This is a genomic window from Desulfofundulus sp. JL263-se (genome assembly GCF_056316025.1).
In genome coordinates, this window is sequence record NZ_CM149993.1 from 1,941,380 (window position 1) to 1,998,697 (window position 57,318).

Sequence of the window (57,318 nt, forward strand, 5' to 3'; positions counted from 1 at the left end):
TTACGTAGCCCTGGATGATTTTGGTACAAAAGGCTCAAATCTCGACCTTGTGTTTGCAGCCAAACCGGACTACGTGAAGCTTGACAGGGTCCTGATTGACGGCGTTTCCCGGAAACGGAACATGCAGCGACTTTTGGCCGGATTAGTGGAAGCATTTGCCGGTAAAGGCGTGTATCCTATTATCGAAGGATTGGAAAAAGAAGAAGACCTGGAGTGGCTGGTTCAAAAAGGATGGGACGTCGGCGTGCAGGGTTTCGTCCTGGCGCGCCCGTCCGGCCTGACAGCGCATGTGGAAAGGAGATGATACCTTGCTGCAAAAACTGGTGGTCACCGCTCCTGAAGAGGTAGCCAGGCAGATTGCGCAGCGCGCCGGTGTGGAGTGTGCCCCTTTCAACGGGACTGCTCCCTCTCCGGGCACTGTGGTCGTGGTCCTCCGCCCCCGGGCGGGCGAACGTATGCAGGAGGCCTTTGCTGCCGTGAGGGAGGCTTCCGTCTTCGGGGTGCCCGTGCTTGTGATTGCCGGCGTTAGAGACATGGTTGGGGAACAGTTCCTACGCGAGGCCGAGATTTGCGGCGTACCGGGGGAGTGCGTCCTCTTTGTAGACGGAGGGCGGGTCGTGGACGCTGCCGGCACGCCCCTCGGGGACGCCCTGCGCGGGACGGGCATCGGCGTAAGCGCAGTAATCTCCGCTGCTGAACGGGCAGTCAAAGAAAACCTGGTACCGGAAATCGCCCTGTGGGAAGGTGAAGGAGAGGAAGAAGCGCTGTGGGAGCCCGATTCGGTTGATGAGAACAGCACCATTGCGACCGGCGCAGGGAATACTGCCCGGAAAGAGTCCCGGGCAGATATGGTTTCCCTGCTGGACGCTTTCTTCACCGCCGCCGAAAGCGCGGTGGCCGTTTTCGGCGTCAAGAGCGGCGTTGGGGCTACCACTGTTGCGGCGTGCCTGGCCGGCGTTCTGGCCGACCGCAGCGGTTTCCACATAGAAATCGCGCCTTCACCTACGGGTTACGTGTATTACGGCAGCTCTCCGCTGCAGGCGGTGTCCTCGGGACAATATGCCTTTTTCGACGGAAGCAAAGTAAACGGAGAAGCCCGGCGAACCGGTATATTAGTAGCAGACGTGTCCCTGCCGGAAGCGGTGGATGCCGTATATGACCGCTCGGGGTGCGTTGTTGTTGTCGCTGACGGTTCGCCGGTCAGCTTCAAGAAAGTCCAGAGCTGGATCAAGGGCGGCTGGAAACTCGACGTGCTCGTTGTAAACCGGGTCGTCCCCGGCGCGGGCTATCCCTCGGAAGTGTACGCCGGGGAGTTCGGGCTGGAGCGCGTTATCGGCATCCCCGGTGGGCTTGACGAAGAGGCCGCTGTGAACCAGGCGCAGCACAGCGGTGCTCTCCCGCTGGGGAAAAGCGTTGACCTGGACACGGCGGTGAACGAGCTGGCAGCGGCAGTGCTTGAGGTTATGAAGAACAGGAAGGTGGCGGTTTGATGGATTTTGTCAAGAATTACAGAATATGGATAGTTATATCGGTGGTGCTGGCCGTGCTGGCCGGAATAGGGACCGTTTCCGCCGTCAAGTCATATGTAGACACGGTGAAAGTGGCCGCGGCGGCCAGGGAGATCATCGCCGGTCAGATAGTGGAAACCGGCTCCCTTGTGATGGTGGACGTGCCGAGGGGAAACCTGTACCCCGACGCTGTCCGCAGCACAAACGAAGTGGCGGGTATGGTGGCGAAAGGATACATTCCAGCGGGGACGGTCCTGCGGAAATCGATGTTCCTGCCGCCCGGGGCGGCAGGGGCAGCAGGCCAGATTTCGGTCATGGGCGAAGAGTTTCTGGCCGTGGCGGTACCCAATTCCCTGTACACCACGGTAGCCGGCGTCCTGCGGCCGGGGAACAGGGTTGATATATATGCCCGGGCTAAAGAGAGTTCGCCTCCCGAAAAGCTGGCCTCAGACATCCTGGTAATCCAGGCGGGGAGCATTGCCACCAGTGAAGGACAGCAGCAAACGCAGGGCGTGGTGATCGCGCTGAAGCAGGAAGAACTCTCGCGCATCCTGCCTTACCTGTTCGGCGACCAGGCAAAGCTGGTGTTCGTCCTGAAGCCCGCGGGGACAGCGAAAACCGGAGAAGAAACCCCGGCGGCAGCAACCAGGGTTGAGGACAAACCTCTGAAAAACGGGATTCCGGCGGCGGCCGGAACTGAGGGAGGGAGGAGGTAACATGCCGGGACTGTTTCTGGGCGGCCCTCCGGAGTTCGTCCGCGAGTGCCGGGGGGAAGCTGAGGGGCAGGGCATTGAAATTGCCGGAGAAGCGGCGTCTCCCCAGGACCTCTACATCCTGGTTGACAGGGTGCGGCCGGACGCCCTGCTGGTGCTCTCATCCCCCGAGTGGTCTGCGGCGGTCATCGACCTGGCCAAGCTCCGCCCGAATATGAAAGTATTTTCCGCCGGGCCGGTGAGCGCGGAGACATGGGCGGAATACGCCCGCGTGCACGTGCTGACCGTCCCCGGCGAGCCGCGCAAAGCTGTCCGGGACACCGCTTCAGCCTTGAAACGGCTGGCCCCCACGCGCTTTGCGTTCGAGGAACAGGATATTTCACCCCCGGAGTTTTCCGAAAACGACAAGGTAAGTGTGGTACCTTCAAAGGTAATCGGAGTATACAGCAGCAAAGGAGGGGTGGGTAAAACCACTATCGCCTCCAACATCGCGGCCTACCTGGGAATGTGGAGCAAACAGCATGAGGAAAAGACCGCCGCGCCATGCCGGGTGGCCCTGCTTGATTTCAACAGCGACGGTTCGACCGGGGTGTATACGTGGTGCCCGGCAGGCAAAGCCAAAACCGTGGCCCTGTGGAGCGACCTGGAGATGCCGGCAGGGTGGCAGGACGTGGCGGCGTGCATGAACTACCACGAAGCCGGCAACGTCTGGTATCTCGCCCCTCCCATGGCCCCGGTGGAGCGGGAAGGGTTTACCGCCGAACTGGCGGAGAAGGTATTTTCCATGGCGAAGAGGTTTTTCCACTTTACGGTCGTGGACCTGGGCGTCGCTCTGGACAGGCGGGACCCCGCAGTGATCGCGCTGTCGTCGGCTACCGATGTACTCCTGATCAGCGACTTCGACCCCGACACGGCGCGCCTCCTGGCAAACGCTTACAAAAGTGAGATCAGGCACCTGACAGGCGACCCGGCCAAGGTGTCCCTGGTGATCAACTTTGTGCACCGCACCTGGTATACCGTGCGGGACTTGTTCAACCTTCTCGGGCAGGAAGCCGGCGGGATGCTGCCCCTGAAGGGAGAGCTCCCCCAGGATCCCAGGGTGGAGAAGCACAAGGGCAGGGGCGCACCTTTGGTATGTTTCGATATCAACGCCCCTTTCACCAGGGGGATCGCTGGCCTGTGCCGCAACATATTTGGGGCTGATATCACTGTTCAGGCGAAGGAGCGCCGGGGTTTGTTCGCGCGGCTGAAGTCAAGATTTGGAAGGCAGGTGCGACCTCGTGTCTTTATATCTTGAAAAACTTAAAGATATATCTGCTGACTCCCGAAAAGGTCCTGAAGTGTACAGTTGTGAAGAAGAACTTCGCGACACGCTCCGCGAGGAATTTTTCATGAAAGCGTGGAAGATGGACCCGGGCGTGTTGAGGAACAAAGATGCGGCGCGGCGGCTCATCCGCAATATTGTAGCGGAAAAGGGGCTGCCGCTCACCGTTGTCGAAGACCTGCTGAAAGATATTTACGGATGGGGACCGATATCGGAGCTGATGGAAGACCCGGACGTGACCGATATCTGGATCAACCAGTATAACCAAATTTTTTACGAAAAAAGTGGACGGGTTTATGACTGGCGCCGGACTTTTCTCTCAGAGGAACACTTGAGACGGTTTGCAGTCCGCATCACCGCGTCTGTTGGCCGCAAGCTCGACGAGTCGCGGTGCATAGAGGACTTTCGCCTCCCAGACGGCTCCCGCGTGGTAGCCGCGCTCCCTCCCGTAGCCGTACGCGGCACAACGATAACCATCCGGAAGTTCTCGCAGCTCTTCACACTGGAGGAACTCGCAAAGAAGGAATCCTTCCCGCCGCGCCTGGTTAGGATGTTTGACCTTATGGTCAAAGCCAGGCTGAATATATTCACTGCCGGGGGGATGGGGTCCGGTAAGAACACTCTCCTTAATGCCCTGATGCTGTGCGTCGGGCCGGACGAGAACTTGATCTTCGTGGAGGACCCCGCCGAATCGAAGGTAGGTCTCCCCGACCCGGAACGGCCCGAGCTCCCCACGCCGCGCGTGCGGGTCTTCGAGCCGCGCAGGGCCGGAGTAGAAGGAACGGGGGAGATCCCCCTCTCTCTCATTTTCGAGAAGTGCATGCGGATGAAGCCAACCAGGATACTCTGCTCCGAGTGCCGCTGCCCCATTACAACTTATTACACCCTCCAGGCCATGAACATCGGCCACCCGGGCTCTATGTCCTCTGTGCACGTGGAAGGTATAGAAGAAGTTCCCCTGCGTCTCTCGGACCTCCTGGCGTCGTTTCCCGGCGGTGCCTACGGCCAGCTGGCGGCGCGCATCGGGAAGGTGGCCGCCGCCGAGGTAGTGCTTTTCCTGGGACAGGTCAACGGCTATCGGCGCCTCCTGGACATCGGGGAGATTCGCCGGAAAGGGCACGACGAGCTTCCCGAGGTAGTGCCGCTGTTCACCTTTCAAATTGAGGGGTTTGCCGGGGACGGCAGCCCCCTGGGCGAGCTGCGCCCCACGGGGGAAATACCGGAGTTCTTAAAGAAGCGCAAGCTGTCTCTATACCTTTCCCCGGAGGAAATGGAAGAACTGAGGGGGTTTTTCGCATGCTGACCGTTATCGGCATTGCCGTGTTCCTGTCCGTCCTGGCCGCCGGTTTCGCCGTCATGGGGTACCGCCAGAGGAACCCCATCCTGGAGCGCATCAAGTCGCCCGGGAGTGAAAAAGGAAAGTTCACAGCCGACCTCGCCGGCTTCTGGGGGCTGTCCGAATTGTGCCCCCTGACGTTCGAGCAGGCGCTGACCGTGGGGGTTGTCGGGGCGGCGGCAGTGTTCGGCCTGACATTGCTCCTGGTAGACATTCTGATTGCGGCGGCACTCGCAATGCTGTGTTTCCTTTTCATCCCGAAGCTGGCCGCGAAGCTGGCCGCCGGCAGGCGGGTGAAGGACTTCAGATCTGCCCTTGAATTCGGGGTGGACGTGCTTCTCGCGGGGCTCTCCGCCGGAATGACGCTGGAAGCGGCCCTGGAAGAAGCATCCCGCACGTCGCCGGAACCGGTGAAGTCGGAGTTCGCCAGGGTGGCGGAAGAAATAAAAAACGGGGAGCTTCCGGTGAGAGCGTTCGAGGGCCTGGCCCGGCGTATCCCCTGTCTGGAGTCGGAGGAACTCCGCGACGCGGTGGAACTGTACAGCCGGGTGGGTGGCCCCCGGGCGCTGGACCTCCTCCGGTCGGTGGTAACTAATCTGCGCGAGGGGATGAACGCGCGCTTCCAGGTTGACCAGTACGTCCGGGGGGCGAAGACCACGGCGGTCATGGTTGCGCTCGTGCCTGTCACGTACATCGCGTTCATGGCCTTCATCGCCCCGGATCTCTTCAGCGTTCTGGTGAGCACACCTACAGGGAGAACGGTAATCTTTGGCTGCCTGATTATCTTCGGGTTCGGCGTTTGGCTGCTCTGGAATATCTTGCGGAGTATCGAGGAGTTTTAGTAATTTACAAAAAGCGGGGTGGTTCCATGTACTTTCACTTTGCCGTCCCGATCTCCGTCCCCCTGCTGGCCGCTGCTGCGGTCTTCTCTTTTATGGTGGCCCTGCGCATCAGGGCTACGGTGACGGTCTTCGACCTTGTGGGCCCGCGCCCTTCCCTGCGCGAACAGGTGTTCGAATTCGTCGACTCCCTGGTAAAGCGGTACCCGAACCTGGCAAAATTCCTCGGCCCGTCGGACGTGGAAGAGCGGCTGGCCCTGGCGGGCAACCCCCTGAAGCTCAAGCCGGAAGAGTTCTACGCCCTGCGTTTGGGCGCGGCGGGCCTCGCCGCGGTGACCGTGGTAACAGGCCTGACGTTAGGAAACATGTTTGCGTTCCTGCCTGTTTTGGTCTTGAAAGCACCGGACTGGTGGCTTTCGTACCTGATCACCGAGCGGCGCAAGAAGATGAAAAGGGAATTCATGCAGGTAGCTTCCCGCCTTGCGACGGCCCTTTCCGGCGGGCTCCCGGTGGACGCCGCCCTGGAGTGGGCGGCCTCCGGGGCGCGGTACCACCGGGCGGCGCTCCGCGAGGAGCTTAACCGGAGCATCGAGAAGGCCCGGACAGGCCTGCCGTTTGAGGAGGTGCTGGACGAGTTCGCTTCGCGCACGGGTCTCCTGGACGCGCGGCGCCTGGCAACGGTAATCATCCAGGCGCAGAAATTCGGCGGGTCCATTGCCGACAAGCTGGCCGAGGCAGTACGGGATGCCAGGGAAAGGAGGAAGGCCGAGATAATCGGCCAGGCGCAGAGCGCCGACCGGAAGCTCCAAATGGCGGTGTTCGTCATGGCCCTGCCAACGGTGTTCCTGACTCTTGCCCCGATGGGGATCACCCTGATGCAGCAGGGACTGTTCGGGCCGTAGGGAAGGTGATCCGCTTTGGGGGACATCGATCCGTTTGCAGGACTTTTGGTAAACATGGACAGCACGCTGTTCCTGTTCAGGCAGACCGTCCACAAGGCCGTGCTGTTCATGCAGGGCGCGCCCGTGCTGCTGGCCGTCGTTTCGGTCTTTCACCTGGTGGTTCGAAATTTCCTTTCGCCGTTCCTCGGGAGAGCCGGGGCAAGCCTGGCCGCCCTGGGGGCGGTGGCCCTGGGCATTGGTTTTTTCGGGTTTAAAGCGGCCGGCAACCCCGCTTTTGCCTGGGCCGTCCTGGTGTGGGCCGCGAACGCCGGGGGAGCAGCGGCGGCCCAGGTATCGTACATGTTTCGCAAGGAGGGATAGCTTGGCTTTCTTAAAAAAGTTTGTAAAGGACGAGCGGGGCGACGCAGTACTGGTAATGTACCTCATCATGATCTTCTGTATTCTGGGCGTGCTGGCCTTCGATTACTCCCGGGCGCACGCGGCCCGGGCGCGGCTGATGACGGCGGCGGACGCGGCGGCCCTGGCGGCGTGCATGGAAGCCAAGGTCATCCCGGAGTACGAGTACGAAATGCTCGACTCCGGCGGCAATATAACCAGCGAACCCGGCAGGGCCGTTGAAGTCCGCGCGAAAATCGCCGGGTACCACGCAGACTTGCAGAACAGGCAGTGGGCGGCCAGGGCGGCGGCAGAGAACACGTTCCGAAAAAATATTTTCGGTGAAAAGATGCCCATGAAAGGAGCCGCCCTGCCACCGGGATACGTGCCGCAGGGCTCGGACAACGCCGCTTCCGGAAACTATGTTGCCGCTGGCGAGGTCAGGTTTGACAGGCCGAAGTACGCCAGAGACGGCAGCGTTTACTACGACGAGTACAAATTCAAGGCAACGGCCGGGGTAAGGACGTTCCTCCTGGCAGGCCCTTTAGGAAAATGGCTCGCGGGAGCGGTACAAAAAGATTCTTCACTCCCGAAAGGGTGGCAGGGAGTAATCCCCCTGAAGGTTGAAGGCACTGCTCAGGCACTGCCGGGCAAGAGTCAATAATACTGAAAGGGGTGATCAAAAGTGCTTGAAACGGTCAGGTCTTTCCTGCTGACTGAAGACGGCGGTGCGGTAGAGTGGATCCTGTGCATTATCGCAGGGGCGCTGATCGTCGCCGTGGCATACGGTAAACTGAAGGGTACCCCGGGGAGCCTGGGGCAATCGATTACCAGCGCCGGGTCGCAGGCCGCCAATGCGGTGCAGCAGAACATGAAGCCTTAAAAGGGAAGGCGGTTCGCTGTTCGGGCCGCCTCTTTTTTGAAAAGGAGGTGAACCGGGCATGTTCCAGGCAGTTAAGTCTTTCCTCCTAGCCGAGGACGGCGGCGCCGTGGAATGGATCATCACCATCATCGCCGGGGCGATAATCGCCGCTGTGGCCTACATTAAACTGAAGAGCGCTCCCGGGGACATCGGAAAAAGCGTCCAGGACGCCGGCACGGCGGCCAAGGGTGTGGTAGATCAAATCCGGCCGGTTTTGCAGTAATAAGCGGGAAGAAGGCGGGGAACAACTCCCGCCTCTTCTTGTTTTTTGAGGGGGTGATCTGGAAATGAGGGTACTTTTTTCTTTCCTCCGCGATGAATCCGGCGGGACCGTCGAATGGCTTCTCTGCATCATCGGCGGTGCGCTCCTGGTCGCCGTGATCATGAAAAACCTGAAACCGGGCGTACAGGGTGCGTCTCAGAGCATGGGCGATGCCCTGCAGGGGAAGTAGGTGCTGGGTTTGGCAACACCACTGCAACTGCTGTGCCTGGCGTTTCTTGTAGCGGCTTCTTTCTACGACATCAAGCACCACCTGAAAGAAGGTAAGGGACGCATACCCAATTGGCTCAACCTGGTAGCTGCGCTTCTCGGTCTCGCGCTGCATGCCGTTTCCGGAGAGTTCCGGGAGGCGGCCACCGGGTTCGGCTGGGGGTTTTTCTTCGGTATAATCTTTTATGTTTTGGGCCTGTTCGGTGCAGGGGACGTTAAAATGCTGGCCGCCGTGGGAGCAACGGTCGGGAAGGACCTGACTTTCCTGACGTTGCTGTGCGGGCTGGCCTGTTTGGTCGCGTGGTCCGCACCGCTCAGGATATGGAAGTGGGGTTTTAGAAAGTTCTGGGAGCACGAAAAACAGGGTCTCTTCTTCCTTGCCGCCCGGATAAGGCTCAGGCAAGAATCACCGGAAAAGTTTGACCTGACCAGGCTCCCGCTGGCCCCGTTCGTGGCAGCGGGGTACTGCCTGGCTGTCTTACTGAAAAATTTGGGGGTGATCACATTGTGATCAGGTTTCTCCGTTATTACCTGCACTCCGAGCGCGGCTCCGCGCCCGTCATCGGCTTTGTACTTCTCGTTCCCCTCCTGGCCGTCATAATCTACGGCGTCACCTGGCTTGGCCAGATGGCTGACGTCCAAAATGTGGTCGAAGAAGCGGCCCGGGCCGGGGCCAGGTGGCTGGCGGTGCACCCCGGGGACATCGAAGGAGCGAAGCAGAAAGCGGCGGACGTGGTGTTGGGGTCTTACACCGTGAAGAAGCCCATCGACCCGGGGAGCATGGAAGGAAAGCTGATAGGCAAGTTAACCAAACACGGCAGCCGGTACTACATTGGGAGCAACTGGGTGAAGCCCGCCAACGATAACGTCAGGCGGCAGATGGAGGAGCTCCTGGGGCGGACCGTGCTGGCCGCCGGTACCTGGATCGAGGCCGACGTGTTCAAAGTAAGAGTTGCCACGACCAACCCGCCGGAGGCGCAGACGGTAAAGCAGCAAAGTGAGAAATCGGGGGTCCAGCCGGGCACATCGGGGAAACAGACGGCAGACCAGGTGCGGCACCCCGGACCTTTTCCGGCGGCGGCGCTGGCCAGGTACGGGCAGGGACCCTGGGGGACGTGGGGGATAAGTTCTGCCCAGTCGGGTACCCAGAAAGTTTCTACTGGCGGCACCCTGCGTCTTGAAGTGAATTGCCACCGGGCGGACGTTTGGAGCAACCCCTGGTCACCGGCCGGCGGGGGGAGGATCAAAAAGATTCACATTAAAGGCAAGAGCGAGCGGCGATACGATTACGGCTACGTCTACGGCTGGAACGGCTCCTCCTGGGTACTTCTGACCAAGAGATGCAGCCCTGAGCGTGACAGGGAGTACGATGAGTGGATCGACGTTTCCGGTAAGAATATAACAAAAATAAAGACCAGACTTATTACGGATCGCAGTGTCCTTTATAAACCTACTTATGTTGATGTACCGGAAGTTGAGGTTGAGGGAAGACAATTCGGCTGGCCTGACCCGGAGGCATGGTGGATCTGGGGACAGCCGGGCGCGGACCGGTGCGCCCCGAACGGACAGGAAGTAACGCTGACATCGCCGGTCCTGTGGACGCAGAACTACGCCAGGTACCGGCTTTATGCTACAGCCGATGACCACTTTAATGTAAAGATCGACAATACTGTTGTCCTCCAAGGGTCCGGTCGCGGGGCGAAGATTAAAGACTGGGAACCGGGACCAAACCGCGCTGTTCAGTTTGTGGTAAATGCCCGGAACAATTACGGTCCAGCGGGGTTCTTATTTTCCGTGCGCCATACTGGATGGCACTGGCCCGTGTCGTACCAGCCTCAGCCCATCTCCGGCGGGCTGGTTAAATACCCCGCGTGGACGGTGCCCTCTGCACAGTGGGTTACTGTAACTGCGAAGGTCCGCTACGGGCAGGCGGTACCTGTTTATATTGGAACAGGAAACCAGGGAAATTCCGGCAACACATCAACTGGCGGCGCGCTACGGCTTCAGGTAAACCGCCACCGGGCGGACGTTTGGAGCAACCCCTGGTCACCGCCCGGTGGGGGGAAGATCAAAAAGATTCACATCAAAGGCAAGAGCGAGCGCAATTACGATTACGGCTACGTCTACGGCTGGAACGGCTCCTCCTGGGTACTTCTGGCCAAGAGATGCAGCCCTGGGCGTGACAGGGAGTACGACGAGTGGATCGATGTTTCCGGCAAGAACATCACGCAGATAAAGGTCAGGCTTACTACCGACAGGAGTGTCCTCTACAGCCCGACTTACGTGGACGTTCCCGAAGTAGAGGTAGGTTATGACTGGGTGGCAAGTGGGAACGGCACGCTCTATTTTTACGCCTACCCCAATACCGATTACTTTGTGTGCATAGCCTCCTCATATGACGGTAGTAACACATCAACTGGCGGCGCGCTACGGCTTCAGGTAAACCGCCACCGGGCAGACGTTTGGAGCAACCCCTGGTCACCGCCCGGCGGGGGGAGGATCAAAAAGATTCACATCAAAGGCAAGAGCGAGCGGCGATACGATTACGGCTACGTCTACGGCTGGAACGGTTCTTCCTGGGTACTTCTGACCAAGAGATGCAGCCCTGAGCGTGACAGGGAGTACGATGAGTGGATCGATGTTTCCGGCAAGAACATCACGCAGATAAAGGTCAGGCTTACTACCGACAGGAGTGTCCTCTACAGCCCGACTTACGTGGACGTTCCCGAAGTTGTAGTGGAGAAACAGTCAGGGCAGGGGTACGAAGTTACTGTGAACCTCGACGGTGGGATTATTCTTCACTCAGATTCTTCGTGGCGGTACACTCCCGTGGACGGTGTACGATACGAGCCGGTAATGCTGCCGCAGAAGGTTGCGCCGGGAACAGAGTTTATTGTTAAGCTCAGCGTGACCAACACCGCCCGCAAGGAGTGGTTTGCGTCCCGGCCATCCTGGTGGCCGAATAACTGGAATAGTCCCGATTCCTGGAAAACGCGGTTTTCCTACCACTGGTACGGCAATAAAGGCAGCCTGGTAGTGCGGAACGGACTGAGAACTGCTCTGCCCCGCAACGTCCGGCCGGGTGAGACGGTAACCCTTGACTTAAAAATAAAAGCCCCGGCCCAAACGGGCAGATACAGGCTGGTCATAGACGGCGTGCAGGAGTATTGTGCATGGTTCGGCCCGCTGCAGGGGGTCAACTGGCCCGCTGTTGAAGCGTGGGTGGACGTGGTTAACCTGTCTTACGGCGTTTCCTACAGCCCGGTTTCTGTGCCGAAATACATGGAGGCTGGGAAGACCTACACCCTCCGGGTGACAGTGAAGAACACCGGCTCGCTGACGTGGACGCCGGAAAACAGGGTCGGCCTTTCATACCACTGGCTCAGAAACGCGGGCGGGCAGAAGCCCCCGGTGGTCACCCGGGACGGCACGAGGACTTACGTCCAGTTCCCCGTGCCCCCTGGTGGGAGCTACACGTTCACTCTTCCTGTGACCGCGCCTTCTTCCCCGGGAAGTTATGTTCTGGAGCTAGACATGGTTCATGAAGGCGTTACGTGGTTCAGCCAGAAGGACTGCCCCGTGGTGGACGCGCCGGTGGAGGTGCCGCAGGGAGATGTCCTGAAGGGCCTCCTCACCTTTGACGGTGCTGACTACTGGGTGGGGAACGTCCTCGTGCGCTCCACCAGCCCGGACCTCTCAACACTCGCCGGGCGGAAGGTCACGCTGTGGGGCAACTACGCCGGGAAAGAGAGGTTCTTCCGCGTAACCTCGGTGGAAGAGTACTTGCCGGGCGATTGGACGGCGGTTATCACTTTCGACCCCAATAAGGACGTGCTCTGCAACGACCCGGTGCAGGGCGACCCCGAAGCCCCGCCCGGAGACCCGGTCGGGCGGAAACGCACGGACGGCTACGCCTACTGCCGGGTAACGTACCACTACCCGGTGCCGCTCAGGAAATTCTGGGAGTGGGCTTCCGGCAGGGGCATGTGGAAGTCGCCAGAACCGCTGTCCAAGAGTGTTACCGGTGAAGCTTTCTTCAAGTCCGGCGAGGCTGGGGGTGCTGGTTCGTGATGCGCTTCATTTATTCTGAACGCGGTTCTTCCGTCATCGGGTGGGTTCTCGTCCTCCCGGTGTTGTTCTTTTTCGCTGCCTTCGGGTTCGTTTACTTTTACCTGGATCAGGTCAGAGCTTGCGTCGCCATGGCCGCCCGGGAGGGGGCGCGGGAGTACGGCATACAGCTGGGGCAGGGGGTACCCTACGCCGAGGGAGCAGCGCGGAGACGTGCCTTGGACGTCCTGATTCAGGAAAAGATGCTCCCGCCGGACGCCGATTTTCTGCCGGGCAGCACAAGACCTGCCAGGGGTAAGAGGGGTGCAAATATCTCTTTCTCCGACGATGGCACGTGGGCAAGGTGCACCATTACCTACTACGTGCCGAATCCTCTGCCCGGAGCGCCGAGGCTGCTCTGGAAAAAGGATGCTTCCGGTAAAGAAAAATGGTGGCCGGATGATCACTTCGTATTCAAGGTGGCCGGCGCGGCGAAGCACGAGTACCGGATGCCGGAAGGTTGATTTCTCAAAAAAAGAACAATCTTTTAACTTTCCCGCCGAGAAGTCCCCTTCCGTGAGGGAGGGGATGAAAGGCGGCTACCGCGGGGACCGCGGGAAGTCAGGCCTGTGGAGGGGCCGCAGGCTCCCAATGAAGCAGGAAGCCCCTTCCGTAAGGGAGGGGTAGTTCACAATTGGGATAGAGTGAAGGGGGAATTTTAAAGTGCTGTATTTGCGCAAAAGCATCCTGGCGGTAATCATTATCGTTTCTCTGCTGGCGGGATTTGCCTCCGGTTTCGGCGGCGGGTATTATAAGTACGTTTACGCCCCGCAGAAGAAGGCACAGGAGGTGGCGAAGAAACAGCAGGAAGAACTCAACAAGATGGTGCGGCGCGGTGAGATCGTATCCGTCGAGCCCGACAAGCTAACCGTCAAGGTGGAGAAGGGCGGCGGCGACGTCGGGAAGGTCATCACCGTGAGAACCAACGAGTATACGTCGGTCCAGATAGGCATGAATTTCGTGAGCGAGCCGGGTAAGAAGACCGACCTGACGCAGTGGTTCAAAGCGGGAGATTTTGTGGATATGCTGGTCAAGGACGGCCAGGTATTAGCCCTGCACCGGGAGCTGAGGCCGGGCGAGCAGGAGCCGCAGACGCTGCAGGGGCCGGTCGAACTGGGCCGGAGACAGCAACAATAGGGACAAGCTGGGAAATAGCGGGGACGGGACCGGGAATTGTTTTTCCGGTCCTTTTTTCTGTATCAAAAAAAAGGAAACCGTTCTCTTGTGCAAAAGAGAGAGGAAAGGAGCAAATCTATGGGAGTGGTTTTTTTGGACAAGGAACAAATCAAAGAGTTGCTTTACGCCGAGCTGGAACTTTCGCTTGATGTTGAGGAGCTAAAAGAGCGGCTCAAGACTATTGGTTGCCACATCAAGTTACTGGGCGAACGTTTGGAAAACAACCCTGCCGGAATAATCCTCGCAGACTGGCCTGAACCTGTGGTATTCCCTTCCGGTGACATGAGCAAAATGCCCCATTTCAACCTGGCGAAATTCGAAGAAGAATACAGTTGGGAAAAAATTCGGCAAATGATCCGGGACCTCAAGCTCAAAATCGAAAGACTAGAAGATGTGCAGAAGCGATTGTATACGGTAAGAACAAAATGGAAGAAGTAGTAGAGGATCGGAAATATTTATCTATGTGACCTCCTCCCACCATTGAAATGGTGGGAGGAGGTCACTAAACCGCAGCAGCAGGAACAGCCGCAGCAGAAGCAGTAACGGAGTGCCGGGGATGACCCGGCCTTTTTGTTGGAGGTGGTTTTTATGGGCTACAACAAGAAGTACAGGAATTTTTGGAACTTTTTTAAGGACCAACTGGTTTTTGCTGTTTTTGCCTGGTTAATCCTTGGTCCGGTTCTCCTGTTCACGATACCGGTTCCAACAGGCGCAGAAGCTTTTCTTAACAAGCGGGTGCTGGTTGATCCAACTTATACACCTGCGGAAAGACACGGGCTGTTCCTTTTCATGCTGCACCTGCTTGGGGTTGCAGTACTTGATGTTCTGGTATCACTCGCAATTGTGGCGGTAGGGTGCTTTATTGCATGGGTATCCTTGCTGGCGAGGGAATTGAAGGAAATACCCGGCAGCAGGACGAAAATCCAGAAATTGACCTGGCAGGAGAGGCTGGGCAGGTATATCGATTTCAGGAGGTGCGGCTGATGCAAGGGCTGTCTCTGCAGGCGGCGCTGTTCTTTCTGTTCGTCCTGGTTCCGGGTTACATGGGGATGTGGGCGGCGGGCAGAGTTGGAGAAGCCCAGCACAAGCTTCATTCAGTGCTTTACCGGGGCGTAACGAGCTTTGGTGTGGCGTTTCTTTTGCTCTTATCTGTTTTTCCAGGAGAAGCGAAAGTTTTTCTCGACGTTCTATCGGGAAAAGACTATTCTGACCTGACGTCGATAAGGTTGCTTGGGTGGTTCACCGCTTTCTGCCTTCCCGCTGTACTTCTCGGCTTTGCAGATTTTGCGGACAACCTTCGCTTTGCCTATCTTGTTAAGACGAGCCGGGCGTGGCGGCACTTCTTGATGAAAGACACTGCTTTTGAGCTGTCGCCCCGCGACGACATGTTCTGGGAAATATTTCAGTGCTACCGTGCGGTTGGTAAACGCCCCCTGGTCACAGTAGTCCTGGATAAAGACAGCATACCAGTATCCGGAGATACCTCTACCGGCAGGTTGTGTGGGGAAGTGTTGAAGGTGAGTTGGGGGTTAAGACCGGGCATTTTGATCGCCGATATGGACTTTCCGCAAAATGTGTTCTGGGTGCCGATGCAGGACATAAAAGCAGTGGTATTTGAAAATCCTGGTATCAAACCTGAGTGCGGGATGCTTGACCACAAGACGAGGAAGTTGCTGAACATGATTCACCCCGGGTATGGGGACGAAGTGGAAGAGAGGTACAGAAGAAAGTTGGATTAGTGACTACTCCCTACCCCTGAAGGGGTAGGGCTTCTATGAGCCCTACCCGTACCTCCAGGATCATCGGTTTGCCTGGTGCACCGGGTGCTGCAAACTGACTATCTTCCCGTGCTGCGACTGGACAAATTTATGCAGGTAACTCTGGTTAGACACCTTTCGGCTCCCAGAGGGGGCGGTCACTGACGCCACTACTACTCCAGGTACTGGGCTCTACGCCGCAGCCCTTAGAGATACTTTTACGAATTTGTTATACCTCTTGTCCCACCGGTACACTTCCGGCGGTTTAAGTCTTAAAACCTGTCTCATATCGCAGCGGCCGAACAGGTAGTTCTTGATGATGCCGTTGACACCGTTTAAATCGGCGTGTATTATTGCGCCGCAGCTCCTGCAGCGCCAAAGGCCCCGGTGAATCCGGTAAGATTTGTTCCTCACTCCACACCGGCTGCATATCTGGGAACTATACCTTTCACTTGTCTTGTCGGGATATACCTGCTTGAGCAGGGATTTGTACGCATGCTGTTGCTTAATTTGCGCAAACGGCAGCTGGTTAACCTTCTGACTAGCTTTTTTGCTCTTGTCGCTGGTGCGTGTCCTGCGGCGGATGTTGGTTAAATCGCCCAAAACGGAAAAGGTTATATCCTCAGCATGATCTAGTTCAGACATCAATTTCGTCAGCGCGTTAGTCAACTGTTTAATCCGGCGGTCAAGCTTTTTGAGTTTGTTGCGTTTGGCCGCAAGCAGCGCTTTCCATTTTCGGGAACCTTCTTTACACCGGGACATCTTCTGCTGGAATTCAGCGATTACCTTGTTCCGGTACTGTATCAGCGCTAGTAGTTCCCGGCAAATGATCAACTGCTGGCTACCTTCCGTAGATGCCCTGGCAACCAGGGGGGAGTTTAAATCGTATGCCGATACCTTGCCGGCCAATACCATCGGCACCACCCCAAAGTCCCAGGTGACGTGCAACCCCAGCCCGATTACTTTCTTCTTGCGGTAAATTGCCTTTACCTTGACCTCGACCGGAATGCCCTTTAAAACTGTGCCGTCCGGCAGTTCCAGGACATCGGAATCTTCCGGCAAGGGAACCGTTATGTCGTCCAACCTACGGGACAGCTTCAGGATTAACTGACCTTCCTGGTAATTAAATCCCTGCCGTTTCCAGGTAACAGTGCGCAGGGTGTTCTTGTTCTTAAAGCCCGGCGGGCACATCTCGTCGTGACCGTTGTCTCTGTGTTTAATGTAGGAGCGTACCGCCTCGAAATATTCTTCCACCACGGCCTGGGAACTTTGGGAATGGAGTTGTTTCCACGATTTGTAGCGTTTAAATCTTCCCTTCAGTTCGCTTTCAGTCGGGTATTTTTCACCATTCTTGCGGGCTTCCCAGCTCTCCCACACGCAGGAGTTCCAGATTTTCGTAGCGGCCAGCATAAGCCTCTCAAATACGGGCAACCATATATTCAGGGAAAGCGGTACCACTCTCGTAAGGTATAGACGATTATCCTGTTTCTTGCCTTTGTTCTTCGCCCAACCCATCGTTTTCACCACTTATTCGTCTTGACATTCTTCGATGTAATGTTTGATGGTTTCGGCTGATACGGTGCCGGCTGTACCAACGTAGTAAGTGCGGGTCCAAAGTCCCCTGCTTCCCGTTTGCTTGCTTAACTCGGGAAACTTCTGGCGCAGGTACCGGGACGTGTAGCCTTTGAACATGTTGACCAGTTCGGATGGCGCATGTCTTGGTGGTGCGGAAACGAACAGGTGCACATGATCCGGTTGCACAGACAAGCTTAAAACTTCCACCTCTCGTTCTTTACATACTTTCCGCAACAGCCGCTCGAATTCTTCAGCTGCTTCTCCGGTCAAGATCTTTCTCCTGTACTTGGGTATCCAAACAAAGTGATAGTTAATGTTGTAATGTGCATACCTGGTTTTCTTTATCTTCATAGCGAGTTAAGTATACCGATATTTCTGTTAAAATGCAATGCGTTCAATCAAAAAGCCGCCGCTTTCATCCCGCCCCTTAAAAGGGAGCGGGTTTTCCCGCGGCGGTTCTATAATGATCAGGGGCCGGGGAAGCTCGGCCCTTTGTTTTCCAAGAGCAGCTTTTCGTGTAGAAAATCGGCTAGTTTGCGAGCTGCCTTGTGAAAGTGAGGCTCTATCCAGCGATTGCGGTAGTTGTAACGGAGGGCCGGGGATAACCCGGCCTTGTTATTTTCGGAGGTGTTTTTTAGTGTTGTGGTTCATCGTTTTGAGAACAGCGGGTAACGTTTGGAGAGAGTGGGGCACGGGACGCAAGTCCGGCCGGTTGAAGTGCGTGTTCCTGCTATCCACGGCAGTTTCGTTTTTCTTGCTTTGGGTTCCCGACTTTTGGGAGGCTATTTGCAGCGATCCTGTTTTATGGGTGCCTTTGAACGTTTTACTGTCTTTGCTGATGGGGACGGTAGCCCTAATTCTTTATTTTTTAGTTAATGTTTTCTGGTGTCTGGTTAACCCTCTGGCAGGTATTTGGTGGAAACTGGACGAAGAAGAAAAGAAAAACAAATATGTGTTTTTCTATGAGGGAAGGAGAGAAAACTGGTGAGCGCTTCAGGGCTTTTACTGCTGCTTCTGGTCGGGCCGGGAATTTTGTTTCTAGTCATGGCAGGCAAGTACAGCGAAGTAAAGTCTCCGTCAGGTTGGTTGTGGGCGATGCTTCTAGGTCTTGTTTTTTCGTTTCTGACGTCCGCTTGTCTGACATTTCTGGGTAGGACTGATGCTATTTGGAGCGTTTTGACTAATGATGGCAAAGTTTTAAATGTCATTGATTTTGGTATAGTGGACTACTCGGCTGCTTTTCTGCTGGGTGTTTTCTGGAGAATTTTTAGATTATCCAAAAGTCCCGCAGCACTCTGGTTACGCATTGAAAAGAGATTTCGCGGAGAAGGAGAGTTTTTTGTTTCCAGGAATATCCTGGAACATCTCCTCTTCATATGTCACTCGTTAAAGGTGCGACCACTATTGAAAGTTATTACTCCCGCGAAGGATTACGAGGGTGAGTGTATTAAGTACCAGTGGTCTGACCCACCTTCTCTCCTGCTCCTAGAAGAAAAAGATGGATCGATCGCAATGGTTTATATCAAATTATCCGAAGTACAAGCTGTTTATCTCAAGAACTGGGCTTTGTTGAAGAAGACACGGCACTACGACCAGGGAGAGTATCTGCGTTTTATAGACGAAGGACTGCCTGAAAGGCTGGAAGGGAAAAGAGACGGTTGTGGAAATACCTGGTCGATGGATGATTGATGTGACATCCTCTCTCCAATGAATTGGGGAGCATCCCGGCGCGGGACGGCCCAGCACTCAATAAATTGAGTGCTGGATTGGAGAGGTAGTGGTTGATGTAGCGCATCCACCTTTCTTCGCGGCCGGCTTCTTTCTTGACGCGGGAGAGCCTGCCTGCCTGCTGGAGTGCTTTCCGCCGTTCTGCCCATCGTTCCTTACGCCACCTTACCTGGCGGCCGTTAAAGAACACGTTATTGGACAGGACGGCCAGTTTGACGATACCGAAGTCAACCCCGATTACGCCGCCTGGCTCGTTAAGACGTGTTTCGTAGACAAGGGATATTGCCACATACCACTCGCCGCTTTTGTTCCGCCATATCTCCATGGACCCCTGGCGGCAGGAACCTCCTGCCGCCAGGTCCTGGAGTCTCCTGGCGTGGTATTCAGAAATGGCAAGCGGTACTGCTATCTGACTTCTGCCGGAAGAGACGGGAAACTTGATAATCCATGTGCCAGAAGGCAGTTGATGTATTGAGCAGCAGTCCTGCCGCACCATTACCGGAACTATCCTCTCAAATTTGGGCAGGCTGGCCTTCTTGCCCCTGTGTATGCGGGAAAGATAGGAGCGCCTGGCGGACAGCGCTTTAAGCATGGTGCACTGGAGCGTGCCCCGGTTGAGGTCGAACAACCCGCATGCCTGCCGGTAGGTTTGGCGGTTCAGGTGTGCCCGATTGGTGGTGTTTAATGTTTCGGCCTGTTCCAGAAACCAGGAGCACGCCTGGCGGTAGGTCTCCACCATGCGGACCATTTTTTCCAGCTTGCCTTTATTGGGAGGCAGGAGTTTTATTTTGAGAGTTACCGTTTGCATTCAGCATCTCCTCCGGTTTGCTTAAATTACAGTATAACCGGAAAAAAACCAAACTGCCATTCATCCCCCGATTAAAATCGGGGGCATTCTGGCGGGGTTTTTTGTAAATAGAGCTTCCTACTGAAGCTCGCGCAAAATGTATTCCTGAAACATCGGTTCAATGAATTTATACGACCCTCGCCCGCTTTTTTCGATGATTGCTTTGGCAATCAGGTAATCCAGCACTCTTTTAATCTCGTTGGGATTATCTTTTCGAGTATAAACCTTGTCTCCCGCAGCAATACGCTTCAACACTTTGCGGGTATAGAATTTCTGGCTGAGCTCATCCAGCTTTTCATCATAAACTTGAGCCAGGGTCAGTAAAGCACGGTCATATCCCAGCTGAACAAATTTTGAAGTTACGGTTTTTTTCCCTACTTCGAGAAGAGCGTAGTAAATCTCCGAACAAACCAGCATTGTATCCTGTGGATGGCCGCCGGTCTTTTGCAAGATTCCCTTGATAATTTCTCTGTTTACTTCAATATGTTGTTCAGCAAATTTTTGGGTGATGTATACCACCCATGAATCTTCGGGAATAGAGGGGATGGGAAGGACCACGGCAAAGCGATAAAATGCTTCTTTTCGGTTACCGAATAGAGTTTTCATCATGCCTTCTTTGGAGCCGAGAAAAAGATAAGACACGTTTTTATGGTTTTGAAAATGGGATCGCATTTTCTTATAGATCTCATCCTGGCCGGCTATACGGGAAGCATCCTGGAATTCGTCAAACAGGACCACCATATTTTTCCCATCGCGGGTCGCGAGGATTTCTGGTAAATCCAGAGCATATTCGAGCAGTGCATTTTCGTCCGGGTCTCCCTGGAGAAAGCCGAAACCGAATTCCAGGTCTTCAAGCTTAACTGTCAGTTTCGCCAGACCGGCGATGGCCTTGGCGCGGTCTTTCATAGCGTCCAGCGTTTTGCGAATCCCTGTTCTGTTTTCCAGGCAGGCGTTGATCAAAGAAACCGCGAATTCCCGTTTGTTTGAAAGGCGGAAAAAGTCTACAGATGCCGTGTAAAAACCCCGCTCTTTCAACCGTCTTAGAACTTCGTAAGCGATAGAAGTTTTCCCTATTCTGCGGGGGCCGGCCAGCATAACACTCTGTCCATCAGCCAATCTGGTTTGAAGGGAAGTGATAAAATCCTCTCTGTCCACGATGTCTTTCTCTGAAACAGGACCACCGACAGGAAATAATCTGGTGGGCAAAGTTGTGCACCTCCCAGGATATTACTCTTTTTGTAATATTATATTACATAAAATGTAACAAATCAATAATCCCGGCTCACTGGAGCTATTCTGGTAAAGAACAGCGAAAATTAACAAAAAATCCACATTTTGTTTAGAAAAATAAACATTTCTAACTGCGGAACACCTGTTTTAATCAAATAAGGTCAAATACCACTTTTGATATATTTGCCAGTATGTGTTACGATAAAGTTAATCAAAGTCAAAGTTAAAGTAGGTCAGGAGTGGTGAATATGCCCGAACTCCAGTTCCTCAAGATCGCGAAGCTGAGCACGCACCATTTCACCCTGCCGACCTCGTTTCTGCGTTCTGTGGTAAAAAAGTACGGTTACCGGCACTTGGCCGTCTACCAGTACGGCAGGGCGCTGGTGGTCGTTCCTGTAAACGTCGAGGTGGACGGGGAGGCCCTGGAGGACGTGCGGGGACTCCTGGAAGCGGAACGTGCAGATGCGGTAAAATAAGACAAAATCAATAGAAAGGGGTAATGCCGTTGCTGAGGTTTTGTTTGTTCATTCTGCTGTTGGCGCTTTTCGTCATCTTTATGCCGGGTCTGCATCCGGTGTAGAAAATCTCGGAAAAGGAGTGGTCTTATGTTCGAGCGCAGGGTTTCGATTTTTATACTGGCTTTTCTGCTGATTCTGGTCTTCGCCCTCCCGGCCCTGGCCGCTCCGGCCCACAAGGCCGTGTTCACCGTAGGGCAGAAAGCATATATCGTTGACGATCAGCAGAAACAAATGGACGCCGCCGCGTTCATCGAAAACAGGCGCACTTACGTTCCGGTGCGTTATTTAGCCCTGGCTTTGGGCGTGGCGGAAAAAGACATCATGTGGGACGGTAAAACGGCTACCGTGACCTTGAAGCTGGGCAACACCACGGTTAAGCTGGTCATCGGCAGCCGGACTATCTACGTCAACGACAAGGTTAAACAGATGGACGTATCTCCACTGATCCGGAACGGCCGCACCTACCTGCCGGCGCGGTGGGTGGCCGAGGCGTTCGGGTACACGGTAGACTGGAAGCAGGAAAGCCAGGCTGTGCTGGTTTGCCCGCCCGGGCAGGAGCCACCCGTAGTGGAGTTGCCGCAACTTGAGTCGGTACAGGGCAAGATTGACATGACTGCGGCCAGGGACGGCACGCTCAAGCCGCCGGTGGGAGCGATTGCTCCTCCGGACGTGTGGGGTTTCCCGGCCAAAGCCGTGCGGATGGAGTTCAAGGTGGGGGACCGGTACGCAAAGGTGTGGGGTTACACTCCTGAAATGGCTGAACTGGATCGAAAGATAGAAAAGAAAGCCAGGGAATTGTGGTATAAATACGTCGAATGGTTCTGGAGCGATATCAGCCCCTACAAAAACGAAGGATTAACTCCCGAAGACAACCCTGGCGGCAAGCGGTTCCAGAAATGGTACCAGAACAATCGCGACCCGGAATACGACAGTCTACTGGCACAGAAACAGAAATTAACTGACGAGAACACGTACCAGCTTGACCTGGGGACGCCGTGCGTGGTAGTGACAGCTAAAGAGGACGTTGACTGGCTCAAATCTAACTATCCCTTGGTTTACAAGCCAGGGACTTATGTGATTGTAGACGATCCGAAGAAAGAATACTGGGCCTTCTACGTCCCCTTTATTCCTGTGGCCGAGGCCTTCGGCGTGCCGAAGGAGAACATCGTCTGGGACGGCGAGCACCTGGCGGTGTTTGGATGGGACGGCCGGGCGGACGGGTACAAGGTCTGCGAAGCCGGGAAGAAGGAATCCTTCGTGAAGTGGCACAACGGAGAGGTAACGGTTGGCAAGTTAGCCTACCCGCTCTTCGTGAAGGACGGCGTGCCGATGGTCGGGATTAATAGTTTAAACGATTTTGAGGTGATTCTGTTTCGCAAGCCGGGTGGATACTGTGCTATCGTTAACATCTGGCCGGGAATGGCGGACGGCGGCGGCTGGGATTATGAGACCGGTACCGCGGGTGTAGTGGGAGAACTATGAATTCTGCTTGTCGGAAAAATCGAACCGCGTTATACTGAAGTACGGAAACGAAATCTGAACTGGGTGGTCAAGGTGAATGCGACGGCAATTAAACAGGAAATCCTGAGGGAACTTGAGCAGCTGTCTCTCGAGTTACAGTTAAGGGTGCTTGATTTTGTCCGGACGTTGCGTCTTTCTGAAACCGAAGGCGTGCCCGGTAAAGAACTCCTCCGTTTTGCTGGCATCCTGGCACCGGAAGAAGCCGAATTGATGGAACGGGCCATCGAGGAAGGCTGCGAGCGGGTGGATGCGGATGAGTGGTAGGTTCTTGCTGGACACAAACATCGTTATCGCTCTGTTCAAGGGAGACGCTATCGTTCAGAGAAACCTGGCCGGAGCAGATGAGGTATTCATACCCGCTACCGTCCTGGGAGAATTGTACTACGGTGCCCGTAAGTCCGGCTTGGTAAAAGAATCTGGTGCACATCGAAGAGTTTATAAGCAACGTTGCGGTGTTGGCCTGTGACGCCGGTACGGCCCGCGAATACGGCTTGATCAAGGATCAGCTACGGAAGAGGGGATAACCTATCCCGGAAAACGATATCTGGATCGCGGCCATTGCGCGACAGCACGACCTTGTTCTGGTCACTCGTGACGAGCATTTCAAAAAAGTAGAAGGCTTAAAACTGAAAAAGTGGTAACCTGAAAACTGCCAGGTTTAAGCATTTGGTGAAACACCGGGAAAAAACACCGGTGTTTTTCTTTTTTAAAATAGTTTTTCGGAAAGGAGATGATCACTATGCGAAAAGTAATTCAGGTCTTGATTTTCGCGGTATTGCTTATCGTGAATCTAGCTATTCCGGCTTGGGCGGGAACTAGATGGATACCTCCCGAAGACAACCCACCTCCCTCCTGTTATGCCGGCCGGGAGTACACCCGCCAGCACCGGGTGGACTTCTACGTCAATGAGTCAATGGTGAGCGCGAACCAGTACTCGCCCGGGTCCCGGCTGCTTTTCTCCGGTCACTGTTCAGTCTTCGACATCCCCGGGGATTTTGGAAGCGGTTACACAGCTGTAGGAGACAAGGACGATGTGCCCTCTGACGCGGCACTTTACCTGGATGCCCTGGGTGTGCCGAATATCGACGGGTACTGGATCGTAAGCCCCGCGTACTGGAGAGAACATTCCACGCTGGGTGGCATCGCCGCCCCTTTCACCGGCTCCGGCGAGATGATCTTCGACGTGCCGGTGACCACCGTAAGGGACAGCAGCGGGTTGAATCCTAATCGGGACACCATCAAAAACCCCAAATACTTCAGCAACGGCCCGGACGGGTTCCACGCGGGCGGTTATTACGGCGGAACCGGGTACCACTGGTTTTCCCAGGGGCAGCGGTCACCGGTGGGGCTGACAAGGGAGTGCGCCTCCAACCTCTGGAAACTGAGCACAACTACCCGCGCGGCGATCTGCTATTCCTACATCTACGGGCTTACAGTGACGGGCCTCGAACCGGTGGGATCTCCGTCGGACGGTAAGCAGACCTGGAAAATGACGGTTTTTAACACCACACCGTACATCGCGAAGAACGTAAAATTACGGGCCTACCTTGTCCACAGTGGAAAGTACGAACTCGTTGCGAATACCACTACCGACATCGGGCCGGTATTATTGGGCAACGGGCGGGGCGGCCTGATACAGCCGGCAGTTTCGTGGAATCTCGGATCAGGCGTACGGCAGGACGGCACGTTATACAACACGGTCACCTGGACATTTGACGTGCCGGTGCCGAGCGACGACTACAAGGTACTTGTTTCGGCCAACGTACTGTTCGATGGGTCGGGGGGCTATCCCGAGCCGCTGGCGACGACCGTAGCCTACGGGCGCAGCGCCGGTAATGTTGTGGGGCTCACCGGGACGAAGCCTGAAACCGCACAGTACTTTTCTTTTCCAGGAAATACTGTAGATGCCGTTGGCGGAGCTAAGGCTTATCTGGATAACTACGCCGAAAGTAATCAGCAAGCAAGGTGGTCGCCGCCGGAAGACGGTAACGGAGACCAGAACAACCGGCCAAACAACCTGGCGGTCATCAATCTCAAACTGTTCAAGGTCAACGAGCAGGGCGAGGAGGAGCCCGTCTCCGGCATAGTTGAGGTAAACAAGCCGTACAGGGTCAAAGCCACGTTCAATTCCACTTTCGATTTCAGCGGCTGGGCCAAAGTCAGGTTTTACGTCAAGCGCGAAGCCGGCTGGATGGATTTAAGAAAAGAAGAAAACGTATACTTCGAGCCTGGAGGAACCGTCCAAAAGACCTGGAACTGGACCGGGATGAGTGAAAATGTGAAGTTAATAGCGACCGTAGCCTACCGCTGGTGGGAACAGCAGTCCAAGTGGAAGGAAGAGCCCTTTGAAGGGAAGACTGAGGCAACATATGACGATAACAAAAGGGAATTAAGTACGGCTGGAACGGATATTCCGAAAGGCCCGCCGACACCAGGACGGTGGAGTTACCCGCTCTACTATCACCCAATGAAGTGGAAGGAAGTACCCGTATACGAGGAGTACACGGAGGACGTCTATGGCTGGAAGAAAGTGCCGTTTGTCAAGGAAGAGGGTGAGGAAAAGGTTCGGGTGCGGCTGGTACCCAATAATTAGGCCGTGCCCTCCTAAAGACCAAAATTTAAAGGAGAGAGGTGGTGGCTTTGTCCGGAAAAATCCTGAAAACCCTGTCGCTGTTCCTGGTACTCCTGGTGACCCTGGCAAGTGCTCCCGTTCCCGCCCTGGCCGCCCCGCAGCTGCAGTGGGTTGACCTGGTGACGGGCGTAAACAAGGGGAGTAACACGGTTACCACCAGGGCATTCGGCTATTACGCGGACGTCAAGGGATTCGGGCAGGTCTTCGTCATCTGCGACCCGAAGACAGGGAAGGAGACCGGCTGGGCCTACGTCCCCGGTACGAAGGTAGGTGAAAAGAAGGGCCAGAAGCTCGTGAGGTATGAGCGGCGCAGGGTCGAGGATTGGACTGTCGTCAAGCGAATTGATCCCGTACAGGTGAGGATAATTGCCCCCAATGTCTTCGATAGAGTAGCGTATACGGAATACAGTTGGGAACAAGAAAAACTGACCGGTGAGCTGAAGAGAGTGGCTTACGGCCCTGTATCGTGGCCGGGTTCCACGAAGGGTTACTTGCTCCCGGACTCCGACCCCGATTACTGGCTCATAGTGGCGCAGGTCACCAACCCGAACCCGTGGCCGGTAAAGGTAGAGGTGAGCGGGGACATTGAGAAGTTCCGGGAGGGTTTCGGGCACTGGGAAGACACGAAAATTTTGAGGTTTAATAAGGAACTTTCTCTAGGGCCCAACGAAACCAAGTTTGTGCTCGTCAACCGCGGGAAACCTTTCTCGAACGCTTTCCTTGCGGACGACACAGAGTGGAGAGATGGATCTCCCGACAGGCAGGAATCGTGGAGTGAGGGGCATTACCGCAGTGACATTGTAGAGAGCATGGATCCGGAACTCCCGGACTACTTGAAGCCAAACAAAGGTTTTATCGCGTTCCAGTACTTCGCTTGGGGTCCGCCCGTGCCGAAGGATCTTAGCGGGGGATTCACCGTGTCATACCGCGTCGAATGCCGGTTAAACACGTCGTGGCGATCTGCTTGGTGGTTCGATGGATACGTGACCCTCACGGAGAACGGCTGGGTAGCATACCCCGGAAAAAACAGTAAGAACTCGGACGCTGCAAAGGCCGCGGTAGAAGCGTTTTTCGCGAAGCACTGGCCGAAAGTACCGCGTGTCGATAAAGATGACAGAACTGTAGTAATTGACAACATCCGCTTCTACCGGTGCGAGGTAGGAGGGACGAGTGCTTGCATCAGCTCAGGCCCGACAAGTATCTGGTACGATTTACCCGGGCCGGCGATAACCGACCCGGACGCCGAAAGTTTGGAACTCAACAGCGGCTATGAGCGCATATTTAATGTAGACAACCCTTCTTACGTAGGCTGGACCAACAGCATTCCAGTTCTCCGGTATAAACCCGTGTTCATCGAGACGTACCGGTTTGTTCCGACAGATACCCCGGACATAGGTGCTCTTATTAAAGAGGTATCCCCAGGCTACCACATCTACGCTTCGCACCTTCGGAGACCGTACGTCCGTGAGGAGAGCCAGGGAATCACTTACTCGATCTCCTTTAATAAGTACGGAAGTGGAAGATACACACACTGGCTGTACGACGTCTACATTATGCACCACGTCCGGCTGATTGCGGTCAACCCGGACGACGCCGCGGTGAGCTTTTCAAGCAGCGGGTTTGCCCTCACAAATCTGAAGTTGGCTGTGAAACATATCGAATCTTATCTCTCCGATTACATGGACGTAGACGTTGATGTTATCTCTCCCGACTATGAGAGCTCTAACTATGATCCTGTCTTTCACCGACTGACTAACTTTTCCCTCGGCCCGGGCGAGAGCAAAGTTCTTTATGACGGCGACGTGGTCACTCATATTGTGATACCTGATGAGGTCTACGTCAGGAATAAGTACACCGAGAAGGTTCACAAATATGATATTCCACGCTGGGTAGTCGAACGTGCCGTGTCCGAGGCTTTTTCCCGTTATTTCAACTGGTCTGGGGAAGCCTGCTTTTGCGGGTACCCGAAATTTACCGTGGAACGTGCGGGGTCCAACGTCGCGAGTCTGAATCAGGCGCTGGCGCGGTACTCGTACAGGAGGAAGGGCGAGAAAAAATACAGATTCTACACGTTCGGAGCCGTGGCAAGGACAAGGTACCTGGAGCCGCTTTCGTACTTCAACCCGTATTTCAGCCCGACGGATGGGGTGTGCGCTCGCCCGGTTGACGAGGTCTGGCAGGCGATTTGGAACAAGCCCTCCTTGTCCATCACCGGTAGAGAAAGTCACTACAGGGGCAAGACCGCTTTTGGTGATTTCTGGCCGGTGATGTATCTGGCCCATGTCAAAAAACACAGATATTATTGGACAACAACGCTGCGTTGGGAGGACTGAGGCGAGCGACCGCTGACCTCGGCAACCCGCCATTAAAAAATTGTTTGTATTGAGAAGAGTGCGTACCGAGACTAATTTTTGGTTTTCCAGGGCAGGGTAGGGAAAATAAGACTGGTGCTGGAAAATTTCTTCCTTTTAAGAGAAGATAATTAGAAAGCCCGGCTCCCCTAGTGGGGGCCGGGCTTTTTGTAATTATACAGCTACCTGAATATCAAAGCATTGCGTCAACTACCCTGGTCTGGCGGCCGGGGCTTGCGGCGAAGAGTCACAGAAATCGGTGTCGCCCCTGCGGTGACAATCCGGCAGTGTTGACACGCTCCCGATGAACCTGTCCGTTTCCCAGGGGGAAGTGCACGGGGCAGGCGGGGGCAACCTGCCGCAAGACAGGGTATTCCTTATAGTGAGGAGGCTTTTAGTCATGATGGTTTTAGTTTAGATTGAACCTCCCCCTACTTCAGTAGGGGGATTCCACCGGTAAGACCGGCAGGCGGCCCCGTTCAACTGAGGCCACTTGCAAAGAGCTGTTTATGCGACGTGGGCTGGCGCGTGGAAAACATACTCACCCCGCGCAGGGCAGGGATTTCAACCGTTCCAGCGCTTCCCCGAAGGGAACGCCGCCTTTCAACTCTTTGCCCAACTGGTACAGGTGGTGGGTCTTTACCCCCTTCACCCGTCTCTGGAGATAGGCCCAATGCGCCCAGTGGTGCCGGCGCCTTGTCTTCTCCGGTAAGGCCGCCGACAAGACCGGTGGAACCTTCTCCTTGAACCCCATCCCCCGCCGGGCGATGACCAAAGCCGCCGCAACGTGAATGGAGATACCTCTTTGCGCCATGTATTTGAGTTTCCCCGCGACCGAGGTGTAGGCCGGCTTTACCTTGAAGACGGCCACGCCCTCTTTATCGGCCCGGGCGATTATAGCGTTCGTCAACGTACGGTAAGCAAAAAGGGTGATTTTCCGGTTCCTCTTCTTATTGCCGTACTTCAACCGGAACTTCGAATCGGTGGTGTCCAGATCTTCGATGACAATGGGTTTCTTTTTGATTTTGGCAATTTCCACGATGTCGATGGCGGCCTGCTCCAAAACTTTGACCGCCTGACCTTTCGTTAAGCCGTCCAGATTGTAAGGAACAGTTAACCAGTCAACAAGGTTTCCGTGTTGATTGGTTTCCGCTAAAGCCGCGTGGTCGTAATTCATGTCCAGGCCGATTACACCGTCGCCTTTGTAATAGTTGATGTAAGGATTCCTGGGTACATCCACGGTAACTTTGAAGATGTAATACTCCCCATGGTCTTCGATGGCCCAGGCAATTGGTTTTCTCCTTTCACTCTGGAAGATGATGGCGGAATCGACTTCTTCCTGCCCGTATTTAAAGACGACTGGCACAGTTACCGTAGTGCCGTCCGGCAGGTCGTATTTGAGAGTTTTCGTTTTAACGTCGTACCTGAACACGAAATTGCCGTACTTCGCGTCCAGCCGGCCGGATATGCGAAGGGAAGAGTACCGGGCCTTCCACCACTCTTCCAGCCACAGTTCATGGTCGTTTTTGTATTTCTCAACGGTGAATTGCTTTTTGAAGAGGGTTTTTGTGCCGAAAACGCAGCCCTTCAAAAAGCCGTTTTGGAGCTTTTCCAACTCTTCTTCCAAGCGGGTGATCGAGTATTTGATGAGTTTTACTCTGTTTTTCAAACTTTTTATTTCCGGGCGCAGGTACCGGTGTTCGAAATTGTAGGTATTGAAGAAAACGAGGGACTTCTTCTTGAAGTCCACACTGATGACGCCGGATTCGCGCCTGACGATGTTAGATCCGCGCCAGATTTTGAACCTGCCCTTCTTCAGCGCGGAGAGCAGTCTTTCTAGACGCCCGATTTGCCTGTTTAGTTCTTTTACCTTGTTTTTCTTGACGTCGATCTGCTCTTTTTTGCCGGCGATGTACATTTTCTGCAGTTCCTTCTGAGAAGCTATTTGTGCCCTCGCGTCCTGGACGGCGGAATTGGCCCAGTAATCGTCAAACCCGAAAATCTCTTTTATTTGGAGGTGCACGGAAGGGTCGTGGGTTATTCCGTAGTTATGTTCGGCCAGAAGCATCCTATATACCTTGTGCTTGGCCCGGTTGAAATCGATTAAGGCATTGGTAGTAGAAAATACCTGCTTTACAGTAAGTGTGTTTTTGTAAACCCGGTTGGAGAAGTACGTTTTTTCCATGGAATGTACACCTCAGAGATATTTTACCGCATGGAGCAAGGTTAGTACAAGCGTTTGGAAAACATAGATTTGCCGCCTTTCATCCTCCCATTAAAATGGGAGGTATTCCCGGCGGCATTAATAAAGATGGCAACCCTTTATCCCCCTATCACTTTAAAGATAACTACCGAGTCCCTTCGGGGATAGGAGTTAGTAGACTTACAACAACAGGGTTAACCCGGTAGATATAGTATTTCCATTACTACCGAATGAAGTTTCCCCGGTGACCGGCTGCCCGGCAAAAGAGAGGATGTGGTCGATTACCGGGAAAAATTCTTTTAAAGGATGAAACAGGACAACACAAACTATTTCTGGGAGGAATAAAAGGTGCGCAGAAAACTTCGCTTGCTGGTTGCTTTGCTGACCGTGAGTGCGTTTGTGTGTGGTGTTGTGGAAGCGGCTTTTGGCGCCGATGTTTCCGGCGTGTTCCCCAAGGCAGTGGACAAGGCCGAAACCTGGAGGGAGATGAGCCAGGTTGCACCGCCAGTTGTACAGCACAAAGAGCGTCAGAACTTCGAGGTCAAAACGCGCACGCGGAATGCAGGAGAGGAATTCCGGCTCAGGGTGAAGCAGAGGCTTGAGAGCGAGATCATTGAGGGAATTGAAAATGCAGAGGAAAAAGAACTTGAAAAACTCATTACCAGGCTGGAGCAGAAGCTGGCGGAAAAACCTGGCGACCCGCAGTTACTTTGGCGGCTGGCGGTGGCTTACCGGAACACCGGGGAGTACGATAAGGCCATTGAAGTATTGAAGGAACTCGAAACGCAGATGCCGCACCCGACCGCCAGGGTAGCGGTGCTGCTGGCCCAGTGCCTGAAGGCGAAGGGTGACCAGGAAGCAGCGCTGGCCGAACTGGAGAAACTGCTCGAAACGGCCACCGTGCCTGGAGCGGTATACGCGTACAGGGCTATCCTGAAAGAAGAGTTGGGCCAGGTAGATGAAGCGGCAGAAGATATTGAGAAGGCCATTGCTGCTGAACCCAGGGACGAGGTTCTTTACAACAAGGTCGGCGAGCTCTACAAAGAAATGGGCAAGAAGGGTATTAAGGTTTTCGTGAAGGGCAAGAAACTTCGCTTTGATGCTCAGCCCTTTATCGAGAAAGGCCGCACCCTGGTACCTGTCCGGGCCATCGCAGAGGGGTTGGGCCTTAAGGTAGACTATGACCGGAAGTCCAGCACGGCAACCTTCACAAACCCGGCCAACGGAAAAACGGTGGTACTATACCTCGGCCAGAACAAAGCAAAAGTCGGCAACCGGGAGATAAATCTTGACGTGCCGGCGAAAGTGGTGCCGCCAGGGCGGACAGCGGTACCTTTAAGGTTTATAAGCGAAGCTTTTGGTAAAAATGTCAAATGGCTTAAGGACGGCCAGGTGGCGGTAGTCAATGAACCGTAGTATAGTATCGTGCGGGAGCCCGGTGCTTTTTGGCACCGGGCTTTCTTGCTTTTTCGGAATTGTTTGCGGAGGATTTCCGAGCAGTGTATGGCGAACGGGAGGGGATACATGCCCTTAAACATTTGGAGTACTTCGGATTATTGGATTTGTAAGAGGTAGGACGGGAACGGTTACCCTGAAGGCCTGTCAGGCAAGGACATTCCTGTACTGGCCAGGATAATTGCCGTCGCCGATGCGTTCGATGCGATGACCACGGAGAGGCCGTACAGGAAAGCCGTATTAAAAGAGGAAGCGATGCGGGAAATAGTACGCAACTTTTGGACGGTGAGAAGGGAAACCCGGTATGTTCAATTTACCCCGTTTCGAAACTGGTCAACTCACCAAAAAACGACATGCCCGAGCTCATTCTGGAAGAGAGAAGTGCAGAACCGTAATACCCGCTTGTTAAGCCTGGTCAACTATATGCCGGAAAACTCCAAGGACCAGAAAAAATTAGAGCATATATACCCAGTTCAAACGCGGCGCGGTCGAAAAACGACCGTGCTTTTTCTTGTGAGCCCGGCATGGGCGATAACTTGGGGGTGAAAGTCCCCTGCGGGGGTTGGCAGCACCAACCGTTAGCCAACGGCAAGGGTATCCACAGCGACGTGGAATCCGAAGGAAGCCCGAGGCAAAATCCCGGCCCGAGGACCACGAACCGCGGGCGAGGCCGTCATATTCGGGCGAGCCTGCAAGACGAGACAAAGCCCAATGCTGCCAAGGGGTATGGCGGTAAAGGAGCGCATACGTAAAGAACTGCTCGCCGGGACCTACAGGCTGCAACCCGTACGCCGGGTCGAAATCCCGAAACCGGGCGGCGGAGTGCGATTTCTGGGAATCCCAACCTTATCCTCATGACCAGGGTAGCGCGCAAAGTCAAAGATAAGCGCATACTCAAATTAATCCGGCTGTACCTGCAGTCCGGGGTCATGGTAAATGGTTTGGTCCTGGTAACGGATGAGGGCACACCACATTGAAAATTTTGTGAAACTAAGTAAGACCGGGCAAAAAGCCCGGTGAGGCTGTTGACTTGTTTTTGTCAACAGCCTCAGCCTGGCTTATTAAGCCAGGCTTTTCTTTTTGGGGGTGATTTTCATGCCAAAAACAGGTTCCATAGTCTGCGCCAAGTGTCTGAGATGCATTTGGCACTACAACAATTTATGTACCGGGCTCAAAACTTGGAGTAAAGTTCAATGTGCCAGGAAAAAATTTGATTATTCTTAAAAAGCGGGTTTTGTATTGAAAAACAATAAGCGGAGGTGCTGGAGACAATGTTTAACGAAGAGTTCCTGCCTTATTATAGAAGCTTTTCTGGAAGAAACCGCTGAACAACTTCAGGAACTGGAAAGTGAACTGGTACTTCTGGAAAAGAATCCTTCCGACCGCACTTGCTTAAACGACATTTTCAGGATTGCCCACAATCTTAAAGGCGACGCGGCAACAGTCGGCTTTGAAGAAATGGCCACCCAGGCTCACCGCATGGAAGACCTTCTGGATGGTGTGAGAAAAGGGGAGATTTACCCTTCCGGTGAAGTTATCGACACATTATTCAATGTCCTTGACACGCTAAAAGGGCTGGCCGGCAAGGCCCGCGGAGAGGGCGGGGACGTCCTTGAGCTGCAGGGCCTGATAAATAAGGTGCTTCTCTAGCTCTTTTGTTGGAAAACGGCGGGCACTTTTTGTTTTGGGAAGAAAGGAAGGGGGTATTGATTGGATACCGATTGGGAAGGTAAAAAAACCCTTCTTACTGCCAGTCGCCGAATGGATGACTTGATTAACTAATATCAAGAAAAGCCCGTAAAAAAAAAAACAATTGCTTATGTTCAGCGTTAAGCCCACTCGGAGATTACCCGGGTGGTTTTTTTATAAATAAAATTTCAAAACCTCGAAGAAGGGGAGTGAGCTAATTGAAGGCAAAACTCTCAGTAATCAAGAAAAACGCTACCCTGACAGAAGCAATAGACATTTTTCTCCGTTATCATACCGCTTCAAATTCCCGGCCCTCTACCATCAGGTGGTTTCGCCAGTCCCTAGGCCATTTTGAGAAGTGGCTGGAAGCAGAAGAAAAGAACGGCTTGCTTTCAGGTATTACACAGGAAATTATCGAAGGATATATTGCCTCGATGTTTCAGAAAGGTAATCGTCCAGCCACGGTAAATAACCGGCTCCGCTGCCTGAAATGCTTTTTTAACTTCGCATATCAGCGGGGGCTGACCCGCCGGAACCCCGCAACCGGGGTGAAGTTTGTCAAGGTTACTGACTCGATTGTGCCCACTTTTGATTTGAAACAACTCGCCAAACTCCTGGAAGTCCCTGATAGAAGCACCTTTGTGGGACTCCGGGATTACACGGCTATGTTTGTAATGATGGACACCGGCATAAGGGTGGGAGAATTGCTTGGAATACGCCGGGAAGATATTGAGTGGGATCCAACCTCCAAACTGCCGGACGCATTTCGCATTCGCAACCCCAAGGCCCGGCGCGAACGCCTGGTTTGCCTGCCACCTGACACCGCCCTCGTAGTAGCTGAGTGGGTAAAAGCCCTGGACGAGGCCATGCCGGGAGCCGAGTGGCTCTTCCCCAGTTCCCGCGGCGGTAAACTGGCCGTAAGGAGCCTGCAGCAAAACATAAAACGCTACGGGGCCCTAGCCGGCATTGAAGGAGTGCGGGTCTCCCCTCACACGTTCCGCCATACCCTGGCAAAACATTACCTGATGGCCGGCGGAGACCTGGCATCCCTGAAAGAAGTACTGGGACACTCTACTCTTGATATGACCATGCGTTACGGGCGGTTGTTCAACCCGGACATCAGGAAAAAATTAACCAGGTTTTGTCCATCAGCGTCAATGAAAAGTTTAAAAAAGAAAGGAGGAACTTTGCTACAGAGGTAAAAAATAACTTTTTAAAAAACAGCGCGCGACCAGACTCTTGCGAAAAACTTTGAGTAAGTACTATTCGCTTTTTCCAAATAAACAAAGTGTCTTGCGTGTAGCTTTACAGAAAAAGGCGCGGGAGAAACCCGGAAACCCTTGAATTTACAGGGATTAAGCCGAAAAAACAAATTTTCGGTACTTTACGTAAGATTCAGGATCTTATGGGCGTCACGCTCGTGGAGGTTCAAGTCCTCTCTGCCGCACCAAGTCCCAATATTCAAGGCTTTCAGGGTTTTTCTCCTGAAAGTCTTTTCTTTTTCTCCCACCAAATAATTTCGACGACGCGGCTTGATGTCCGCAAAAAAGAAGCCATCAAGGACGACAGCGAGATTATCGGAAACCGCATTATATCGTCAGTCAATTGAAGCCCGCACGCTGGATGGCATACCCGTTGCCTTCCGCTAGTGCAAGTGCTGGTATCAGGTTGTTAGCTGATAGTAAAATAGGAATTACCTTCCCGGCTGGGGATGACAATGGTACTGGCTAAAATCACTTAAAAATGGACAGACGTACCCTCTGGCTTGTGGAGTTTCGAATCATTGCAACATTTTCCATGCAGTGATTGGGTGAGTAAATTGTGCAATTCGCATTCTATTCAAAAATTCATCCCTGTCTTCAGGCACAACAGTATCACGCATGTGCTTTATCATAAGCTTAATTAGCTGAAAGTATCAGCCATTATGCCAAGTATTTGTACTCCGGGCAGGCCACGTACCGGGAATTTCCGACAGCCCGGTATTCTTCTTAATGTCAGTAGATACAATCACAAAGCTTCGACATTAATATCCTCACTAAAATGTCCAAGATTAGCCGCTAAATATTCAAGTTTCAGATTATTTTCTACCTGTTTTAAATTCTCCAATAATGGGAGCAGTACATTTACGTCATGCACGTTGGCAGGTAAAATAATGGAGATTAACGGTACCAGCCCTTGTTTGGAATGACAGACGACAGTACGTTTGCAGCAACCCGCAAAATGTTTATTTACGTTAGTCTTATTACGCATGGTGCCCACGGCAGCATCCGGGTCGGTGAATTTCACAGGAACAGTTCTCTTTATCATCGCAGTTACAGCGTTTTCTTTTCGGCCCGCCAACGTTGGCAAACAATGGCCTGGAATCAACTGCAGATCTCACACACTTTTTCATCGGCTAAAATTCATTCATCCATTTTGCTTCGGATTTTAATAATGTATTCGATAACACTTAAGACGAAGCTGACATCATCATCATCTAGCTGCTTTACATATTTAATGATTTGCTCTTGATTAAAACTTAATTGCGGTCTAGTTTCCGAAAAAAATTCAGCCATAGAAATATTCAGTGCCTGGCATATCAGCTCAAGATTCTTGCAAGAGATATTTTTCTTCCCGGTTTCAACGTTCCATAGAAAGCTATGGGCCAAACCTGTCATTTGAGAAAGATTCCTTAAAGAAACCTTCTTTTTTTCACGCAATTGCCTAATACGTCGACCGATATCCATAGTAACCCCCGTTTAAATGTATCTCTATAGATATACAAATATTGCAAAAACTATTGACATTTGCTATCTATAGTTATACAATGTACTAAACTAATCAGGAAAAAATAACTAGCCGGGTGATAAAATCAACCACCCCTCCCTTCGCTAACGACAACGTTCAGGAAGGGGCTTGCGTAAGCAAGCTAGTTGAGTAGGGGGCCTACCGGTAAAGGCAGGCAGCAGTTGTCCAGGTCGCGGCATAAAGAAAACGATCGACCTAAAAAACTGCTTGACGAAAAAACCTCGAAATAGAGATACTGAAGGACTGTTAAAATACCAGACCCCTGGCGGAAAAAGTAAGTGTCTCTAAAAAATGGATAAGCCACGGATCTTTTTAGCCCCCTAGATAAGTTGGACAGTTTAGTTGAATCTGTTACAGCTAATGGATAATAGGGGGCACAAATTAAGAATGACTAGAAAGCATTACTCGCCAGAACTAAAAATGCAAATCGTTAAAAAAACTATGGAGACGGGCAACACCTCTATCGTAGCCAGAAGGCATGATATCACACCCAGTCTGGTCAGCCGATGGGTGAGAAATTATAAAAAATACGATACCTTTCACTTAATAAAAGAACAACGTAAAACAAAAGAAAACACTTGTTCTCTTAAGGAATATAAAGCAGTATGCAATAAAATAAAAAGTTAAAGAAACTCCCGGGGAAAAAAATTGGAAATTGCCATTCTCCACGACTTGTTTAAAAAACCAACCCAAACTTGCAGAGGATACCTTTTAAAGCGCCAAATTTAAATACCCATATAGAGGCCTTTCACGCTATTTTGGAAGAGGAATGCTTATCCCGACACGAATCTCTCAGTTATGCTGAGGCATATGAGATTGTTGACAGCTTTATTCGGCTCTATAGCAAAATTCGTACTCACTCAGCTATTAAATATCTGGCACCAGCAAAATGTTACCGGTTAAGCTGAAGCCGGTTAAATTATAGTAGGATAAAGGCATGTTCCTTGGTGAGCCCTTATCTTGAGGTTTTAAGGCGGCGCCGGAGGGCAGCCTTGTTATAAAACTCTATAAAATAGTTAGTATGGAAGACTATTTTAGGGGGTCAGTTCGCTTTAAAAAATGGGTGTTTTCTGGCACTCGGTTTAAAACAATACAAGTGCCAGCAACACCCGCATAGAAGGGGAGTGTGATAGTGTCCTCGCCGGAAATGTTAAAACTTAAAGAAATGCGGAGGACATTGAGTCAGCAGCAACATAAGCTGAGAAATACGGGTTTTGAAGAAATGTATTACTATGGTACCAGCGAGGCTTATTTCCAGGCCATGGACTTGGCGAGTCAGATAAACACCCTCAGCACCCATATTCAATTATTAGAAAAGAACGAAAAACCTGAGATGAACAGGTTTAAACCTGAAACTGACCATAGTAAACGGTCCTTTGCAATTAAAGTCCATACCTGGGGGAGGAAGAAATGATATGTCATACTGTTGGATTGCTCTCCGTGTCTCCACAGGACAAGAAGCATATGTAACGCAAAGCTTAAAAAAATTTATGGATAGAATGGGAGCCGATCATTTGATTAAACAGTACTTTTCAGCTACAGAAAATGTATTCGTCTTTGATAGAAAGAGAATTATTTTCAAGCCTTTATTACCCGGCTATATATTTATTCAGTGCTTGTCCGAAGCTTATAAGGAAATTGGGCACATACTTCGCAGGTTTCCTGGTGTATACTCAGTTTTAGGACGGGTTAACGACCCGTACGAAATAGAAAGATTTCAGGATCAATGCCAAGGAATCGGAGAAGTACAGGTACATGACAATAATACCATAAAGAAATTGCAGGAAAAGTTTAAAGAAATTATTGCCGTGAAACGATACAAAAAAACAATAATTCAGCTGCCTCTCAAAATATTGAAAGTCTTGGATGCTAAAGGGTGGAGGATTCCCTTTAACAGTAAGGGAATAGTGCAGGCTCTTCTTAAAGCTACAAAATTAGATCTTTGAAATAAATTGACATTGTTAAACTGGCCAATAGATATTATAGTACAAATTAAGTCACTTTTTATACCTAATAAAAAATTATTTATAAATTAAAGGGGCAGCTGATAGTGGTTTTGAATGCACTACACAAATTCCCAAAAACATCACCAGAAATATGGCTTTACGGCCCGGGATATATTTATAAAGACCTGCTTTTTTGCTTCCCGTCCCGATACGAAGAAAGAATGGTTAAATTTCTTCTCGGACCTGAAGAACGAAGATGTTCAAATATACAACTCAACTTTCGCACACCGAAAGTTGTAGTCGAACCTTTAAAAACACCGGCAGCCCGACTATAAAATGGTCGAGCAACTCATTTATTTTAGTGCCAGATAGAAGCAAATATTTTTGTAAATAATTTTTCAATAGCTCCATCAAAAGACCAAACGCTTCAACAAACTCGATAGGTAGAAAAGCTCGCCCAGCCTTCTGAGATCATTAGTAGAAGCGAGAACTTTAGCTCTACCGCGTTTTTCCCTCAAGGAAGCATAGAGAGTTTTTTTAGGCCCACTTGTTTTTCCCGGTACTAGTAGAAAATCTTGGATGTTGCTTTAATCATGCAAACCACGTGCAATTTATGTTCCAGGACTCGGCGGATTAATGCCGGGCATACAAACCAGCTGTCAAACAGCAGGTACCTGGCAGGAACTTTATAAGCATTAACCTGCTCAAGTAAGTCAAACATGACATCGGTATTTTATTGATTCCTTCGACTCTTCTCTTGTAGCCGTTGGTGCGCTTGTCAACCCTGGTATTAATACCGCAAATGGGGTTCCATTCCTTTTCTGAACTAAGCAGTGAGAATGCCAGGGGTAAAAAGGTATTTCCATCCGACCAGCCCAGGGTTAACATGCGAAACCCGCGGTGGTATTTGTGACTGGCATAGTCGTATACCTCGGCCCAAAGCTCAACTTTCTTGCTGCGGTTAAGGTCCTCCTCAAGCAGTATATATGAGGACTGGTTTACAGTTATTCAGGGCAGTGATTAAATTTTCCCAGACGCAATGAAACGTCTGGGATTTTTTATTTTTAAAAGAATGATAACGGGAGGTGTTATAGTGACAAGTCGTACTATACAAGAAGTCATTTCAGATTCTCCAGAACTAATGCAATACTTTGTTATGGTACACCTCTGGTAAGTGGATTACTTTTTCCATCCCCTGCACCTGGCCCGGTACTCATAATAGGTCTGCGCAAATATTGAATTGACTGAGATTGAGATAGAGGAGGTGACAAAACCTATTTGCAAATGCCGGGAGAAATGGAGGTGTTTTTGTGGCAAGATTTGACCGAGCATTGTTTTTTGCCCTGGCAGCCAGGGACCGGGTGAGCGCGGTCCATAGTTACAAAGTAGCAAATTATTTGGTACGTTTAGCTGAAACCTGGGGACTAAAAGGAAAAGAGGTATTGACTTTTTACCAGGCGGGGCTTTTACATGACATTGGCAAGATCGGCGTTTCCGACCGGCTGCTTAAATCCCGCGAAAGATATACCGAAGCCCACTGGGAGGAAATGAAACAGCATGTTCGCATCGGAGGAATATTGCTCAAAAGTTTAGGGTTTGCGGAGGAAATTGTAAAGGGTGCCCTGTACCATCACGAGAGATTTGACGGCGGTGGATATTTATGCGGGCTGGCCGGGGAAAGGATACCTTTAGTAGCCAGAATGATTGCCGTTGCTGATGCCTTTGAGGCGTTGACCGGCTACCGGCCCTACCGCAGGCCGGTCGAACCCGGTAGAGCTTTGGAGATTATGGCAGAAAGCAGAGGACAGTTTGATCCGGCACTGTTCGAGGCATTCCGCGACATGTGGGAGGGAAGGACGACACATGCCGGTAGATCAAAAGCAGCCAGAACATCCTATATATATGACAGTTTTTTAGTTTGAAATTTTAAGAAGGAGGTATTGTTTAGTGGTTAAGGAGAGAAAGTTAGCACCGCTGCCGGCAAAGGCAGAGGAACAGAAAAGCGAGAGCAAAGCGGATTTTGAGTTAAAGAAGGTCGACCCCAAAAAGCTGGAAAATCAACGCAAAAAGGCCAGGACCTTCGCCAAGCAGCAGCAAATAGCCGAGCGCATTGCCGCAGCTAGCGAAGAGCTTTCCGCCGGAGTAGAAGAAGCTTCCGGGGCAGTAGAGGAGCTGCGGTCGGCCATGGAGCAGATAGCCAGCGGGGCCGAGGAGGCCAGCAGCGCCACCCAGGAAACGCTAGCAGCTGCTGAGCAGGCAACCAGAGGTATCCAGGAAGCAGCAGAGAATACTTCTAAGGTCTCAGAGCGAATAAAGGCCGTTCAGCTTCTGATGAAGGAAATAAATTCCGACATTGAAAAACTCATAGATGGCGTTAATTCAGCCGGTGCCAGGAGTGAAAACTCGGCCAGGCTGGTAGCCGAACTGGAGAAGCAGGCAGAAGACATTGGAGATATTGTGCGGACCGTAGTTAAAATTGCCGACCAGACCAACCTGCTGGCCCTTAATGCGGCCATTGAGGCGGCCCGGGCCGGAGACCACGGCAAAGGATTTGCCGTGGTGGCGGATGAGGTAAGGACTCTGGCGGAGACATCCGAGAAGGCAGCCAATGACATCCGCGAGCTTATCGCGGCCATCCAGCAGGACGTCAAAGTGGTGGCCGATGCCATTAATCAGGTTGCCGCTAATGCGCGGCAGGAAATGGAAAAAGGTAAAGCCATTACCAGCGAGCTGAGAGAGGCCGCAGGTGCCATGGAAGACGTGACGAAGGCGATAGTGCAGGCTTACGATGCTTCCCAAGAGTCCGAGCGCAGCGCCCAATATCTCCAAGAGAGGGCAGGTGAAATTGCTAAAGCGGCAGAAGAGCAGGCCAGTGCAGCAGAGGAATCGCTAAAAGCCGTAGAGCAACAGACCAAAGCTTTAAGCGACGTCAGCACCTCGGCAAGCGAGCTGGCCGAAATGGGCGAAGACCTCAAGATGTCCACCAACATTTCCAAATCGGCAGAAGGCCTAGCCGCTGCAGCGGAGGAGCTTTCGGCGGCTATTGAGGAGTCTACCCGCTCTGCCCAGGAGATCATGGCGGCCCTAAACCAAATTTCCAAGGGGGCTCAAACTCAGGCTAAGGCGTCAGAAGAGTGTGCCAGCGCTGCCGGCCAGGCAGAAGAGAAGGCCAAGCTCATCGATGAACTGGCAAAGGTTGCCCTGGAAAAGATGGAAACACTATCTGAGGTCCAGGCCCGCAACAAAGTTAACGTAGACGAGCTGATCGAAGGGATTTCCCAGGCCATGAAGGCTAACATTGAAAATGTCGACAAGGTCAAAGCTTTAGAAAAGAAGGCAAAAGAGATAGACAAGATAGTAGAAACAATTGTTACTGTAGGCATCCAGACCAATATGCTGGCGGTCAGCGGGGCCATCGAGGCTGCCCGGGCCGGCGAGTACGGCAAGGGGTTCGCCGTGGTTGCTTCCGATATCCGCAACCTGGCTCAAGATAGCGCCCGTAATGCCGACCAGATTAAGGAGCTGGTGAAGGGTATCCAGCAGCAGGTTAGCATAGTATTAAAGGACATTGAAGAGATAGGAGAAACAATGAGTCAGGAGGTAGAAAAGGCAAAAAAGACCACTCAAGACCTGGTTCGCATCGAAGCGGACATAAAGGCAGCTTTAGACGGCTCCAGAGGATTAATCGAGAATGCGGCCGAGGTGGCAACCGCTGCCGGGGAGATCAGAAAGGCCGTGGAGCAAATTGCCCAGGCGGCCCAGGAAGCAGCTTCAGCCTCCGAACAGGCTGCAAGTGCCAGCAAGCAGCAGGCCCAGGGAATGGAAGAACTGTCCAAAGCTATCGATGAAATAGCTGCGCTGACAGACGAGCTGCAGCAGCTTTAAGGGGAGGGATGGTTTTGCGACAACAAAAACGGGCTGCTGGGCAGTATATTGTCTTTTACGTAGGTAGCGAAGCTTACGGTGTAGAAACCGAGTACGTCCAGGAGATAATTCGGGTCCCGGAAATGGTGAAGATTCCCCGGGCCCCGCTCTATCTGGAGGGGCTGGCAAATCTTAGAGGGAATATCCTCGCCGTAATGAACACGAATATCAGACTTGGTTTGGAAAAAAAGCCCTTGGACGAAGCCAGCAGGGTTATAGTCCTGGACGACGGCCACAAGCGGCTGGGTTTCATTGTGGATAGGGTATCCGAGGTGGTGAACATAGCCGCTGACGAAATTGAAGAGGTCAGGGAAGGAGAGGCCAGGGCAGATTTTCTCAGGGGCATAGCCAGGCTGGCGGGAGGCAAACACCTGATGATGATAATAGATGTGGAGCATTTTATGAAGATGGGGGAAAACAGGGAGCAAGTTGCAGATGCTGTTGAAGCTCAGGCATTTGCCCAACCAGAGGAACAAAGGAAAGGGGAAGAAAAAAAGGAAGAAAAAGTTCAGCTCGTTACCTTTCGGCTCGGAAATGAAGAATACGGAATTGACATAGGGATGGTCCAAGAGATCGTCCACCTGCCGGAGACCATTAATCAGGTACCCGATGCACCCCCTTATCTTGTAGGAATTACAGCCCTGCGGGGTCACGTTCTGCCGGTGGTCAGCTTGAGAACCCTCTTTCAACTGGGAGATGATGAAGTAAATGACCGGACGCGCATAGTAGTGGTGAACCTTTGCAGTCAGCAAAAGGGGAAGGTTGCAGTGGGTCTGATAGTTGACGCGGTAACTGAGGTTCTTCGCATTCCCAAAACGATTATTGACCCTGTGCCGGGCCTGCTGCGCACCGGGAACCGCGAAGGTATAAGCGGAGTGTGCAAGATAGCGGGAGGTAAGCGGCTGGTATACGTGCTTAACCCGGCAGGCTTCCTCGCCTTGAATGTTCTCCTGAAAGTGGGCGAAGCGCTGGACAGCGAAGAAGAAATGGCCAGCACTAACGAACAGGAAGAACAGCTGGTGACTTTCAAGCTGGGCGAAGAAGAATTTGCGGCTGGCATTACTGATGTCCGGGAAATCATCAGAGTTCCGGATATAGTGGCTGTTCCCAAGGCTCCGCAGTTTGTAGAGGGAGTAATTAACCTTCGCGGAACCATAATTCCCATAATTGATCTCAGAAAAAGATTCGAAATGGAAGAAAAATCTAGAAATGACCATACAAGGGTTGTAGTAGTAGAGATAGACGGGCTTTTGACCGGCCTTGTTGTTGACTCGGTACGGGAAGTGCTGAAGATTTCCCGCCTGGCCATCGAAGCAGCGCCGGAACTCTTGACCGGTTCGGTAGACAGCCGCTTTGTCAGGGGAATAGCTAAAGCCGTGGAAGGTGAGCGGTTGATCATCGTATTGAACGCTAAGGAGGTTCTCTCGTTTAAAGAAAAGGAGGAACTGGTGGACTTTGGGCAAAACGTGGAACTCGAAGAGGCTACGGGTACTGATGGCTGACGACTCTGCTCTCATGAGGAGAATCCTTAAAGAGATGTTTTCTTCTGATGCTCAAATCGAAGTAGTGGGCACCGCCCGTGACGGTGAGGACGCAGTAACGAAGGCACTGGAGCTTAGACCTGACGTGGTTACCATGGACGTGAATATGCCCGGGATGGACGGCCTCACTGCCCTCCAGCGCATCCTGCTTAAGGCACCGGGAAGGTCTTGGTGGCCAGAGGGGGTTATCATTTAAAAATAAAAAAGAATGCCGGTGGCAGGCTGGTGGCCAGGCTTAGCCGGCAGCCGGCGAATGCTTTATATATTCCCTCGGTTAACGTAACCATGCAGTCGGTCTTAGAAAAAGTACCTCCCCGGAATATCATAGGAGTACTTCTCACCGGAATGGGCGACGACGGAGCGAGCATGATGGTGAAAATAAGGAAGCAGGGTGGCTACACCATAGCTGAAGCGGAAGAAACCGCGGTGGTCTGGGACATGCCCAGGGAGGCTTATCTCAGGGGCGGAGCTGAGGTGGTAGCTCCGTCCCACCTCATTGCCGGGCAAATTATTGAAAGGGTGAAGAGAGATTGAAAGCCAGCCAGGTTAAGAAGCTTATGGATATTCTGTCCACCCACCCGGAAGAGAGGGAAAAATGCTATGCGGCCGTGGAACTCTCTGGTTTTTCCCAGGATAACGTCGTGGAGTATTTGGCAAAGAGGCTGGTAGAAGAGGAAAGCCGCCCGGTGCAGGAGACCATTGTGAGCGCACTTATTGCTATTGGTACGGAGGCAGTGGTGAGGCGGTGTGCTGAGCTTTTGCGCAGCGAGGACGCTTACCTGAGGAATTCGGCAATAGAGGTACTGCAGTTACTGCAACATACAGCGCTGGAGGCAGTCAGAGAACTTTTGCAGGACCCTGACCCGGATGTGCGGCTTTTGCCGTGAACGTCCTGGGAGAACTGAAGGCCGAGGAGGCCGTAGAACTTTTGCGCCGGGTTGTGGAAGAAGATGAGAATATCAACGTGGTGGCTGCGGCGGTGGAATGCCTGGGCGAAATGGGCCTGCGCAGTGAATAGAAGCGCGCATGCGTGCAGTTGGCGTGGACAGCTTCCGTGCCTATTTTGCCTGGATGCGGTTCGATACCTCGGGCCGTGAGCTGCAGGAGCTTCTCAACGCCCTGACCGTCAACGACTTTTTCCGCGAGTATCAGCAATTGCGCTGCTTTGCCGAAGAAGTAATACCTGAGGTCCTGGAAAACAAAAGCAGTCAGAATACCAATAGAATACGCGTGTGGTCCACGGGAGAAGAAGCTTACACTTTAGCCATCATTATGAAGGAAATGACCAGAGGGCTGCCCGTTGCCTGGGAAATTCACGCTGCCGATTTGAATACGGACGTGCTGGTACAAGCAAAAAGAGGACTTTACGGCATACGCGCCGTTAAAGACGTTCCGGAAGTTTACCTCATGCAATATTTTTCCCAGGTGGAGGAACAGTTCGAGGTACGTCCCGAATTACGCCGCCAGGTACTTTTTTACCACCTCAACCTTCTAAATCGGGAAAACGTGCGGAAAATGGCGGACTTCGATGCCATCTTCTGCCGCAACGTTCTCATCTACTTTGACGACGCTTCGCGCAGAGAGGTGGCCCTTTACTTTTACGATGCCTTGAGGAAAGGCGGTTTCTTCTTCCTCGGCCGCTCGGTGTCAATGAGCCGCACTGCTCCTATTTTCAGGCTGAGAAAACTTTAAGGATGCAATTATATATCAAAAAGTGAGGCGAGGGAGAGATGGCCGTACGGGTATTGATAGTGGATGATTCGTCTACGGTTCGTGGTTATTACACTTCCATCTTAAGCAAAGCCGGTTTTACTGTGGACCATGCAGTCAACGGTTACGAAGCCCTGGAAAAGGCGGTAAAATTTGATTACGACCTCTTCATTGTGGACATAAACATGCCCAAGATGTCAGGCTACGAACTGGTACGGCAACTTAGAGAGGATGAAAGGGGGGTTAGGGTGCCAGTGGTAATCATTTCGACGGAGGCAAAGGACAGCGACCGCCTGGAAGGCTACCGAGCCGGGGCTAACCTCTTTCTGGTAAAGCCGGTAAAGCCAGAAAGGCTTCTTTTTCTAACCAAAACTATCGCTGGAGTGAGGTAGTTAAGCGAAAAATGGATGAAATTCTGGAAAAATTTAAAGAGGTTCTCGACAAAACCGGATTTTTAGCCCTCTCCCTGGTTCACAACCCCGACAGCCAGGCGTTAGACCAGCTTTTAGAAAAAATAAAGGCCCTGGTAGGGCTTACCAAAGAATATGAGGCCCTAAACGAGCTGGCAGAAGGACTGTTGAGGATTCTAAACCGGGTAAAAACAGGGGAGATTGCCGCATCGGAGCAGCTTGCCGGAGCTGTCAGCAGCGCCCTTGAGTTCCTGCTGGAGGTCGTGGAAAAAGCAGAAACAGAAGGGGAGCTGCAGGTGGACGAAGATGCCTGCCGGGAAAGGATTGATAGGTTGGGAGAGTTGCCTTATAAAACCAATCTGACCGATGTTTCCCGGATGCCGGAAGCGGCCGACCAAATGGCACTCGGGAAGTGCGTTTATGAAGTGAACCTGGAAATGCGGGCCTCAGCCGAATCACCCGATCTGCTGGCAATTTATGAAAAACTGGCTTCCTGCGGAGAGATAATTCGTGCTGTGGCAAACGAGGTAGGAAAGCTGGACACCGGCGCGGCGACTGACGTGCCATCTTTCTTGTCCCTGCATTTTTACCTTAGCTCTGACCTCAGCACACATGCTTTGGAAAATACGCTTGCTGAAGTTTTAGGAGATTTGCCCGACCTGCACCTAACTATTTGCCCGGTCTTTTTGGAAACAGATAAGCCCGGTACTAGACCGGAAGATGTCAACCCAGGAAACTTCGGCAAAGAGAAAAAGACGTCCCGGGTGGAAGAGAAACCAGCTTCTCCTCCTGATATCCAGTTAAATCAGGAAGAAACAGAAGTTCTGCAGTTGATTCTGGCTCAGTTGAGAGAATACCTCGGACAACCGTGTAGCCGTGAAGATTTTCCGCGGTACGGTCTTTCGGTAGCCAGAATTTTAGCGGGGATTGGTACATACTTTAACAAGCCTGAGCTGAAGAAAGCTGAGGAACTCCTGGAAAAGCCGGGTTCTGAATGGCAAAGGGAACTCTTTTCACTCCTGGATGCAGCCGAAAAAATGGTCAGGGGTTTAGCTGCGAAAGAAGGCACTTCAATTGTACCTACGCCTGTAAAACCTGAAAGAACGAAAGTTTCTGCTCCCGCTGCACTGAGTAAAAGCATCCGGGTAGATGAAACTAAGATAGACCGGCTAATGGCGCTGGCAGGCGAACTGGTGATAAAATGCAATGCTTTGCTTTATGTAGCAAGGAAGGTAGAGGAAGAGTACGAGCTGGCTGAAGTTGCCAGAGAGTTAAAAGAACAGCATGCAGGGCTGGACAGATTGGTCCGCGAGTTGCAAGATGCCGTGATGGACATGAGACTTCTTCCGGCAAGCTATATCTTTCAAAAGTTCCCGCGGATGGTACGTGACCTGGCCAGGGAGTTGGGTAAAAAGGTTGAACTGCGGCTGGAAGGGGAAAATACGGAAATCGATAAGGCCGTTATGGAAGCGATCAGTGAGCCCATGGTCCACCTGGTGCGCAATGCTATAGATCATGGTTTTGAACCTCCTGAAGAGCGGCTAGGCCGGGGGAAAACAGCCGAGGGCACAATAACTCTCCGGGCTCTCAGGGTAGGAAACAAAATGGTGCTGGAGGTGGAAGACGACGGCCGGGGTGTCGACGTAGAGCGCGTGCGGGAGAAAGCGGTTTCGGCAGGACTTGTTTCAGCAGAAGAAGCCAGGTCCCTGACTGAGGAACAGGTGCTCGAGTTTCTCTTTGTCCCCGGTTTCAGCACGGCAGAAGAAGTGACAAAGGTTTCAGGCAGAGGGGTAGGCATGGATGCAATCAGGACGGCTGTCCGTAACCTGGGGGGGAGTGTAAAGATAAAAACGAGTCTTGGAGCCGGCACCAGGGTGAGAATGGAACTTCCACTTACTTTGGCCACCTCCCGCGTCCTGCTGGTGGTGCAGGACGGCAGGAAATACGGGTTGCCGATAGCGGATGTTAGAGAGATGGTTAAAGTGCATGCTGGCAAACTGGCCAGCATGCAGGGGAAAAGGATTGCGGTGATCCGCGGCGAGTTGGTGCCGGTGCTTTTCCTGGGTGAATTTTTTGAGGGTGGCAAAAAAGAGACCGGTGACCAGGAATTGTGCCTGGTAATCCTGACGAACGGCTTTGCACTGGTCGTAGATGATTTCTTGGGTCAAGAAGACATTGTACTTAAATCCCTTCCAGATTTGGGTAATGATTCCTGTTTCGCCGGAGCAGCCATATTGGGAGACGGGAGTATCCTGCCGGTGCTGGACCCGCACTGCATGCGGAGGCAGCTCCAACAGGCAAATCAATAAGCGGAGGTGCTGAGACGATGTTTAACGAAGAGTCCCTTCCCTATATAGAGGTTTTTCTGGAAGAAACCACTGAACAACTTCAGGAGCTGGAAGGTAAACTGGTATTCCTGGAAAAGAACTCTTCCGACCGCACCTGTTTAGACGAAATTTTCAGGATTGCCCACAATCTTAAAGGCAACGCGGCAACAGTCGGCTTTGAAGAAATGGCCACCCTGGCTCACCGCATGGAAGACCTCCTGGATGGTGTGAGAAAAAGGGGGATTCACCCCTCCGGTGAAATTATCGACACATTATTCAATGCCCTTGACGCGCTAAAAGGACTGGCCGGCAAGGCCCGGGGAGAGGGCGGGGACGTCCTTGAGCTGGAAAGCCTGGTAAATAAACTGGAGCATCTGACTCGCAGCGGACATGATGCGGGTGCCTTTGCAGAATCAAGAGAAGACGAACTAATGATTAAATTTGAGGAAGATTGCAGTATGAAGGCGGCGCGTGCTTTCGTGGTGTTAAAGACTCTGGAAGAACTGGTGAGAATTATTGAGGCCCAACCTTCATTTGACGAAATCAAAGAACATGGCTTTGAGGGTACAGAAATAAAGGTCCGGTTTTTTGCCGGGGAGAGCCCAGATGTTGTAAAGGAAGCCCTTCAGGCTATTCCCGAGGTCAAAGAAGTAGAACTGGTCCGTGATGAGATTAAAGTGGAAAAAGAGGTAGCCCTGAGAATTGATGTGGGCACGCGCCTGGACCCGCAGGCATTAGAAGAACGTTTGAGAGAAAGGCGTGCCGGCCGGGCGATTGTAGATTTAACCGGTCTGTGTGAACTCGGCCCGGCCGGCTTAAGCCGGCTCCTTTGGGCCCGTAAGCTAACCGGAGTTGAATTTACACTGCCCCGGCATCCTCAACGAAAAAAATTTTTAGAGCTTTTGGGGTTCGGTGAAAGCGCCAGGTGCAGCGGGGCCAATCTTGAGCCGGCCACCACGAAAAAAGCGTGGCAGATGGTGTTAAACCGCCTGGGAATATAATTTTTTACTGCTTCTTTAAAAACCAGGAGAGACACTCTGGCAAACCATTTTCTTGTCAACAAAGCTATGACGGGACAAAGTACCGCAGCTTGGTTTGCGGATTGCCAGTAGATAATCAATCCATTGGTTGGCATAATGGACGCCTCCAGCAAACGCATTGGTCAGTTTAGTCAAAAGAAAACCCGTCTGCTATTGTTTTCGAGAAAATTGTCATAAAGTACATTTCCATTTTACGGCTCAAGGCGCATTACTGCCCAGCTCCGCCGGGAGGGTTTTATTATCAACCGTAAAGCATTCAACGCCACATGCGCGAAATGGAAATCGCCGGCATTTGCCTGGGCCCGAACCTGAGCAAGCGGAGCCAGCAGCACCAAGGTATACCCTTACTTGCTCAGAAACCTTGACATCACCCATCCCAACCACGTCTTGGGTATTGACATCACCTACATTCACCTGCAAAATTGGCCATCATGGACTGGTACTCCCGTTACGTGGTAAGCTGAGAACTCGATCAAACTCTGGAACTACCTTTCGTTGAGGCTGTAAAGGGTGCCCTGGCCCGAAACAAGCCGGGGATTATAAAAATTAATCACCACGACCAAACATATATTTGCAGCTTAAAATTTTAATGGGGTCCACCTAGATTTTTTCTCTTACACCTTTCCGAATCTTATCCCAAATAAGTAACCTGGTTGTTAACAATGATTTGTCAACAACCTCAGCCCGGAGCAAAATGCTCCGGGCTTTTATTTGCTAAAAAAAAGTCCAGCTTTCGCTGGACGGGGAGAGATAGAACTCACCAAAGCGGAGTATTTATAGTATCTCCCATTCCCTGTCTAATATTCTATGGTAAATAAAATTTTTGGGGCAATAATCTATAGTTACTCGTGTTATACTTTTAAATAAAAACTTATTCCCCCGGAGGTGGCTTTTTTGAAGGGTATCACTGAAAAAATGTTACTGGCAGGTATTGGTGCGTTTGCTTTAACCAGGGAAAAGGCAGAACAGTTTATCAATGAAATGGTTAAAAAGGGGCAGGTAAAAAAGGATGATGCTCAATCGATTCTAGAAAATTTGATGCAAAAGGGTAAAGAAGAAAGGCAGGTACTAAAACAAGCTATCAGAATCGAATTGGAAAAGGTTAAAAGTGAATTGAATCTGGTATCACGGGAAGAACTTAATGAACTCAAGGAAAGAATTTCACAGTTGGAAAAAAAGCTATTATCTAACCAGGAAAATAAATAATCTTAAGTTTTATAATTTTTTAGCATATTTTTAGGACATCCCCAATTATAGATAAATGGGGGGGTCCTTATATGTCTTATATTTATCAAAAACTTTTGTCCGGCACTCTCGCTCTTTTATTTATTTTAACAATCGCACCGGGAACTGCCTTGGCTGCTAAAACAAGCCATAAAGGCATTGTAACCCAATCACCCAGGATTACAACAATAATCCTGGTCATTGACGGACTTCAGCAAAATCATCTTAAAACGGCAAAAATCCCTAATATTAAAGGTTTAATGAAAAGAGGAACAACCATCCAAAAAGTTGCCAATGTTCCTGACGGCATTTCAGATACAGTTTCAGCTTTACTTACGGGGACTTCTGGTATTAACAAAGAAACACTGGCTGAATTTTATTCCTCCCAACGTAAAAACGGTATTAAAACTATATTTATTGACGGTACCGGCGGGAAATTAGAGTCAGTAACCCAAGGAGCTTCCATTGTAAACAGGGGCCCTTACCACGAGGCCGATAAAATTATGACTGATGCCCTTAAGGAAATCAATCCCTCGAAAAACTTCTTTTGTATAATTGTTTTATCCCAATTTAAAGAAAAAAATAGCCGATCCTACGATAAATATGAGCAGGCCATGTCAATAGCCGATAATCAGGTAGGATTATTATTAAATCATCTGCGAAACCTTAATATATTAAGTGATACTTGTGTTGCCATAACAGGTACTACTGGAAACCCCCCAATCATTTTAAACGGGCCCAAAATTCAAAACGGGCTCAAAATTCCCATTGCCACCTACGCAGATGTGGCTGCTACCTTAAGCTTCCTAAATAATCAAGGCAGATACGGTACTGGAATGGTACTTTACGAAGCAATAGAGCCCGATACCACGTATTCACGAAGTTACCTATTGGAACAAAGAGTAAAAGAATTATCCGATGCGTATGCCCGGGCAATCAATCAAATTGAACAAATGCTCAATGAATATGAAGAAGTAAAACGCCGGCAAAACGAGCTGGATAACGAAAAAGCACGCTTTGGAAAGATAATTGAAAACCAACAAAAAGAAATTAATAAGCTTAAACTTAAAATAACCCTGTTTAAGCTTGCCGGGTACACGGCTTTATTAATATTCGTTGCAGCCCTTTATATTGAATATCGTTACTTAAAGAAACGTTTTATGTTTTTTTTGTAAAAACTTTATTGGCATATGTCCAATGTTTTTCTTTTTGTTAGCAGGATTTTAATAATTTCCGTAGAAATTTATCCGAAATTTTAAAAATTATCGCAAGCAGGAAATTCGCTAGGATTTGTAGAAATTTAATCTAAAAATATGTCCAATTATTCAGTCAAATGATTCACCTTTAGACGACGCAGAGGTGATAATATGAAACTAGCAATTTCAGGTAAAGGTGGAGTAGGTAAAACAACTATAGCATCTGCTCTAATCAAGGCTCTTGCAGAAAAACGTTCAATTGTATTTGCTATAGATGCTGATCCCGATGCTTGTTTGGCATCGGCCATTGGAATTCCGGACCAAGAAGCTCAAGACATAAAGCCAGTCGTGGAAATGAAAGACTTAATCCGGCAAAAAACTGGGGGTGGCACATTTTACGTATTGAATCCCAAACTAGATGATTCTATAGAAAGCTATTGTTACAAACATGGTAACATTTGGTTCCTCCGCATGGGAAATGTAAAAAAAGGAGGGTCCGAGTGTTATTGTCGGGAAAACACTTTTTTAAACGCGCTTGTTTCCTCCTTACTTCTTGATAAAGACGAAGCAGTTGTAATGGATATGGGAGCAGGCATAGAACATTTAACAAGAGGTACCGCCAAAGGCGTTGATATGATGCTTGTAGTGGTAGAGCCCAATAAGAACAGCATCAATACTGCTCACCGGGTTCAACGGTTGGCGGGTGATTTGGGGATAAAAAGTATTAAAATTATTGGAAACAAAATCAGTTCCGAAAAACAAAAAGAATTTATCGAAAAAAGCTTCCGGGACGGAGATGTCCTGGGATTTATAAAGTTCAATGACAGGCTTTGGGCAAGCTCAATGGATTCAGAAGATGTAATGAAGTCAGGGGGAGAGTTGGTGGAACAAATCAGGGAAATTTGCCAAAAAATTGAGAAAGAAGGGGTGGGTGATAAATAACCAAAAAAACTTATCCCCACTAGGCACCTAGTTCTGACTCTTAAAAAGGTGCGAGGCTTTTAGTTTACTAATTAAATAGCAACTCTTAAATTGAGGAGGTTGAAGTTTAATGCCAAGGTTTAGAGATGTAAACCATACCTGCCGGCCTTCGGATGCGCCTCGAGTATTAGATCCGAAGGTGATTAAACGGTCCGTTGACCCGGCAGTGATTGAAATGGTCGACATAGCACAAGAAAAAGGTATAATTACTGCTTTTGATCGGGCCGTTGCCCAGCAACCCCAATGCCAGTTCGGGTACAAGGGTCTTTGCTGCCGTTTTTGCATGATGGGGCCGTGCCGTATCAAGTCCGATGAAGGTCCTGCCAGCAGGGGTATTTGTGGTGCTTCGGCATGGACCATTGCCGCCCGTCATACCGGCCTTATGTTGCTCACCGGTGCCGCTTCCCACAGTGAGCACGCCAGCCACATGGCCCATACCCTGTTGGAAGCAGCTGAAGGACATGCACCCGATTACGGCGTAAAGGATCCGGAAAAACTACGTGCTGTTTGTAAGCGTGTTGGTATAGAAATAGAAGGCAAAGATGATATGACGCTGGCCAAAGAACTGGCTGAAGCAGCGCTGGCCGATTATAGCCGGCTCAAAGGGTTCGGAGAATCTACCTGGGTAAATACTACAGTTACCCCCGACCGTATTGAAAAATTCCGCACCCATGATGTTATGCCAAGCGGTGTTTATAATACAATTTCCGAACTGGTATCCCAAGCTCACGTTGGTATGGATAACGATCCGGTTAACATCATTTTCGCTGCAGTACGCGTAGCCCTGGCAGACTACGTAGGTATGCATGTGGGAACTGATCTTTCCGATATCATTTTCGGAACACCTAGCCCTGTTGTTAGCGAAGCTAATATGGGCGTAATTGACGAAAAGAAGGTTAACTTTGTATTACATGGCCATAACCCCATCCTTAGTGAAATTATCGTTCAAGCAGCAAAGGAATTGGAAGGCGAGGCCAAGGATGCCGGCGCTGAAGGAATCAACCTCATGGGCATCTGCTGTACGGGTAACGAAGTATTAATGCGCCAGGGAGTACCCTTGGTAACTTCCTTTGCTTCCCAGGAGTATGCCATAGCCACCGGCGCAATTGACGCCATGTGCGTAGACGTACAGTGTATTATGCCCTCCATTAGAACTGTAGCTGAATGCTTCCACACCCGTATCATTACCACTTCACCCATTGTTAAGATACCCGGAGCATATCATATCGATTTCCAAACCGATAAAGCCCTGGAAAACGCCAAGCAGGCAATACGAATTGCTATAGAAGCTTTCAAGGAGAGGGATAACAGCAAGGTACACATTCCGACTATTAAAAACAAGGTAGTTGCCGGTTGGAGCAAGGAAGCTCTATATGAAGTATTCAAATCCGTCAATCCCGATAACCCGGTAAGTGTTCTAACCAATGCCATTTTAAGTGGCGAATTGAAGGGCGTTACAGTATTTGCCGGCTGCAACAACCTGAAGAGACCTCAAGATCAGAGCCACCTGGAAATCATTAAGGAATGTCTCAAAAATGACGTTTTCGTAATCGGAACTGGTTGTGCAATGCAAGCCTGCGCGAAAGCAGGACTTTTAGCCCCCGAAGCAGTAGAAGAATATGCTGGCGAAGGGCTGAAGAACTTCCTGGCCCGCATTAGTGAAAAAGCCGATTTGAGCACTGGTCTGCCACCGGTATTCCACATGGGTTCCTGTGTGGACAACACCAGGTGTTCCGATCTATTGATGGATATGGCCAGAGAACTAAACGTTCCTACTCCTAAAGTACCGTTTGTAGCCTCCGCGCCGGAAGCCATGAGCGGCAAGGCAGTGGCTATCGGTACATGGTTCCTGGCTATGGGTTGTCCGGTACACGTAGGCGCTATGCCACCTGCGGAAGGCAGCGACCTGATTTACAGTATTCTGACCCAGATTGCCGGTGACGTTTTCGGCGGGTACTTTATGTTTGAAATGGATCCTGCAGTTGCAGCTAAGAAGATTTTAAGTGCTCTCGAATATCGCACCTGGAAGCTGGGTGTGCACAAGAAAACTGCCGAGAACTTTGAAACCGAACTCTGTCAGGGTTATTAATAAACCGGGTCGAAGGGAGGAATTTTAATGTCTTTTGATCAGATCTTTGAAGGTGCCATAGAACCGGGCAAAGAGCCGAAAAGGCTTTTTAAAGAAGCCTATGAAGGTACCATAACCGCACTCAGCTACGCAGAAATACTGCTTAACCAGGCCATTCGCCAATATGGTGAAGATCATCCGGTAGGATACCCCGATACCGCCTACTACCTGCCCGTAATCCGCTGCCTGAGCGGTGAAGAAATCAAAACCCTGGGTGACTGCGTGCCGGTGTTAAACCGCATGCGCCACGCCGTCAAAGAAGAAAAAACCTTTGCAAACGCCCGCAAGTGGGGTGAAGCCACCTGGTACGCGGCAGAGATTATCGAGGCCGTGCGCTACCTGAAGCACAGCCCGGAAAACCCGCTGCACGTTCCACCGTGGACCGGGTTCATCGGCGACCCGGTGGTCCGCCAGTACGGCATCAAGATGGTTGACTGGACCATCCCGGGTGAGGCCGTAATTCTCGGCCGGGCCAAGGACTCCAAGGCAGCCAAAAAAATAGTCGACGACTTAATGGGTAAGGGCCTCATGATCTTCCTCTGCGATGAAATTATAGAACAACTCCTGGAAGAAAACGTCAAGCTGGGCGTTGACTATATAGCCTATCCCCTGGGCAACTTCACCCAGGTGGTGCACGCGGCCAACTACGCCCTCCGGGCCGGCATGATGTTCGGCGGCATCAAGCCGGGAGATTATGACGCACAGCGCCAGTACCAGCGCGACAGGATTCTAGCCTTCGTGCTCTACCTGGGCGAGCACGACATGGTAAAAACCGCTGCCGCCATGGGCTGCATTAACGTAGGTTTCCCCGTTATAACCGACCAGGAACTCCCGGAAGACAAGCAGATTCCCGACTGGTTTATCAGTGAGCCGGATTACGATAAGATCGTCCAGAAGGCCCTGGAGACCCGTGGAGTTAAGATTACATCCATCAGCATCGACGTACCCATCACCATCGGCCCCGCCTTCGAGGGCGAGAGCATCCGCAAGAAGGACATGTACGTGGAGTTCGGCGGGACCAAGACTCCCAGCTTCGAGCTGGTGCGCATGGCCGGTGAAAACGAAGTGGAAGACGGCAAGATTGAACTCATCGGCCCCGATATCGACACCGTAGAAGCCGGCGGCCGCATGCCCCTGGGTATAGTGGTTGACATATACGGCAAGAAGTTCCAGGAAGACTTCGAACCCGTTCTCGAGCGCCAGATCCACTACTTTACCAACTACGGTGAAGGCCTGTGGCACGTGGGCCAGAGGGACATCATGTGGGTGCGCATCAGCAAGGATGCCTTTGGAAAGGGATTCCGCCTGAAACATATAGGCGATATACTATACGCCAAATTCAAGGCTGAATTTGCCTCCATCGTAGACCGGGTACAGGTCACCATTTATACCGATGAGGAAAAAGTCCTGGAGATGCGGGAAGTGGCCCGGAAGTACTACCAGAGGCGGGACGAGCGCCTGAAAGAACTGAAGGACGAAAAGGTGGATACCTTCTACTCCTGCACCCTGTGCCAGTCCTTCGCCCCCACCCATGTTTGCGTTATCGCCCCCGAGCGGGTGGGACTGTGCGGTGCCGTAAGCTGGCTGGATGCCAAGGCGGCCTATGAAATTAACCCGCACGGCAACAACCAGCCCATTCCCAAGGAGGGCGTTATCGACGAGGTCAAAGGTCAGTGGAAATCCTTTAACGACTTCGTCTATAAAAACTCGCAGCGCAGTGTCGAAGCCGTTAATTTCTACACCATCATGGAGCATCCCATGACCTCCTGCGGCTGCTTTGAGTGCATCCTGGCCATGGTTCCCGAGTGCAACGGCTTCATGGTAGTTAACCGCGAGCACTCCGGCATGACCCCGTCCGGAATGACCTTCAGTACCCTGGCCGGGACCATAGGAGGCGGCGCCCAGATGCCCGGGTTCATGGGTATCGGCAAGTCATATCTTGGCTCGCCCAAGTTTATTCCTGCCGACGGCGGGCTGGCCCGCCTGGTCTGGATGCCCAAGGCACTGAAGGAAGAACTGCGGGAAATGCTGGAAGAAGCAGCCGAGCGGGAAGGTTTGGGCAAGGACTTTGTGGACAAAATTGCCGATGAGACAGTGGGCACCAGCGGAGAAGAAATACTGCCCTTCCTGGAAGAAAAAGGCCACCCGGCCTTAACCATGGATCCGTTAATGTAAATATTAAACTAAGATATGAATTGTCTATACCGGAACCCTTATTATAAGGGTTCCGGTAGGGCATTCTTTGTTGCAAGTAATAAATGATTGAAAGAAAGGAGTAGAGAGAGTATGGGTTTGACAGGTTTAGAGATTTTTAAGCAATTACCTAAAACAAACTGTAAAGATTGTGGTCACCCTACCTGCTTGGCTTTTGCAATGGCATTAGCAAGTGGTAAAGCTAGTTTAGATAGTTGCCCGCACGTATCTGACGCAGCAAGAGAGGCCTTAGATTCTGCATCTGCTCCACCCATTGCCACCATTAAAATCGGCACCGGTGAACAAGAACTTACCTTAGGTGGAGAGACTGTCCTTTTCCGCCACGACAAACGTTTTGAAAATATGACCGGTATTGCTATTGCTGTATCAGATGCTGACGATACCGATGCCATTACCGCAAAGGTCAACGAAATTAATAAGTTGGTATTCGATCGCGTCGGTCAAATCCATAACGTAAACCTGGTGGCTGTTAAGAATGATTCCGGAAACGCCGATAAGTTCGCCGAAGCAGTTAAAATTGTCCAAGAAAATTCCAAGTTCCCCATGATCTTAATGACGGAAAATACGGCGGCTGCTGAAAAAGCATTGGAAATCTGTGCTGCAGGTAAGCCATTACTTTACGGAGCAACTGCTGATAACTACGAAACCATGACCGAGTTGGCCAAGAAAAATGAAGTGGTCCTCGGTGTCAA

At 51.6% G+C, this 57,318-nt stretch carries 63 protein-coding genes and 3 pseudogenes (2 of these 66 only partly in view); 57 read left to right on the forward strand and 9 right to left on the reverse strand.

Features of this window, described 5'->3' with window-relative positions:
• The 19 genes from ACX4JR_RS09960 to ACX4JR_RS10050 form a co-directional block, all read left to right on the forward strand.
• Positions 1-304 carry the 3' portion of an EAL domain-containing protein gene (locus tag ACX4JR_RS09960; RefSeq protein WP_476057918.1) on the forward strand. 392 nt of this gene lie to the left of the window's left edge, so only the last 304 of its 696 coding nucleotides appear in the window; its start codon lies off the left edge, out of view; its stop codon occupies positions 302-304.
• On the forward strand, positions 288-1,490 hold the full coding sequence (locus tag ACX4JR_RS09965) for a hypothetical protein (protein ID WP_476057919.1): 1,203 nt from the start codon (positions 288-290) through the stop codon (positions 1,488-1,490). The genes ACX4JR_RS09960 and ACX4JR_RS09965 overlap by 17 nt, the downstream gene beginning before the upstream one ends.
• On the forward strand, positions 1,490-2,224 hold the full coding sequence (gene cpaB / locus ACX4JR_RS09970) for a Flp pilus assembly protein CpaB (protein ID WP_476057920.1): 735 nt from the start codon (positions 1,490-1,492) through the stop codon (positions 2,222-2,224). The genes ACX4JR_RS09965 and cpaB overlap by 1 nt, the downstream gene beginning before the upstream one ends.
• Position 2,225: 1 nt before the next feature.
• Complete coding sequence (locus ACX4JR_RS09975) at positions 2,226-3,518, forward strand: CpaE/TadZ family protein (RefSeq protein ID WP_476057921.1); 1,293 nt, start codon at positions 2,226-2,228, stop codon at positions 3,516-3,518.
• Complete coding sequence (locus ACX4JR_RS09980; protein WP_476057922.1) at positions 3,502-4,848, forward strand: CpaF family protein; 1,347 nt, start codon at positions 3,502-3,504, stop codon at positions 4,846-4,848. Before ACX4JR_RS09975 ends, ACX4JR_RS09980 begins: the two co-directional genes overlap by 17 nt.
• A complete protein-coding gene (locus ACX4JR_RS09985) occupies positions 4,842-5,723 on the forward strand; it encodes a type II secretion system F family protein (protein ID WP_476057923.1) in 882 nt (293 codons plus the stop codon). The genes ACX4JR_RS09980 and ACX4JR_RS09985 overlap by 7 nt, the downstream gene beginning before the upstream one ends.
• A gap of 26 nt (positions 5,724-5,749) precedes the next feature.
• Entirely contained in the window at positions 5,750-6,622 is an 873-nt protein-coding gene (locus ACX4JR_RS09990) for a type II secretion system F family protein (RefSeq protein ID WP_476057924.1), read from the forward strand.
• Positions 6,623-6,721: 99 nt separating this feature from the next.
• Positions 6,722-6,982 (forward strand): hypothetical protein, encoded by a 261-nt coding sequence (locus ACX4JR_RS09995; RefSeq protein ID WP_476057925.1) that lies wholly within the window; start codon positions 6,722-6,724, stop codon positions 6,980-6,982.
• Between the two features lies 1 nt (position 6,983).
• Complete coding sequence (locus ACX4JR_RS10000) at positions 6,984-7,661, forward strand: pilus assembly protein TadG-related protein (RefSeq protein WP_476057926.1); 678 nt, start codon at positions 6,984-6,986, stop codon at positions 7,659-7,661.
• Positions 7,662-7,682: 21 nt separating this feature from the next.
• Positions 7,683-7,880 (forward strand): hypothetical protein, encoded by a 198-nt coding sequence (locus tag ACX4JR_RS10005; protein ID WP_476057927.1) that lies wholly within the window; start codon positions 7,683-7,685, stop codon positions 7,878-7,880.
• Between the two features lie 58 nt (positions 7,881-7,938).
• On the forward strand, positions 7,939-8,142 hold the full coding sequence (locus tag ACX4JR_RS10010; RefSeq protein WP_476057928.1) for a hypothetical protein: 204 nt from the start codon (positions 7,939-7,941) through the stop codon (positions 8,140-8,142).
• Between the two features lie 64 nt (positions 8,143-8,206).
• The gene (locus ACX4JR_RS10015; RefSeq protein ID WP_476057929.1) at positions 8,207-8,371 is read left to right on the forward strand and encodes a Flp family type IVb pilin; all 165 of its coding nucleotides are present in this window, start codon (positions 8,207-8,209) and stop codon (positions 8,369-8,371) included.
• Positions 8,372-8,920 (forward strand): prepilin peptidase, encoded by a 549-nt coding sequence (locus ACX4JR_RS10020; RefSeq protein ID WP_476057930.1) that lies wholly within the window; start codon positions 8,372-8,374, stop codon positions 8,918-8,920.
• Positions 8,917-12,480, forward strand: a complete 3,564-nt coding sequence (locus tag ACX4JR_RS10025; protein ID WP_476057931.1) for a TadE/TadG family type IV pilus assembly protein — start codon at positions 8,917-8,919, stop codon at positions 12,478-12,480. The genes ACX4JR_RS10020 and ACX4JR_RS10025 overlap by 4 nt, the downstream gene beginning before the upstream one ends.
• Before the next feature lie 59 nt (positions 12,481-12,539).
• Positions 12,540-12,980 carry a hypothetical protein gene (locus ACX4JR_RS10030; protein ID WP_476057932.1) on the forward strand — a complete coding sequence of 147 codons (441 nt, stop codon included), beginning with the start codon at positions 12,540-12,542 and terminating at the stop codon, positions 12,978-12,980.
• A gap of 199 nt (positions 12,981-13,179) precedes the next feature.
• Positions 13,180-13,653: a hypothetical protein gene (locus ACX4JR_RS10035; RefSeq protein ID WP_476057933.1), complete on the forward strand. Its 474-nt coding sequence runs from the start codon at positions 13,180-13,182 to the stop codon at positions 13,651-13,653.
• A 117-nt stretch (positions 13,654-13,770) separates the two neighbouring features.
• Positions 13,771-14,130, forward strand: coding sequence for a hypothetical protein (locus tag ACX4JR_RS10040; RefSeq protein WP_476057934.1), 360 nt, complete (start codon positions 13,771-13,773; stop codon positions 14,128-14,130).
• Between the two features lie 150 nt (positions 14,131-14,280).
• Positions 14,281-14,676 carry a hypothetical protein gene (locus ACX4JR_RS10045; RefSeq protein ID WP_476057935.1) on the forward strand — a complete coding sequence of 132 codons (396 nt, stop codon included), beginning with the start codon at positions 14,281-14,283 and terminating at the stop codon, positions 14,674-14,676.
• Positions 14,676-15,431: a hypothetical protein gene (locus ACX4JR_RS10050; RefSeq protein WP_476057936.1), complete on the forward strand. Its 756-nt coding sequence runs from the start codon at positions 14,676-14,678 to the stop codon at positions 15,429-15,431. Before ACX4JR_RS10045 ends, ACX4JR_RS10050 begins: the two co-directional genes overlap by 1 nt.
• A gap of 210 nt (positions 15,432-15,641) precedes the next feature.
• Here the strand turns inward: ACX4JR_RS10050 and ACX4JR_RS10055 are convergent, their stop codons facing one another.
• Complete coding sequence (locus ACX4JR_RS10055) at positions 15,642-16,964, reverse strand: RNA-guided endonuclease InsQ/TnpB family protein (RefSeq protein ID WP_476057937.1); 1,323 nt, start codon at positions 16,962-16,964, stop codon at positions 15,642-15,644.
• A gap of 12 nt (positions 16,965-16,976) precedes the next feature.
• Positions 16,977-17,375 carry an IS200/IS605 family transposase gene (gene tnpA, locus ACX4JR_RS10060; RefSeq protein WP_476057938.1) on the reverse strand — a complete coding sequence of 133 codons (399 nt, stop codon included), beginning with the start codon at positions 17,373-17,375 and terminating at the stop codon, positions 16,977-16,979.
• Between the two features lie 286 nt (positions 17,376-17,661).
• On the opposite strand from tnpA, the gene ACX4JR_RS10065 reads away from it, so the two are divergent.
• Complete coding sequence (locus ACX4JR_RS10065) at positions 17,662-18,012, forward strand: hypothetical protein (protein WP_476057939.1); 351 nt, start codon at positions 17,662-17,664, stop codon at positions 18,010-18,012.
• A complete protein-coding gene (locus tag ACX4JR_RS10070) occupies positions 18,009-18,713 on the forward strand; it encodes a hypothetical protein (protein ID WP_476057940.1) in 705 nt (234 codons plus the stop codon). The genes ACX4JR_RS10065 and ACX4JR_RS10070 overlap by 4 nt, the downstream gene beginning before the upstream one ends.
• Here the strand turns inward: ACX4JR_RS10070 and ACX4JR_RS10075 are convergent.
• Together ACX4JR_RS10075 and ACX4JR_RS10080 are read right to left on the reverse strand one after the other, a co-directional pair.
• Positions 18,637-19,560, reverse strand: coding sequence for a nuclease/transposase family protein (locus ACX4JR_RS10075; protein WP_476057941.1), 924 nt, complete (start codon positions 19,558-19,560; stop codon positions 18,637-18,639). The genes ACX4JR_RS10070 and ACX4JR_RS10075 overlap by 77 nt on opposite strands.
• A gap of 117 nt (positions 19,561-19,677) precedes the next feature.
• Positions 19,678-20,805: an AAA family ATPase gene (locus ACX4JR_RS10080; RefSeq protein WP_476057942.1), complete on the reverse strand. Its 1,128-nt coding sequence runs from the start codon at positions 20,803-20,805 to the stop codon at positions 19,678-19,680.
• A 350-nt stretch (positions 20,806-21,155) separates the two neighbouring features.
• Between ACX4JR_RS10080 and ACX4JR_RS10085 the strand changes: the two genes are divergently transcribed.
• Positions 21,156-21,305: a hypothetical protein gene (locus ACX4JR_RS10085; protein WP_476057943.1), complete on the forward strand. Its 150-nt coding sequence runs from the start codon at positions 21,156-21,158 to the stop codon at positions 21,303-21,305.
• 78 nt (positions 21,306-21,383) lie between these two features.
• Here ACX4JR_RS10085 and ACX4JR_RS10090 read toward each other — a convergent pair whose 3' ends face one another.
• Positions 21,384-21,578, reverse strand: a complete 195-nt coding sequence (locus ACX4JR_RS10090) for a hypothetical protein (RefSeq protein WP_476060599.1) — start codon at positions 21,576-21,578, stop codon at positions 21,384-21,386.
• On the opposite strand from ACX4JR_RS10090, the gene ACX4JR_RS10095 reads away from it, so the two are divergent.
• The 6 genes from ACX4JR_RS10095 (at position 21,579) to ACX4JR_RS10120 (ending at position 27,833) form a co-directional block, all read left to right on the forward strand.
• Positions 21,579-22,829 carry a copper amine oxidase N-terminal domain-containing protein gene (locus ACX4JR_RS10095; RefSeq protein WP_476060527.1) on the forward strand — a complete coding sequence of 417 codons (1,251 nt, stop codon included), beginning with the start codon at positions 21,579-21,581 and terminating at the stop codon, positions 22,827-22,829.
• Positions 22,830-22,901: 72 nt separating this feature from the next.
• Positions 22,902-23,132, forward strand: coding sequence for a hypothetical protein (locus ACX4JR_RS10100; protein ID WP_476057944.1), 231 nt, complete (start codon positions 22,902-22,904; stop codon positions 23,130-23,132).
• Positions 23,122-23,334, forward strand: coding sequence for a PIN domain-containing protein (locus ACX4JR_RS10105; protein ID WP_476057945.1), 213 nt, complete (start codon positions 23,122-23,124; stop codon positions 23,332-23,334). Before ACX4JR_RS10100 ends, ACX4JR_RS10105 begins: the two co-directional genes overlap by 11 nt.
• A 91-nt stretch (positions 23,335-23,425) precedes the next feature.
• Complete coding sequence (locus ACX4JR_RS10110; protein ID WP_476060528.1) at positions 23,426-23,509, forward strand: hypothetical protein; 84 nt, start codon at positions 23,426-23,428, stop codon at positions 23,507-23,509.
• Positions 23,510-23,607: 98 nt separating this feature from the next.
• Positions 23,608-25,461 carry a hypothetical protein gene (locus ACX4JR_RS10115; protein WP_476057946.1) on the forward strand — a complete coding sequence of 618 codons (1,854 nt, stop codon included), beginning with the start codon at positions 23,608-23,610 and terminating at the stop codon, positions 25,459-25,461.
• Positions 25,462-25,508: 47 nt separating this feature from the next.
• Positions 25,509-27,833: a hypothetical protein gene (locus ACX4JR_RS10120; protein ID WP_476057947.1), complete on the forward strand. Its 2,325-nt coding sequence runs from the start codon at positions 25,509-25,511 to the stop codon at positions 27,831-27,833.
• Between the two features lie 559 nt (positions 27,834-28,392).
• Here the strand turns inward: ACX4JR_RS10120 and ACX4JR_RS10125 are convergent.
• Positions 28,393-30,036, reverse strand: coding sequence for an IS200/IS605 family accessory protein TnpB-related protein (locus tag ACX4JR_RS10125; protein WP_476057948.1), 1,644 nt, complete (start codon positions 30,034-30,036; stop codon positions 28,393-28,395).
• A 366-nt stretch (positions 30,037-30,402) separates the two neighbouring features.
• Here ACX4JR_RS10125 and ACX4JR_RS10130 point away from each other — a divergent pair, with 366 nt between their 5' ends.
• From ACX4JR_RS10130 to ACX4JR_RS10160, 7 genes and pseudogenes are all read left to right on the forward strand, one after another.
• Complete coding sequence (locus ACX4JR_RS10130) at positions 30,403-31,470, forward strand: stalk domain-containing protein (RefSeq protein WP_476057949.1); 1,068 nt, start codon at positions 30,403-30,405, stop codon at positions 31,468-31,470.
• A 171-nt stretch (positions 31,471-31,641) separates the two neighbouring features.
• A pseudogene (locus tag ACX4JR_RS10135) lies at positions 31,642-32,055 on the forward strand (HD-GYP domain-containing protein); the annotation flags it as partial.
• On the forward strand, positions 32,034-32,261 hold the full coding sequence (locus ACX4JR_RS10140; RefSeq protein WP_476057950.1) for a hypothetical protein: 228 nt from the start codon (positions 32,034-32,036) through the stop codon (positions 32,259-32,261). The pseudogene ACX4JR_RS10135 and the gene ACX4JR_RS10140, both read left to right, overlap by 22 nt.
• Positions 32,248-32,480, forward strand: a pseudogene (locus tag ACX4JR_RS10145) (group II intron reverse transcriptase/maturase); the annotation flags it as partial. The gene ACX4JR_RS10140 and the pseudogene ACX4JR_RS10145, both read left to right, overlap by 14 nt.
• A 268-nt stretch (positions 32,481-32,748) precedes the next feature.
• The gene (locus tag ACX4JR_RS10150) at positions 32,749-33,159 is read left to right on the forward strand and encodes an Hpt domain-containing protein (RefSeq protein WP_476057951.1); all 411 of its coding nucleotides are present in this window, start codon (positions 32,749-32,751) and stop codon (positions 33,157-33,159) included.
• Positions 33,160-33,416: 257 nt separating this feature from the next.
• Positions 33,417-34,400: a tyrosine-type recombinase/integrase gene (locus tag ACX4JR_RS10155; protein WP_476057952.1), complete on the forward strand. Its 984-nt coding sequence runs from the start codon at positions 33,417-33,419 to the stop codon at positions 34,398-34,400.
• 218 nt (positions 34,401-34,618) lie between these two features.
• Positions 34,619-34,807 carry a hypothetical protein gene (locus tag ACX4JR_RS10160; protein WP_476057953.1) on the forward strand — a complete coding sequence of 63 codons (189 nt, stop codon included), beginning with the start codon at positions 34,619-34,621 and terminating at the stop codon, positions 34,805-34,807.
• A gap of 398 nt (positions 34,808-35,205) precedes the next feature.
• Here the strand turns inward: ACX4JR_RS10160 and ACX4JR_RS10165 are convergent, their stop codons facing one another.
• Positions 35,206-35,538 (reverse strand): transposase, encoded by a 333-nt coding sequence (locus tag ACX4JR_RS10165; protein ID WP_476057954.1) that lies wholly within the window; start codon positions 35,536-35,538, stop codon positions 35,206-35,208.
• Between the two features lie 62 nt (positions 35,539-35,600).
• Entirely contained in the window at positions 35,601-35,924 is a 324-nt protein-coding gene (locus ACX4JR_RS10170; protein WP_476057955.1) for a helix-turn-helix domain-containing protein, read from the reverse strand.
• Positions 35,925-36,372: 448 nt separating this feature from the next.
• Between ACX4JR_RS10170 and ACX4JR_RS10175 the strand changes: the two genes are divergently transcribed.
• The 4 genes from ACX4JR_RS10175 (at position 36,373) to ACX4JR_RS10190 (ending at position 37,931) form a co-directional block, all read left to right on the forward strand.
• A complete protein-coding gene (locus ACX4JR_RS10175; protein ID WP_476057956.1) occupies positions 36,373-36,612 on the forward strand; it encodes a transposase in 240 nt (79 codons plus the stop codon).
• 68 nt (positions 36,613-36,680) lie between these two features.
• Positions 36,681-36,893: an integrase core domain-containing protein gene (locus ACX4JR_RS10180; protein ID WP_476057957.1), complete on the forward strand. Its 213-nt coding sequence runs from the start codon at positions 36,681-36,683 to the stop codon at positions 36,891-36,893.
• A gap of 224 nt (positions 36,894-37,117) precedes the next feature.
• Complete coding sequence (locus ACX4JR_RS10185) at positions 37,118-37,399, forward strand: hypothetical protein (protein WP_476057958.1); 282 nt, start codon at positions 37,118-37,120, stop codon at positions 37,397-37,399.
• Complete coding sequence (locus tag ACX4JR_RS10190; RefSeq protein WP_476057959.1) at positions 37,362-37,931, forward strand: transcription termination/antitermination NusG family protein; 570 nt, start codon at positions 37,362-37,364, stop codon at positions 37,929-37,931. Before ACX4JR_RS10185 ends, ACX4JR_RS10190 begins: the two co-directional genes overlap by 38 nt.
• Before the next feature lie 562 nt (positions 37,932-38,493).
• Here the strand turns inward: ACX4JR_RS10190 and ACX4JR_RS10195 are convergent.
• Positions 38,494-38,652 carry a hypothetical protein gene (locus tag ACX4JR_RS10195; RefSeq protein ID WP_476057960.1) on the reverse strand — a complete coding sequence of 53 codons (159 nt, stop codon included), beginning with the start codon at positions 38,650-38,652 and terminating at the stop codon, positions 38,494-38,496.
• A gap of 589 nt (positions 38,653-39,241) precedes the next feature.
• Between ACX4JR_RS10195 and ACX4JR_RS10200 the strand changes: the two genes are divergently transcribed.
• From ACX4JR_RS10200 to acsC, 18 genes and pseudogenes are all read left to right on the forward strand, one after another.
• Positions 39,242-39,853 (forward strand): HD-GYP domain-containing protein, encoded by a 612-nt coding sequence (locus ACX4JR_RS10200; protein ID WP_476057961.1) that lies wholly within the window; start codon positions 39,242-39,244, stop codon positions 39,851-39,853.
• A 25-nt stretch (positions 39,854-39,878) separates the two neighbouring features.
• Positions 39,879-41,816 carry a methyl-accepting chemotaxis protein gene (locus ACX4JR_RS10205; RefSeq protein WP_476057962.1) on the forward strand — a complete coding sequence of 646 codons (1,938 nt, stop codon included), beginning with the start codon at positions 39,879-39,881 and terminating at the stop codon, positions 41,814-41,816.
• 14 nt (positions 41,817-41,830) lie between these two features.
• The gene (locus ACX4JR_RS10210; RefSeq protein WP_476057963.1) at positions 41,831-43,357 is read left to right on the forward strand and encodes a chemotaxis protein CheW; all 1,527 of its coding nucleotides are present in this window, start codon (positions 41,831-41,833) and stop codon (positions 43,355-43,357) included.
• Positions 43,350-43,592 carry a response regulator gene (locus ACX4JR_RS10215; RefSeq protein WP_476057964.1) on the forward strand — a complete coding sequence of 81 codons (243 nt, stop codon included), beginning with the start codon at positions 43,350-43,352 and terminating at the stop codon, positions 43,590-43,592. Before ACX4JR_RS10210 ends, ACX4JR_RS10215 begins: the two co-directional genes overlap by 8 nt.
• On the forward strand, positions 43,568-43,930 hold the full coding sequence (locus ACX4JR_RS10220) for a CheB methylesterase domain-containing protein (RefSeq protein ID WP_476057965.1): 363 nt from the start codon (positions 43,568-43,570) through the stop codon (positions 43,928-43,930). Before ACX4JR_RS10215 ends, ACX4JR_RS10220 begins: the two co-directional genes overlap by 25 nt.
• Positions 43,927-44,283 (forward strand): HEAT repeat domain-containing protein, encoded by a 357-nt coding sequence (locus ACX4JR_RS10225; RefSeq protein WP_476057966.1) that lies wholly within the window; start codon positions 43,927-43,929, stop codon positions 44,281-44,283. The genes ACX4JR_RS10220 and ACX4JR_RS10225 overlap by 4 nt, the downstream gene beginning before the upstream one ends.
• Entirely contained in the window at positions 44,280-44,414 is a 135-nt protein-coding gene (locus ACX4JR_RS10230) for a HEAT repeat domain-containing protein (RefSeq protein ID WP_476057967.1), read from the forward strand. The genes ACX4JR_RS10225 and ACX4JR_RS10230 overlap by 4 nt, the downstream gene beginning before the upstream one ends.
• A gap of 8 nt (positions 44,415-44,422) precedes the next feature.
• Positions 44,423-45,088 carry a CheR family methyltransferase gene (locus tag ACX4JR_RS10235; RefSeq protein ID WP_476057968.1) on the forward strand — a complete coding sequence of 222 codons (666 nt, stop codon included), beginning with the start codon at positions 44,423-44,425 and terminating at the stop codon, positions 45,086-45,088.
• 38 nt (positions 45,089-45,126) lie between these two features.
• Positions 45,127-45,498, forward strand: a complete 372-nt coding sequence (locus ACX4JR_RS10240; protein WP_476057969.1) for a response regulator — start codon at positions 45,127-45,129, stop codon at positions 45,496-45,498.
• 11 nt (positions 45,499-45,509) lie between these two features.
• Positions 45,510-47,825, forward strand: a complete 2,316-nt coding sequence (locus ACX4JR_RS10245) for a chemotaxis protein CheA (RefSeq protein ID WP_476057970.1) — start codon at positions 45,510-45,512, stop codon at positions 47,823-47,825.
• Positions 47,826-47,842: 17 nt separating this feature from the next.
• Entirely contained in the window at positions 47,843-48,844 is a 1,002-nt protein-coding gene (locus ACX4JR_RS10250) for an Hpt domain-containing protein (RefSeq protein ID WP_476057971.1), read from the forward strand.
• 225 nt (positions 48,845-49,069) lie between these two features.
• Positions 49,070-49,446 (forward strand): annotated as a pseudogene (locus ACX4JR_RS10255) (IS3 family transposase); the annotation flags it as partial.
• 331 nt (positions 49,447-49,777) lie between these two features.
• Positions 49,778-50,089, forward strand: coding sequence for a phasin family protein (locus ACX4JR_RS10260; protein ID WP_476057972.1), 312 nt, complete (start codon positions 49,778-49,780; stop codon positions 50,087-50,089).
• A 71-nt stretch (positions 50,090-50,160) separates the two neighbouring features.
• Positions 50,161-51,282 (forward strand): hypothetical protein, encoded by a 1,122-nt coding sequence (locus ACX4JR_RS10265; RefSeq protein WP_476057973.1) that lies wholly within the window; start codon positions 50,161-50,163, stop codon positions 51,280-51,282.
• 192 nt (positions 51,283-51,474) lie between these two features.
• Positions 51,475-52,245: an ATP-binding protein gene (locus ACX4JR_RS10270; RefSeq protein WP_476057974.1), complete on the forward strand. Its 771-nt coding sequence runs from the start codon at positions 51,475-51,477 to the stop codon at positions 52,243-52,245.
• A 109-nt stretch (positions 52,246-52,354) separates the two neighbouring features.
• Positions 52,355-54,373 (forward strand): anaerobic carbon-monoxide dehydrogenase catalytic subunit, encoded by a 2,019-nt coding sequence (gene cooS, locus ACX4JR_RS10275; RefSeq protein ID WP_476057975.1) that lies wholly within the window; start codon positions 52,355-52,357, stop codon positions 54,371-54,373.
• 27 nt (positions 54,374-54,400) lie between these two features.
• Positions 54,401-56,587, forward strand: a complete 2,187-nt coding sequence (gene acsB / locus ACX4JR_RS10280; RefSeq protein ID WP_476057976.1) for an acetyl-CoA decarbonylase/synthase complex subunit alpha/beta — start codon at positions 54,401-54,403, stop codon at positions 56,585-56,587.
• 111 nt (positions 56,588-56,698) lie between these two features.
• Positions 56,699-57,318 carry the 5' end (the start) of an acetyl-CoA decarbonylase/synthase complex subunit gamma gene (gene acsC, locus ACX4JR_RS10285; protein ID WP_476057977.1) on the forward strand. 721 nt of this gene lie beyond the right edge of the window, so the window shows 620 of its 1,341 coding nt (coding positions 1-620); its start codon is at positions 56,699-56,701; its stop codon lies off the right edge, out of view.

Coding starts and splice junctions, on each gene's coding strand:
- ACX4JR_RS09965 (WP_476057919.1), top strand. CDS start 288: ATGTGGAAAGGAGATGATACCTTGCTGCAAAAACTGGTGGTCACCGCT.
- cpaB (WP_476057920.1), top strand. CDS start 1,490: ATGGATTTTGTCAAGAATTACAGAATATGGATAGTTATATCGGTGGTG.
- ACX4JR_RS09975 (WP_476057921.1), top strand. CDS start 2,226: ATGCCGGGACTGTTTCTGGGCGGCCCTCCGGAGTTCGTCCGCGAGTGC.
- ACX4JR_RS09985 (WP_476057923.1), top strand. CDS start 4,842: ATGCTGACCGTTATCGGCATTGCCGTGTTCCTGTCCGTCCTGGCCGCC.
- ACX4JR_RS09990 (WP_476057924.1), top strand. CDS start 5,750: ATGTACTTTCACTTTGCCGTCCCGATCTCCGTCCCCCTGCTGGCCGCT.
- ACX4JR_RS10010 (WP_476057928.1), top strand. CDS start 7,939: ATGTTCCAGGCAGTTAAGTCTTTCCTCCTAGCCGAGGACGGCGGCGCC.
- ACX4JR_RS10015 (WP_476057929.1), top strand. CDS start 8,207: ATGAGGGTACTTTTTTCTTTCCTCCGCGATGAATCCGGCGGGACCGTC.
- ACX4JR_RS10040 (WP_476057934.1), top strand. CDS start 13,771: ATGGGAGTGGTTTTTTTGGACAAGGAACAAATCAAAGAGTTGCTTTAC.
- ACX4JR_RS10045 (WP_476057935.1), top strand. CDS start 14,281: ATGGGCTACAACAAGAAGTACAGGAATTTTTGGAACTTTTTTAAGGAC.
- ACX4JR_RS10050 (WP_476057936.1), top strand. CDS start 14,676: ATGCAAGGGCTGTCTCTGCAGGCGGCGCTGTTCTTTCTGTTCGTCCTG.
- ACX4JR_RS10055 (WP_476057937.1), bottom strand. CDS start 16,964: ATGGGTTGGGCGAAGAACAAAGGCAAGAAACAGGATAATCGTCTATAC.
- tnpA (WP_476057938.1), bottom strand. CDS start 17,375: ATGAAGATAAAGAAAACCAGGTATGCACATTACAACATTAACTATCAC.
- ACX4JR_RS10075 (WP_476057941.1), bottom strand. CDS start 19,560: ATGCAAACGGTAACTCTCAAAATAAAACTCCTGCCTCCCAATAAAGGC.
- ACX4JR_RS10095 (WP_476060527.1), top strand. CDS start 21,579: ATGGACGCCGCCGCGTTCATCGAAAACAGGCGCACTTACGTTCCGGTG.
- ACX4JR_RS10105 (WP_476057945.1), top strand. CDS start 23,122: ATGAGTGGTAGGTTCTTGCTGGACACAAACATCGTTATCGCTCTGTTC.
- ACX4JR_RS10115 (WP_476057946.1), top strand. CDS start 23,608: ATGCGAAAAGTAATTCAGGTCTTGATTTTCGCGGTATTGCTTATCGTG.
- ACX4JR_RS10125 (WP_476057948.1), bottom strand. CDS start 30,036: ATGGAAAAAACGTACTTCTCCAACCGGGTTTACAAAAACACACTTACT.
- ACX4JR_RS10140 (WP_476057950.1), top strand. CDS start 32,034: ATGGGCGATAACTTGGGGGTGAAAGTCCCCTGCGGGGGTTGGCAGCAC.
- ACX4JR_RS10170 (WP_476057955.1), bottom strand. CDS start 35,924: ATGGATATCGGTCGACGTATTAGGCAATTGCGTGAAAAAAAGAAGGTT.
- ACX4JR_RS10175 (WP_476057956.1), top strand. CDS start 36,373: ATGACTAGAAAGCATTACTCGCCAGAACTAAAAATGCAAATCGTTAAA.
- ACX4JR_RS10195 (WP_476057960.1), bottom strand. CDS start 38,652: ATGTTTGACTTACTTGAGCAGGTTAATGCTTATAAAGTTCCTGCCAGG.
- ACX4JR_RS10215 (WP_476057964.1), top strand. CDS start 43,350: ATGGCTGACGACTCTGCTCTCATGAGGAGAATCCTTAAAGAGATGTTT.
- ACX4JR_RS10235 (WP_476057968.1), top strand. CDS start 44,423: ATGCGTGCAGTTGGCGTGGACAGCTTCCGTGCCTATTTTGCCTGGATG.
- ACX4JR_RS10240 (WP_476057969.1), top strand. CDS start 45,127: ATGGCCGTACGGGTATTGATAGTGGATGATTCGTCTACGGTTCGTGGT.
- ACX4JR_RS10245 (WP_476057970.1), top strand. CDS start 45,510: ATGGATGAAATTCTGGAAAAATTTAAAGAGGTTCTCGACAAAACCGGA.
- ACX4JR_RS10250 (WP_476057971.1), top strand. CDS start 47,843: ATGTTTAACGAAGAGTCCCTTCCCTATATAGAGGTTTTTCTGGAAGAA.
- ACX4JR_RS10265 (WP_476057973.1), top strand. CDS start 50,161: ATGTCTTATATTTATCAAAAACTTTTGTCCGGCACTCTCGCTCTTTTA.
- ACX4JR_RS10270 (WP_476057974.1), top strand. CDS start 51,475: ATGAAACTAGCAATTTCAGGTAAAGGTGGAGTAGGTAAAACAACTATA.
- cooS (WP_476057975.1), top strand. CDS start 52,355: ATGCCAAGGTTTAGAGATGTAAACCATACCTGCCGGCCTTCGGATGCG.
- acsB (WP_476057976.1), top strand. CDS start 54,401: ATGTCTTTTGATCAGATCTTTGAAGGTGCCATAGAACCGGGCAAAGAG.